Raw genomic sequence first — 57,671 nt, 5'->3', positions numbered from 1 at the left:
TCCGTCTCTCTCAGCACCTTTTTCTATTAATATCTTTATCTCTTCATTATTTAATAAAGAATCCCTGTTCAAATCCGTTATGTATAGAGGCATATATTTAGAAAATACCTTTAAAACTTCAGTGCTATTCCAACACTTTATTGTATCTTCCTCATCTACAGTTATTCCTACTACTTGTAAAAACTCAACTCTTCCATTTTGTGTATCCATAGATGGTAATTCTGGATCTTCAACAAAAGCTATAGCTCCTATTAATGAGTCTGTTCCAGCAGCAATTGGTCCGTTAGCATTTAGATAGTGTCCTGCTTTAAAATAATTTCCTGTTGAAAATACGTATCTTGCAATATTCTGAAGAAAGTTTAACGCCCAGTTTGGTGGTTCAGTATCTGAATCTTGTTTTTTCACTCTAAAAGTAAGTTCAAATCCATACCCGCTGTAATCTGGATCTTCCCATTCTTTCTCATAAAGCTCTGAAAATCCATATGTAACAATATGCCAATGTGGAATAGGCTCCTTCCTTTCATAAGCACTTATTCCTTGTAAAGGGTCATTCCCACCTAAGAAATAAGGTATCATTGTGCCATAATGTTTAGGCTCTTGATCTTTATATATTTTTTTTAACGCATCATCAATTGCTTGCCATCCTATAGCTTGTACTTCATCTTTATCTTCTTTACACATAACAATTCCCCCTTAAATTTATATAAAAATAACTTACCTATTGTTATTTCCTATTTCGTCATAATAATCTTCAGCATCCCATTCATCCTTTGAACACAACATTTCAATATGAATTCATAAGTATCTCTAACATTTTTTCGGTATTATTTACAAATTGCTTCATGACTTGAAAATGCTCAGTATCTTTATACTCTACTTCTTTAAATCCGCCTTTTAATTCATATACTACAGCATCTGGATAAGACATTATAATAGGCGAATGTGTAGCAATTATAAACTGAGATCCCTGCTCCACTAGTTCATGCATTCTTGCAAGCATGGTCATTTGTCTGGATGGTGATAATGCAGCCTCTGGCTCATCTAAAATATACAAGCTATTTCCTTTAAATTTATTTATGAATAATGATATAAAAGATTCTCCATGTGACTGGTCATGCAATGAAACCCCTCCATAGGATCTTGCAACTCCTAACTCATCAATTTTAGTTGCAACATTATAGAAGCTTTCTGCTCTTAGAAAAAAACCATCCTCCGGCATTTTAACACCTTTTATTAATTTTAGATAATTACATAGCTCTGAATGAGTATCCATAGTTGAAAAGTTAAAATTCTTTGTTCCACCTTCAGGATTAAATCCATACGCTATGGCAATTGCTTCAAGTATGGTTGATTTTCCTGTGCCATTCTCTCCTACAATAAATGTTACTTTAGGATGAAAATCTAAAGTGGATAAATTCCGTACTGCTTCCAACGAAAATGGATATGCAGAAAATGAACTTATATTTTCTCTACAAAGCTTTACCGTTCTTAAATATTGATTTAATTTAAATCTTTTCACTTACAAATTAATCCTCCAAGTCACTTTACTTAAAAAAATACTAATGCAATTAATATCCTTTTTCATTAAGTATAAAAGCCATAAATAATTTACTAAACTGGATAATGATTACCTGATTCCAATATTTCCTTAAAAGAATATATGTATTCCATACTATTTCCATCATCCCAGAATATAATCTTATCTTTATACATAACCGATTCTGTTCCATCTTCAAAACCAAACCTGCAATAATTAAATTCAAACTTAAAAGAATAATATGCAAAACCATCTTCTAATTCATTACAATTAACTATTATTTGACTAATAAAATTACCCTCATAACGCATTTTATCTAAATCTTCTTCTGTGTTTACATAGTAATCTTTTTTGTTATTAGCATCGTATATATCCCAATTTTTAAAGCTTTTAACTAAAGACTTTAACATGTTTTCATAAATTGCGTTAAAGTTTTCTGAAATAAACCTAAGGGTATTCTCTACTATTTGTTCTTTTTCCTTATTAAAATCACTTACAATTAAAGTTGGTGTTAATTTTTGATTAATAAATTTACCACTACATTTAATAGGAAATATAATCTCCTCTTCTTGGCTAATTAATGTTGTTAATTTTTCTTTCCATTGTATATCATCTAAATTTATTTCTATATGTTCACTCAGTTTATATAGCTTCTCCTTAATAAAACATCTTTTACTTTTTATTTAATGCAACTCTTTTTTACATAAGCTCATTTTAAATTTAATTTATTCCTTAAACCTCATCAAAAGCATATACAACGCCATTACCATCTTTTATTGTTTCTTTAAGAAATTCTTTTAAAGATTCTATGAATTTTATATCCTTTTCACTAATTTCATCAAAGCTAATTCCATTAGAATTAAGTTCTTTTTCTACCTCTTTACATATATTTAATATATCTGAGTTTTCTAAATCTACTATTACTTTCTTTATATTTTCAACTGACATATATCTTAATCCGAGGTTATCATGATTTGTTAAAGAACCTTCCATCATTTCAATTTCTTCTTTATCCTCTGGATCAATACCCCACATTTCAATAATTTCTTGTGCAATTTGTTCCTTTGTAGGATTTTCTATTCTTAATTGAGTTTCCCAAGGAGTATATGTATAATTAAAATCGCTTACTCCAAATAATAAAGCATGAACTGCTCTTTCTTTTGTATATTCTTTATCATACCAATAATTTTTAATATAATAATCTTCCATAAAAATTGCGCTTATAACATGGTCAGTAATTTTATACTCAATCATATGATCACAATTTACATCACCATTTATAATACTTACTAGTTTATCTTGTCCTTCCATAGAATTTATATATTCTTCTTTAACTTTAACAAGCTTTACTGTTTCTATTATCATAAACCATTCTCCTATCATTTTTTACTTTTTAATTACTTAAACAACATAAGTTATTTATCTTATATTTTCATTACAAAACTTGTTTCTCAAAACATGTGTTTCTATATCAGCAAGTCTTGTTGGAACAGGTATCCTACTGTCTTTAGATACTAAGTTCATTGCTATTTCATAACAGCTATTTATGTCTATGTTATTACCACAAGAAACAAATATAGGCTTTACATTTTTACTAGTTCTTACAGCCCTTCCATAAACCTTTTGATTTACAATTATATCTGTATATGCTCCTACTTCATTTTCCGGTATAATAAAATCTGCTTTATTTATTTTTAAATATGTTTTTGCTACTCCTATAGTAGGTTTATTTAAAAATAAGCCTGCATGTGTAGCTATACCCATATTGTTGTGATGAAGATATCCGTTGCCATCAAATATAAAAACATCTGGCTCAACTGTAATTTTCTCTACAGCTTCTAATATCAAAGGTAATTCCCTAAAAGCTAAGAATCCTGCAACATAAGGAACAGATATTTTCCCAACACTATAAACTTTTTCTAACACCTCTTTAGTTTGAAAATCAATAATTACTACACTGCAAGCTCCAAAGGTTTCATTGTTTTTTTCCCAATAAGCGATATCTATGCCTGCACACACTTTTATGTTTTCTAAATCTATTTTATTTGTAATATTAATTTTCCCTTTTAAGCTATTTTGTATATTTAAAAATTCTTCTTCTGTCTTTTGATTAAAGTCATGAATATAATTTACCTTCACTAAAATTAGCTCCTTCTCAATAAATTTACGCTCAGCTAAACTATCTTTTCAAATCTTTCTATCGATTTAGCTTCCAATTAGCAATGAAACCAATTTTAGCTTCTAAAGCTCTATCTACATCATAAAGTATTTCACTAAAAAATCTTTCTGGTACTTTTGATGGAACAATAATATTTTCCTCTCTTATTTCATCATAAACATAACTTCCTCTTTCAACTGTATTAGCCCTGTAGAAAGTCAGTTCATAAATAGTGGTTTCTTCATTTTCGTAACCAACAGAAAGCCACTCAAAAGAAAGTTCTGCACCAATACCTATTTTTTCATCTTCTTTATAGAACTGATAGTATCCGCCACCATCTTGTACGGAGCCTCTATACCAGCCCATTTTAGTAAGCTTACCCACTAATGAAAGTCCATTAATTTTTGTACCTCCAAAACGTTCTACAGACTTCATTTCCTTCTCTTTTTCATTTACCTTATAAACCTTTCTATCAAGTTGAAGCAAAGGTTGTACTATTTCATAATCTTCAAATTGCTGTATCCAAGTATTTAATGTCTCTTCGTCCATTTCCAAAGGATGTACAAGTCCTATAAGAGAATCTTCTAGAAGTTCATATTCTTCTTCATCTTTTGTATTAAAAGTACCATCTTCCATGTATCTAAAGGTATCCTTTAATTCTCCTTCAGCATATACTCCCCACACTAAGCCAAGAGAAAAATTATGCATAATAGGATTTTCTACAAATAAATTTTCCCAATCTTTTTTCTTCCAGATTCTATTTGCTGAAAGGGCCATTTCCAGTCTTAAAGTTTGAATAGAAACTACAGTTTTAATTTGCTTTTTAAGATTTTTAAATTCATCTGATGCTTCTTTAGCTTTTAACTCATCATCAGATTTGTTTGGTTTTGGTAAGGTTTTAATTGTCTTGCCATTACTGTCTACAATTTTTAAAGAAAAATCCAAATTTAAAGTTACTGTAAAGCTTCTGCTGCCAAACTCAAATACTCTTTCCCCTCTTTTATTAAAGTCTAAATCCGGTACTATTTTATCCTCCAGCTCTTCCTCTGTTAAATTAAGCATTTGGGCTGCAAAGACAAAAGCCTCTTCTGCCGCTTTTTTAATCTGTTTATGCTTAAATTTCCTTGCTATTGTATCTATTACTATTAAACAGTGATCACTTCCATTTAACGCCAAAGCTTTTATAGCATCACAGGCAATAGCACCCCTTGAATTTTTAGACCATATATCTATTTGAACTTTCAATTCATTAATAACATTGAAGCCGCCTACTGCTGAAACTAATCCTAAAATCCATTTTTGCTTTGTATCTGCACCATTGTTAATCCAAAGGTTTAAAATCTCATTTCCAAGCTTATCTAAATCATGCTTATTACATTTTTTAATTACCTTTTCTGCTGTTAGATTTCTTTCCACAATATTCTCTAAAGAGTATTTGCTTATTAAATAATTTATTACATCTTTTGATACTACTTTTCCATCCTCATATCTTATATCTTGAAATACACTTACAGGAATCCATTCTGGCGCAGTATAGGCGGTCTTCTTCAACCTTTCAGTGCAATATCTACTTATACTTTCAGCTGTTTCAAGTATTTCATTATCTAAATAATCCGCATTTATAATATTTAATAATAATACTTTAACCTTTTCATTCTTTTCTGAGTCTGCAAACTTTTGAAGCTCTTTAACTGAATCTCTCATGTCAAAGTTTGTGAGAATCCTAGCAACCGCTTCCCTCACTGCTAACTTTTTACTCTTTAACTCACTTAACACTTCTTTTTTGCAGCCTTCATAAGAGCTGAGAAGGGTTACCATCTTATCTCTTATAATTTTAGAATTATCAGATAGATATTTAATAAGAATAGGAGCATACTTTTCATTATTTACATTAAATAGTTTTTCAAGTACTATTTCTTTCACGTTAATATTTAATATCTCTATATTATTTATAAGCTCAATATTTTCCTCTAAACACAACTTACCTAAATATTCTATAACCTTTGATTGACTTCTAAAATTATATTCATTTAGAGCTCTGTCTGCTGTTAAAATCAAATGTTTTTCACTTATATCTTTATTAGTAAGCTCTTTAGCAAAACTTATATAACTCATAGACTGATTTTCTATTATTTTATCTATAATAGAAGATGATAATGAATATCTTTCAGCTTTAAGAACAAACTCTAAAAATCTATACATAATTTCTCTAGTTTCATTTATAGAATAAATTAATTTAAAGCAAAGAGCATGAAAACTCCATAAACGCCCTGCACCTTCTACATTTCCAGCTTTAGCAGTATATTCATTTATACAATCTTTATTTTTTCCTTCTAATACATATTGTAAAGCCTTAGTTTTTTCTAATAGAGATACTTCAGCAGAATCTCTACAGAAATATATGTATCCACTTAAAACTTGTCCAATATATTGATTAAGCTTTTTTAAATCCTCATCTTCTCTTGAATGATTGTAAATAAAAGAAGCAAGTGTAAGTCTTTCTACATCTTCAAGATTGCTCTTATTAATAAAATCTAAAGTTTCTCTGAATACTAATGGTATTTCTTTTATTCTTTCATTTATCTCTTTAAGTACCTTCTTATTTTCATCTTTAATATATAGATTTATTAACCTAATCACATATAATCTCTTGTCAATATCAAAAGCGTTTGCAATATCATAAGCATTAGCTTTAGAATCATATGCATTAATGAATCTTATCCATTCATCAAATATATTTCTCTTGTTATGACTGTTGTTAACTATATTAGTGACAATATGTACAAATTCTTCACTTTCACTGTGAGCATAGTACAAGAACTTAACTAAAGCTATTTGTTTATCTTTTAAGTATTTATTTATATTATTAATATCACCAAGATAGGCTTTTACAAAACTTTCTCCATCCTCAGGTAAATCACAAGAATTTTTAACCGCTATAATAGCGAATACCACTTTTATAAAATCATCTTCTGATAGCAAAAAAGCTTTTGAAAGTATTAACTTATCTTCCCTTATTAATTCCTCAGAGACTGTAATTATTTCTCTCACATAATCTGAATAAAAAGAGTAACTTGAATTATCTTTTATGATCCATAATAAAAATCTTTCTTTGTTATCCATGTATTTTAAATAATCTAAAATTTTACTTATAGAATAGAATCTGCTATATAACATTTTAAAAAAGCTATCTTCACCTATAATAAAAAATACATTTAAAAGTCTTTTAAAAATATCTTTATCATTCATAAAACTATCCATTAGTTCCCATAACTTCTCTTGTATCTTATACTGACCTCCACGAGGGCTTATATTGTATTTGTAGTTATTGCTATAATCCAATGCCCCTCCGTTTTCAATATATTCTTTAATTTTCTGAACTTCTTCATCCTTTAAAGAACAATTGCAAAGGTTAACTTTTAGTAAGTTTAATAGTTCGTCCATATATTTTCTCCTTTAATCTAATTACTCTTCTTCCTCTAACCATTTTACTTTTTCATATTTTTCCCCATATAATACAAATTTGTTTACAATTCTTTCAAGTACATTTTGATCGTAACATATGTTGTTAGCATCAAAAAAGTTACCACCTAATTCCACTAATTCTTTATTGTTACTTTGAGAATTAAAATAATAATTCATTCCTTTATCTTCATCTATTATAGAAATATGGAACTTACTAACATCTGCAAATACATTTAGTATGACATTTTTATCTTTTCTATAAAAAGCAATTTCATTCACTTGTTCATCTCTAATATTGTCTATGATGTTTTTTAACTGTATATCATTATTAATTTCAACGTATTCATTTCCATTAATTTCAACTTTATTCACATAAAAGTCATCCATATATTTACCTCCCTAGGTTTGATTGAAAACTTAGTACTAGCCTACTTTTGTTTCACATCCATATCATTACATTACCATATATATAATTTACTAATGTATATTGGTTAAATCACAATCTTATTTTTTTATTTACTACATAAAATCTTCAATATGCTCTTTATATTCTTCCACTACTATCCCACTATTCAATTTACTGAAAATTTCTACAGAATAGTCTTCATCTAAATACTCTGGTACCATAAAGTTAATGGCAATACTTTCCTTACACTTATCTTCAAAGAATTTCTCTTCTTTTATTTCTATTAAAGCTTGTACACATATATCAAAAATCTTTTCTCTAAATTCATTAAAAAATTCTGTATATATGCATGTTTCTGAGTCACTTATTTTTTCTTTATTATTTTCCTGGAATTCTACTAAAGTATTTCTAATCTCTTGAAATTCATTATCTGCAGCATCCCATATTTCCCATTCTTGCTCACAAAATTTATAATAATACCTATCTTCTTCATCTTCTATTTGTTCCTCTAATGCTTCTTTTGTATTTGCTACAACCCCTATAGAATTAACAGATGAATCACAAATTAGTGAGAATGCATATACTGTAGAATCTTTGTATTCTTCCATAATTTCTAAAAAAGCTTTCTTTGTAGCTAAAATGACTTCCTCTTTGAATTTTTTGAAATTAAATTCTGATTGCATTAAATTTATCTCCTTTCAATCTAATTATTCTTCTTCTTCCAATCGGTTTACTTTTTCACGCTTTTTCCCATATAATACAAATTTGTTTATCCGATGACTGCCCGCTCTTTACTCCCTATTCAAGATAAAATCTTTTAGGAAAATCTTTTATATTGTCTACTTGAAAGTATTCATCAAACTCCATTACTGCTTTTGTTTCATAAAACTGATTTATAGCTTCAATGAAAGATTTCAAATCTGGTGCAATAACATTTCTATCATTATCTGCATGCCAGAATTCAATTAATTGTCCTTTCTGATCAGTAAAAGTGTCACCCATGTCATAACAAATATGGTCTCCACCGCCATTATGGAATAAAGGTATCCAGTTTTCATTCCACCAATTATCAATTTCAAAATCAAAACCAATCATTTCAGTCATCTCTTTAGCAGCATCCAATGCCTCTTCTAAGGGCATAAACATTGAATTATTTACAAAAGAATCACAACACTGATCATTTTGTCCGTTTTTCCATTGGTATAAAGCTTTTAAGTCAGCAGGTAATGTAATACTAAATTGTTCTTCTAAAGCCTGTATTTCATTTTCTTTCAGTGGCACATTGAGCTTTGAATAAAAATCCGGTCTTGATAGCTTCAAATGTTTATCTAAAATTTCCAATTGCTTTTGCATGTTTTTATAATTCACCTCTTCTTTATACAAAGGATTACCATTGTAAATATTTATTAAGGTTCCGTATTTTGATTTACCCATATTATTTTTACTACTGAATACTTTCAATTCCTACTTTATATTCTTGCATTATAAAATAGTTGCATGATATCCAGTTTTCCTACCTTTTTCAACTGCCTCTATGTATCCTTTAAAATAAAATGGTATACTATCTTCTTTTCCATTTACAATTCTATCTTTTGCTTTTTCAAAGGCATATATTGAAACAGAAAAGTTAGGTTGGCCAGTTACAAGAACCGGTTGTTTCTTCTCTTCAACCCAATAGTATTCCCCTCCATAATTTCTTCTTGCTACCTCAAAGATATAGCTACCAGCCATTGAAGCAGCTGAATACAAAGCATTCTCATCAAATTCGTAATCATTTAATTCATCCAATATATCATCTAATTCCTGCAAACTTTCTACACTAAAATTGAAGTTTCCTCTATCAGAAAAATTTTTAGTAAAATTTTCTGCTGTAGTAACTACATCGCTTTTCAAACTTCTTTCCATTATTTAAACCTCCCATCATGTACATTTACCTTTTCCCCATACCCCTCATCAATTATGTACTTGTTTACAATATAATTTCGTTTTTATCCTTAAATGCCTTTTCTGCGATTTCTCTTGCTGTTGGTTCATGTCCATATTCCTCAACATCATACCAATAAATTAAATCTGAAATATTATTGTGTGGTATACTTTTTTCCAATAGTTCTATGTAATAATTTATATATGGATATACTTCTTCAACTTCTTCCATTCCTTCTGGTGATTTAAGTTCAGCAATCATATCTATTATTTTAGCTGCCTCTTCAACAGTTATATTACTGACTATTAGAGGATTAGGTAAGGATACCTCTTTGTCCAAATCCTCAAGTGATGGATCTATTTTATAATTACTTATTAAATTAGTTTTTGTTCCTTTAAAAATTTTTGGATTCTTTTGCAGCCTTTATTTTTTGTATGGAATCCTTATATATCGTTTGCTTTAATTCTTTCATATAATCTGAAAAATCAACTTCCTTTGTCCCATATGACAGATTCATCTCATATTCAAGCGGAATCCATGTTGATATCTCCGCTTCATTATGTTGAATTAGTGTCTCCATCTTATCAAGTGCCTTATAAATTTTAGCTTCTATCGTTTGTTGTTCGTTCATTTCTACGAACAGATCAGATAATTCTGCCTTATATGGCTGCGGTAAACTACAAAGTAGTTGAGAAACTGCATCGCTCTCAACAATTTCATCACATTCCGATTTATTAAAAGCGGGAATATCCCCTGTAATAGCTTCACCTAAGTCATGAAATATGCACATTAGAATAACTTTGTTTATATCAACGTTTGGAAACTCATCTTTTATCAAGTACGCCATCAAAGACAAACGCCAACTATGTTCTGCAACACTTTCGTGACGATGAGATGATGTCCATGAATGACGAGTATTATTTTTTAAATTTTCTGCAACAGACATTATATTGATAAGTTGTCTTGTATTCATATATTTCTACCTCGCTTAATATATAGTTTGTCCTATAATTTTAATATAAGAAGTTGTATAACACTTATATCTATCATCTAATTTTCATTGTTTATTATATATTTGGTTGGTACATTGTCTGTTAAATAAACACCATTTTCTGAACAATAAAACTCATACCCATCCTTAATCATGCTATAAGAATCTATTCTTAATACTGCTACTTCACCATACCTAGCACCAACTTTTGTAGCTGTTTCAATATCTTTTGATAAATGCACATATTGTCTACCGCCCTTTTTTATGCCATCTTTAAGAATACTATTAAGAAATCTCTTAGCTGTTCCATGGTATAATTCTGCAGGCGGAACTACTGGCTTTAAATTAAGATTTACTTGAATAGAATGACCTTGATTAGCTCTAATCCTGGGTTCATCATTAGATAAATTATAAGAATATCTTTGTTTATTGTCTTCAGCAACTATTCTATCTAAGTCCTGTTTTGTAATATCCATACCATTTTTATTCATGCCTTCAACAAGTTTATTTACGCTTGCATATCCTTCTTCGTCCATATGTAAATCTATTATTTCAGGTTTATGTCTTAATACTAAGCTTATAAATTTACTAAATTTCATATCTCGTTTACTTATCATATATTTTCCGCATCCTTCTAGTATCTAGTCTTCATTATGCTACATCAATTGATTTTACTTAACTTACTCTATTTTTTATATGTTAATATTCCTCTCCCTCATCTCCTATAACTTTGGCTTTTAACTGGTATGCTATTTCTTTTAATTTGCTTATACCATCATCACTTATATAACTTGAACTTATCTTTCCTTCATGATAACTTAACACAACATTAAATTCATTTTTATTCCATAATATATAAGTTCCTGGAACTGTCATTACTTCCCCTGTTGGTAGTTTAATTTCCATTTTGTCTCTCAAATTTAATTCCGAACATGTATTTACTAACCTAACTATTTCATCATAAGTTATTGAATTGTTTATATTATCTTCTCGAATTATATGTAAGTTATAACTCATAAAATTTTTCTCTTTTCATTATAAATTTGAAAACGGAATTAAATTATGTGTTTCAGCTAAAGGTCTCTCTGTAACTTCATAATTTAATCCTCTTTCCCTCAAGCTCCAAGCTGGTAATCCTTCTCCTTCATTTTCTAAATCGTAATCGCCTCCTGCAGGGTCTGATAAACGATATAGAACTTCATTAAATGCTGTTAAAGCTATTTCATAAGCGAATTGGCCTAATAGTTCAGGTGTCGCTCCTTTTTTTAAGAGTTCTGTTTCAACTTCTGAATTTTCTAAATCTCTTTCAATTCTGCTCCTTAACATATCTCCATATTCATTTTTATAAAATTCAAGACTATTATTTAACGGTCTTACAAAACGAAATGCAGCTAACCATGCAAACTTATCCTTCATCTCAAGATTAGCATAGTAGTCTGCTACACTTTCAGGTAGTCCAAATTCCTGTAAAGTTTTTTTTATTCTTTCTTTATTCATTTTTCTCCTCCTGTAAGTTTAAAATTATATCAATAAAATCAATATCTATTAATAATTCGATTTATTAGTTTCTGTATCATTTATATTAATAAAACAATAATTATTCCACCAATTATAGATAAAAAATATAAACTTGAAAGAACAATAGCTATACATATAAAGGATTTTCTTTCTATTTTTTCTTCTTAAATCTATGATTGATAATATTAAATTAGTTGTTAAGAAAAAAACATTATTAAAGGTGCAAATGCCAAAAGTGCTTTAAGAAATGTCTTAAATATTTTCTCTAAGTATTTTAAATCCATGATATTCTATTAATGCTCTAAAAGAATCAGCTCCACCGTATGGCCAGCACCATGGATTATATTCAATTCTTCCTTTTCTTTCAGATAGCTTTTCACATGATATGAAATGATACTCTCCATTAGCGAATGCATCTATCATTGATTCAAAATCCCATGGATGTTGCAATGCTGCACATGTAAAGCGCTCTTCCACTGGCGTTTCTGTCCACAACCTTGCATACTCTTCAATCTCCTCTGATGAAGGCCACCAAAATTTCATAAGAGTATCTTCATCAAAATAACCAATCCATTTCGAATCACTTGATATAATTATTTCCTCATCCTTACTTAATTTTATGGCATAATAAAAGTCTTGTAACTTTTTAAACTTATCTTCATTATTAATTTCAAATTCAAAAAAACAATTTTGCATTTTAACTCTTTCCTTCTGTGCAATTATATGTGGAATGAAGATATTCAAGTGTCACACTGTATATCCCTAACTAATAGTAATCCCTCGTTCTTTCATTGGTTCTAAAACCTCTTCATCCACCATACTGATATACTCTACAGATTTTAAATTTTTAATATGTTCAAATCCCTTTATGGATTGAATATCAAAGAAAAAATCTTCCCCATCCCAATCAGGTTGTATATAACCGTAGATTTCATTACCACCATCAAAGCACAATTCTGTAATCTTATCTAAATCCCTTTGCTCAATATATAACTTAGAAAAAAATTCTAGCATCTCTTTAATAGGTCCTGCAGCATATACTATACGGATTGATTTTAAGCATTTTAGGATTAAAATACTTCCTTATCACATTACTACAAATCGTCCTGATGGGTAGTTTCCTTCCCAGGCACATGCCCAGCGACCTTCGACTAGAACTCCTAATACTTTGTTGAAAAATCCTATATTATCAGTAACCCTCTCAACACAAGCCCAAGCCATATCCCGCTTTATAAAATCGATTATTTCATAATCTAATCCATATGTATCGTTATCCAACCCAGCCTTTTCAATTCTATCTTTAAATTTTACTAATCCCTCAGCAATTCTTGGTCCCATTGCCTCAGATATTCTGCTAAATATTAAATCAATAGCTTCATCACCAATAGATTCCATTGCAACTTTCTCTATATTTTTACTTTTCTTGAGCCATACTTTAAGCATTTTATCATTCCAACCATCCCATGCTTCGGTAAAAGAACATACAACTCTATATCTATCACTTTCATCACCAGCATGTTTTAACCAATTAATCCCTTCAAGCTCTTTTAAAAATTCGTCAATCTTACATTTAATAATATCCTTTGACATTTATTCCTCCACATTAAAAATCTCTATTTCTCTTCCTTCCAATTCTCATTGGTTCCTGTTTTTGAAGCCGTTGCTTTATTTATTTGATAAAGAATTTCACTAAAGAATCTTTTAGGAAGTGTCTCTGGTGATACAACATTCTGCTCATATATTTTGTCATTTATATAACTATATTTTGATGCAGTTCCTTCTTTATAAAAACCTAAGTCATATACTGTTACTTCTTCATTTTCATAGCCTACACTTACACCACTAAAACTTAATTCAACATCTATTTTAAAAGTATTATCTTCCTTGTAAAAAGTATAGTAACCGCCGCCATCTCCAATTGGCCCTCTACTCCATCCAAAGCTAGTTAACTTACCTAATAGAGATAAACCATTTAACATGGTTCCCCCAAAACGATCCACCTTCTTATTAGTTTTTTCTTCCTCAGTAACCGTAAATATTTCTCTATTTAACTGTTCAAGGGGTTGTTTAATTTCATAGTTTTCAAACTGCTCTTTCCATAATTCCATATCTTCTTTACTTAATTCTATTGGATGAACAATTCCTATTACCACTCCATCCTTTAATTCATATTCATCTTCATCTTTAGTATTAAAGCTGCCATCCTCCATATATCTGAAACTATCAGTTAAAATATTGTCTTCATAAACACCCCATACGAGACCTATGGAAAATTGATGCATAATAGGATTTTCAACAAAGAGCTTTACCCATGCTTCTTTTGTCCACTTTCTGTTACTAGATAGCGCCAACTCTAACCGAATAGTCTGTATATTTGCCACTGTTTTTAACTGTTTTTTTAAGTTCTTAAATTCTAATGAAGCTTCTGCTGCTTTAGTTTCATCATCCTTTTTATTTGGTGCTGGAAGGTTTTTAAACTTTTTGCCACTTTCATCTTGCACATCTAAAGTAAGCTCAGGAGTAAGGGTTACAATAAACTTTCTATCTACATAGTCAAAAACTCTTTCTCCTTTGATATCAAAACCTAAGTCCGGAACTATTCTATCTGAAAGTTCTTCCATATCTATACCCATTTGTTCGGAGGCAAATTGAAGTGCAGTAGCTGCAGCATTTTTAACCTGCTTAAATTTAAACTTTCTTGCTATATTGTCCACTATTATAAGGGCTTCATTACTTCCATTAAGTGCAAGAGCCTTTACAGCCTCACTAGCTATAGCCCCTCTTGAATTCTTTGCCCACTCTTCTATATTCTTTTTCAATACACTAATTACATCATAATCTCCATAAACCGCTGCAAAAGGGAGCACCCATTTTTTCTTGCTTTCTGCTCCGCTATTAAGCCATCTTTCAAAAACTTCTAAAGCTAATTTTGCTAAATCTTTTGTATCTAAAAGTTCACTTACCACTTTCGCTTCACTACTTAAACCTATTTCAATGCAGGAAGAATAACATATAAGCATATATTTTATAATTTCATCCTCTGCAATCTTTTCACTATCCTTAAATCTTACCTTTGGTAAGGTATCGCAATCTAACCACTTCAAACCTGCTGCTTTGTTACCCTTTAAAGCTTTTTTGCAGTATTCTAAAATATCTAGTTCCTCATTATTTTCTTCTAAATCACTTTCCACATTTAAAGCCTCTCTTAAAAGTGCTTTTATCTTTTCAGTTTTTTCTACCTCTAAGGCTTTATTTAATGCTTCAATTACTTTTTCATTACTGCTTTTGGAAAGTATCCTTACCACTGCTTCCCTAACTGCTTGTTTTTTTGCACTCAAACTCAGCATTACCGTCTCATGGCTTTTTTCATTTAAAGTTAAAAGCTCTATAACCTTTTCTCTTACAGTCTTTGAAGAATCCCCCAAATACTCTATAAGAACTTTTGCCCCCATAGACTCATCACAATGTTTAAACAATAGTTCTAAAAGAGATGTTCTAGTTTCAACCTGACAATAAGGTATATTGTTTATAACCTGTTCTTCATCCTTTTCAATTAGTTTTGCAATAATATTTTTTGCTTGATCACTTGATCCTCCATAATAAGAAGCATTTCCTCCTAAGAAGGATATATAATTACTAGTTGAAGCTCCATAGCTATCTAATAATTCTATAAAAGAATTTAAATCTTCATCTCCATTCTTTATACCTTTAAATTCTCTATAGCCATAATATATGTATTTTAATATATCGGGATTTCCTATAGTAATGAATATTTTCATAGCTTTTTCAAACATAGTAGATACATCTTTTAACCAAAACATAACTTTAATAAAATTACGCTTAAAGCCATATAGATATGCTTCTTTTTTTCCTAATAATCCTTGTAATGTTTCACTTATATTGTCAAAAGAAATATTACCTTTTAAATATTCAATAAAGTTTTCATAAATATCTCTTTCAATATTTAATTGATCCATAGCTATGGAAAATAAATGAATAAAAATATCTTCCCCTTCATTTACAAATTCTAATCCCACTCCTTTTTGCCAAAGAAGTGAAGCCATATAAACTTTATTAATATCACTACACATTGCAGTTGCTTTTATGAATTCTTCTTTATTTTTATTTAGCTCTTCTTTTAACTCCTTTTCAAAACTATAACCATCATATCGAATATTTCTATCACCCATCCATGCAATATATAGTTCTTTTTTTATTTCAAGTTTCTCAATAAGTTTTGTAATTTTATTGTATCTATTATATTTAAGATAGTCATATAAGCCATTAAAAGATTTTTTATAATCAAATATCACAGCGAATTTAATAAATCTATTTGCCATATGTGACTCATTAGATATGGTAGAGCTGATTCCTATAAGAAATTTTAAAATATATGTATTAGTATTTGAAGCTAAGTTATTATTACTTTTTAATAGTTCTATTGTTTCTTCTAAATCTGAAGTCTCACCTTTTAAGTATTTCGCTAAAATGTCTGTTTCTTGAGAATGTATTTTATCATTGAATAGAGCTCCTATGGAATTAATCATATCTTCTTCTAGCCAGCTGCAAAGTTCTTTGTCTTTTTCTTTCTGAATTAAATAAGTTGCAATAATTGCTTGTTCATTTATTTTACTGATATCAAATGCTTCTTTAAATGCATCTTTGTATTCCTCATAAAGACTATCATAAAACTTAATAAATCCTCGTTCTAAAGTACGTTCTTGTCTAGTAATAAACTTAGCATAATATGCTATGACAAATGAGGGGCTTATATTGTATTTTAAAAACTTTCTACAATACTCATCTCCATAATAATAAGCTGTCTTATCTATGATTGAAAATACAGATACTTTTCCCATTTGGAATAATATTTTTATATACTTTGAAAGATAATCATAGGCTTTATGTTTATCTAAGGATTTATAGGCACTGACCATTTGTTCTACTACATCAGCATTTAAATTATCCATATCTATATTAGGAATACTTTTGAAAAACTCCTGTTCTTCTAAAGTCCCTTCTATATACGCTTCGAAGCTATCAATAACTTCATTAGATAGTCCGAGTTCTAATAACACATCACTTATTTTTTCTATTAAGTGTTGCTGTAACCCCATGATTCTTAACCCCTCTCTATTTATTAATCGCTGCTGATTTCTATTTTAAATAAAATTTTTTTGGCACATTAGAAATCATCTTATTTTGGGAAACTTTTCTAAAATATCATTTATAAACTTAACAAATTGTTTTTCATATTCATATTTAATGTTTTTATGTTTTAACCAATAATCTCCATCTGCTAATTCAAACATTTCAATTGCAGTAATTTCCTTACAAAGCGGATTGTGTAATATTCTTTCAATAGGTTCTATATCATCATCCCAATTAAAGTTTAATACAAAGGCATGAAGTAATTCTGGAGTATTTAGTTTTTGAAAATTACGCTCTAAATCTAATGTATCTAAATACAACAACTCCTCAATAATATCTTCTTCTTCCTTTGTTAACGTTAAACGAATAGCTCCTTTAGTTTCTATCATTAAATCTGCTATTTGTGGCGAATGTCTAGCACTAAACCAAGGCGTATATTTTATACCTAGAGGATGATTTAGTTGGACTCCATTATCTATTAATATTTGTATAGCTTGCTTATTTTTAAACTTAATTGCCTTATAAATTACTGTCTCTTGTAATTTATCCTCAATATTAATATCTGCTCCCAAATCTATTAATTCTTGAAAAAACTCAATGGGAGCCTTTTGTACAATAGCATAGTGTAATGGTGTTCGCCCATATTGATCTTTACCATTTATATTCTCGTCTATAATTGCTTCTCTTAATTGTTTTATAGATTTATTTTTTATTGCTTCAAATATGCTCATAATAAATATCTCCTAATGCAATTATGAATTCATAATTATATTTAATATTTTCAGTATTAATCTAAACACCACTCTTTATAGCTTTCTAACATTCCGTTCCAAAATCCTCTATTGTACTCATCATCATTAATAACTACTTCACTATCTATTAAAATCAAATCTTTCTTAGCTTTTTCAAATAATAGGTCAAGTTCTTCTTTGTCTTCCTGTTCTTTAAGTTTAATAATTTCACCTTCTATTTTTTTAAAATATTTCATACTTTCATACATTTGAGTAAAAGAAGAATTCACAAAATATCTTACAACCTCTTCAGTAACCTCATGTTCAAGCTCAAAAACTTCTCCTGTTAACTCATGTATAGCTATTAAATTACCACTATTATAATTTTCAGCAATAACATAGTATGGCCTAAACTTTTCGAGTTCTCCTAGAAATTTTCTCACAAATTCTTCATTGAACTCCTTTAGTGTACAATCATTTATCTTTGTCCATTCCACAATATCACATAAGAATCCCTGTTCTTTACTAAAAAACTTAATATTTATACTTTCAAATTCATTCTTTTTGATTTTTGTATTATATAAAAAATCCTTTGTTTCTTGTGGAAGCTTTAAATCTGCAATAATGTCTTTCATAAGTTGTTTCCTCCCTATATTTTTATTTGTGCATTAGCAACTTTCTATAATAAACTTTAAGCTGTTATCTTTTATGAATTTACGATATGTTATTTCTCAAGTGTATTAAACTAAAGCAATTGAAATCCAATTGTTCATTTGTAAACACTCTCTATTTTTCAACCTTATTTCCAACCTTTTCATAATAATCTTCAGCATCCCACTCATCTTCTGAACACAACATTTCAAGAAATTCAGTAAATGTACTACTAATTTCCGGCATATACTTTTTTATAATGCTTTGTGTTAAAAATTCATCTTCCTCTTGTATCTCAAAAGGATAAAAACTAAATTCTAATTTACGTTCTTGTTCATTAAATAAAAACCATGACTTATCTGCATAGATTATTCTTGGTTCACTATTATTTATTGTATTTAAGTCCATACAAATTACATTCCCACCAACTGTAGTAGCAAACGTAATAAGCCCATATTGAATAAGATAGGCTCCTGGTGAAAGATTGCAATTCTCTTCCTTAATACCATTAAGGTCTAGTAAGTCTACCCCACCACCTAATTGAGGAATTTTTCCTGGTTCAAAGCTTTCATAAAAACTAATCACATTATTAGGCACTTTATAATTCTTCAATGCTAAAAGCTCACCATCTTCTTCATAAAATACAGATGACCAGTAACTAAAAAAATTATGTAAATCTGTTAGAGACTTTAGTTTTTCCTTATCTAAACAAGGTGAGAATGCATTGTTTATTTTATCCTCATCAAATCCATTTTTAATTAAATAATTTTGTATTTTATTTATAATTGTTTTATGCTTGTCCATAATATATCATTTACCTTCCAATAAAATTAATTTTCCTCATTATATAAATTAGATGCAATATCATCTATTATATCTGCTGCTGACATTTTCTCTATATTATCAATTGACATCAAATTTTTTAATATTTCTCTATTGTTATCCATACTGCCCTCCCCAAATTTCATTCATTTCTGTTCTTAGGGCAGTTACCTTATTTACTTAACTCCATATCTCTTTTTGCTTTTTCTAGCTCTAGTTTGCTTTTAATAATCTGTATATAATTATTTAACAAAAAGTAATTACTCATAATTTCTTTATAGTTATAGTTTATATCATGTCTTTTTTTCTCTTGAGCTTGTATAATTTCTTTAATAGTTTCAGCTGCAAAACTTAATCCAACTCTTTCACAATTTTCATAAATCTCAGTCATAGTATCTAATAATCCTGTATTTACTACGTTAAAACCGCTTATAAGCATACTATCCATTAGTCCTTCAACATCTTGAATAAGCAAGTATAAATTATCGTATTTTCCCATAAAAGCTCTCCTTACAACATTTATTGGTTATAAACGCATCCTTGGTTAGCATCTAGTGCCTGATAACTAGCCTCTAATTCATGGTTAAATTCACCATATTTCCATTTTCATAATAGGCCGCAATAGGTAAAACTTTAATCTGACCTTCCTTTAAATAAGCATGTACAAGAATTCTATCAGGATATTTTTTCATCCTTTCCATTCTTTCAAACTTTTGTATCATTCTTTTTTTCTCTTTAGAATAGTCTATCTCTATATAAATCATATTTTTTTCTTCATCATAAATATGCAATATAAATCTTTGATTTATGTTGTCAAAATAACTTTTTTCATAACCTGCAATCTTAATAATATATATATTTCTATTTTCTTTAGAGTAAACTTTTAAAAGCTTCTGCCAATTATCTATAAATAACTCTTTAAAATTCAACTTATATATATCAGTTTTTTCTAAAAGCTCCCCTTTACTTTGTTCACTAGAGGAAATTCTTCCCTCATCGTTAATTTTACCCTTAGTAAGTCTTATTACATGTTGTGATATTTCCTCTAAACTGCCTTCTATACCCCAACTTGGAACTTCACTGTAAGCAATTCCATAGCTTCTTTTTTTTGTATCATAATAGGTTGGTCTTGAGTTCGTATAAGTAAATAGTTTTCCTCTAGTTTCTTCAAAATAGTAATATGTAACTCCTTCATAGCCTGATTTAGAACTCCAAGCTTCTGCTCCCATGCCATATAAGATAATTGGTGGTATATCATAATAAGTGGATTTATGTTCTCCACATAATTCATAAAGTTTACTTTCATCCTTACAATTTTCTATAGCTAAAGCAGTAGTGTATATATAACTTATTCTTTTTCTTAAGGAAGCTATTGAAAAGGAGGCGTTTTTATTCATATAAAGTTCTATTTCGCTTTTAACACTCCTAAGCATTTTTTCTAAATTAGGTATATTGTAACTGTGGCATAATACCGCCGTACTCTCTACTTTATCTATAATATTTTCTGGAATCCTAGATACTCCTATAAATAAAATTTCTTCCATAAGCTTTTTAACTAGAAGTACACCTTCAATCAAAAGTGTTTTTTCAACTTTAGATTTTTTATTTAAAGTAGCTAAATCTTCTTTTTTTATAAACCCTCTAAAAATTTCATAATGAATTACAGCTTCTACCTTATGCCTACAAATATCTTTGCTTTTACAGGAGCATATAGCTTCTTCCAAAATTTCTTTAGGTGAGATTTTTTCTTTAGTACTTGGAACTATTTTCACCTCATACTCTTCATCTTTGAATCTTATAGTAAGCAGTGAAGTTTCTCCTATTTCTACCTCTACACCAAAATCTATTCTTTTTACTATTTCATTAAAATCCTTTTCTCCTGCCAGTTTTGATAGCCTTTCGATATCTATATTTAAAAGTTTACCAAAATCAAACTTTGTGCCCTCTTCCTTCTTATTTAATATATGAAACTCCTTCTCCTCCGTCGAATGAGTAAGCGATTCGCACAAAATCATAGATTTTGGCTCTCTGCTTATATACAAATAGCACATAATTACGTGCTTGCATATAGTCCTTGAAGGACAGGAACATTTATAAGCTTTAATATCTTCACTTATGATACACTCTGTTCCATCTTCCAAAATACATTTTAATGTTGCGCCTTCTACTGCTACTTTTATTTCTCCTGATTTTTCTAAATCCTTTTTAGCTCTATTAAATATACCTTTATTACTTATTCCTATTAAAAATTCATCATCTATAGCTAATAAAAATTCTCCTATTTTCTTTAAGAAATTATCTGTGCTATCCATTTTGCAAGCCCTCCTGGAGTTACCGCAGCCACCTTTGCACCTAAAGCCGCCATTTTTTCTGCAGCACCTCTATCATATATAGGCTCTGCATCTATACCTAAAGCAGGAAGTATTATAAGCCTTGCTCCAGACTCAACTATATCCTTTGCTCTAGCATACATAGTTCCATAACTTCCGCCTTCATAAAGATCTGTCACCAATATCACTATAGTTTTATGAGGATTTTCCATCAGTCCATTACAATATTGAAGTGCTCTAGATATATTAGTTCCTCCCCCTAATTGAATACTCATTAGAGTTTGTACAACATCCTCCACATATTCTGTAAGATCGACTATTTCCGTATCAAATATAACTAGATTTGTTTTTAACATAGGTAATTTAGAAAATATTCCAGCCATAATGGCACTATGAATAACTGAATCTAACATACTGCCGCTTTCATCTACTGCAATTATTACATTCCATGGATTAGAAGGCTTTACTCTCTTATTAAAATAGACTCTATCCACCACGAGAGTGTTTAACTCCCTATCAAAATTTTTCAAATTGTGTTTTATAGTTCTTTTGAAGTCTATGTTTCGAGAAGACTTTATCCCACCATATTTATTTCTATCTAATCTACCATTAATAGCTGTTTTTATATCTTGTTCCAGCTTTTTAGCTATTTCTTCTGCTGTAACTTTTACTATTTTCTTTGCAGATTCTAAAACTTCGCCCTTCATAAGATGTTTCATTTGAAGAATACTTTTTAAAAGCTCTGGATTTGGTTCTAACTTTTCAAGAACAGTTTTATCTGTAAGCAATTCCTTTAAGTTATATTTATCTAAAGCATGTTTTTCTAATATTTCTACCGTTTCTTTTGGGAATAATTCTTTTATCTTTGTAATCCACTGAGGCACCGTAAGGTTAGAGGGATCCAAAGAACCAGCTCTTTTATCAGTTCTTACTCCTCTTTCTTCTCCATACTCTCTTTCATATAAAAATTCAAGTAAAGTATCCATATCCGCATAGTTTATATTGTCTTCAGAAAAAGTTAAGTGATTGCTAGAATACTTGCCCAGAACCAGTCTCCATCTGTTAAGTGTGCTTATATCCTTACTCATTTAATAATCCCAACTCCCTTAAAGCTTCTTTTCCAAGCTTATCAAGTTCTACAGCTAAATTTAATTCTTCAGGATCTACTGCCTCTACATTAAATAGCTTTCTTTCACTTATACCATAATGTTCGCTTATACTCTTACCTATTTGATTTATTTCATTAGGTGCAAAGAAACTAAAAGAAAGTCTAAGTTCAGGTAAAAGCCTTAAAAAATCCTCTTCATTAAGATTTTTTAATACATTATCTATTCCTATAATCATTTTTTCTTCACTTAAAACTACATCTCTTGCAGTAGAAAATAATCCTTTTAAGAAAGCAGCAGAATTTAAAAATTTCTCTCCAGTACCATAGAGATATCCTTCTGCCTTTTTTAATATGTAGGAAGTGTCCACTTCATTAAATCCAAGCAGTAAGCCTAAAGCTGCCCCCTCTAATGCTGTATTTGGAGAACTTTTATTTATAATAGCCCATAGAGCCTCTTTAAGCAGAAAACCAAAATCTCTGATTTTGTGTGAATCGCTTACTCCTCTGACGTAAGGAAGAGGAGTTTCATTAAAAATATCTATATGAGCTTCAAATTCTGGTTCTAAACATATATGATATAAATTTTTAAGCTTATCTATAATCTTATTTTCCTCTTCTTCTGGTACTGCATAAAGCTCTGGAACTAAAGTCACAGCTTTGTTATAACATTGAACTAAAAGCTTACTTATATTTTCATCCTGTGAAGCTGAAAATAATATATTGCCGCTGTGTAAAAAATATATATTATACGTACATTCAGCTACAGAATAGAAATTGTTGTCATTTATAACTATATCTTTTATAGTAGATAAAGCATTTAAAATAATATCTTTATATCCCATCATAAAAGCCTCTATAAGCCCTTCAGACATAGCACCGCTGTCACTTGAATTACTAGACAGCTTCTTCAAAAGTAAGGATTCTACTGCTTCTTTTACTGTTCCACCATAGACTGAATTTTCAATGAGGCTACTTTCTAAATTAACGCTCCATTTGTAATTCCAAGTTTCTCTTATAAGATTTACATCTTTTTTATTTATAAAATCTGGTCCTTTAACATTTAAACAAAAGCCTGTATTTAAAAATTTCATTCTATGAAGAAATTCACTTATTTCTTTATGCTTATTGCTTTTATAAAGATCTAGCACTAGTTCCTGCTTCAAAGTACTGTTAACTTTTATCTTATATCTGCTGCAAAGCTCTCTAAAATCTAAAACAATAGGAGGTACTTTTGCATTGCTGCAAAGACGTCCTATACCTTTACCTCTTAAGAGCTTAAGCAAATCTAATAGTGGAGCATCTGACGCCATGTTCAGCTCACCTTTTATATAAGTAGCTCTTACTGCATCTTGCAGTTCATAAACTCCACATTCTGATTTACTTCTAAGACTTTGAAGTCCTTTTGCCATATTTAGTGCTTCAATTTCATCTGCAGTAGACAAACCACCTACTGAGTTTCTCATGTTTCTTCCACATCTTACTATAAAATGCAATACAGCCTTTTCATATGGATTTTCAATCTCCTCACATAAGTTATTCCATATTCTTTGATAAAAAGCTGGATAAGGCATTCCGCTGGCATAACCACTCAGCTGATCACTTTCTTCAAAGGAATATATCATAGCATAAGCACCTATATTTTTTTCACTAATGTTATGTAACTTAATCTCTATATTTTCACTTGAGAGCTGTATAAGTCCTGAAGTATGAAATCCTCCTGTTACTACTAAAATTTTATTATACTTTGAAGTAAATTCTCTTATTTTAGAAGCCATGTATTTTTCTCTAGCAATACATCCATCTTCCTTAAGCATTTCCTCACTTTCAAAGCATCTAGAAAGATAACAAAAGGCAATCATATTTTTCATAAAACTATCTGTTTCTATTTTTAGTCCATCTATTTCAAATAACATTTCCCATAGTTCATTAAAGCTTCTACAGCCTTGTTTTTCACAAAGAGAATTTATGAACTTACTTTTTTGAAATAAGTAATCATCATTATAAGAATTCTTTTCTTCAGTTTTTCTAAGACCTTTTCCTTCCTCACTATTTATTAATATTTCTCCATAAGGTAAGTCTATAAATTCAGCTAAAATATTTCTTTTTTTACTCTCTCTTATAGCTAAAAGCTCTGGAGAATAGTCTAAAAAAGGATAATAGCATTTATACTTTTCTCCACCTTCTGTCACCAGTTTTTTTTCATCTGTATAACTATAGTAAATACATACAGGTGCCTCTGTGTCCTCATCGCCAATATAAGGTATTACAGAATTAGCATCTGAAGGTCCTTCTATCAAGATAACCTGCGGCTTATAAGCATCTATTACCTTCTTTAAATGAAAAGAACAAGCAGGGCTGTGGTGTCTAACAGGAAAATACACTACATTACTTGATAAATCATAAGCTTTTTTGTATATTTCCTCTATTTTATCCATTTCCTTGCCTCGTAGAATTCCTTCCATAATCCACCTTCTTTTAAGCTTTTAGCTTTTACAATTATATTGAAGTAATTTTTTAGTTTGTCTATATCTTCTCTGCTTTCTTTAACTACAGTTCCTAATATATTTTGTACCATTGAATCTACTTTCATTTTTGACTTGTCATAGTAATAAGCACTCATTGCTGTTTGGTAGCACACAGATACAGCTTCAGCAGTACTCATAACTGCAGCTGGCTTATCTATTCTACTTCCTTCTGCTGTAACCCCTTCTCTTAGCTCGTGGAAAGTAGTTGCTAATAGATTGACCACATCTCTATCTATTTTCACCTTAACATCTGACTCTTCTACTAACTTTTGCACTTCTTGCTCAATAATTTTAGCTTCTAAAGAGACATCATTTATAGGGAATATAGTTTCAAAATTAAATCTTCTTTTAAGGGCACTACTCATTTCATTTACACCCTTGTCTCTTATATTAGCTGTAGCAATAATATTAAAACCTGGCTGTGCAAATAGTAATCCTTCATCCCCTAATTCTGGTATGTTTAAAACCTTATCACTAACTATACTTATTAAACTGTCTTGCACTTCTGAAGGACATCTGGTTATTTCCTCAAATCTAGTTATTATACCTTCGCTCATACCTACATAAAGAGGTGAAGGTACTAATGCCTCCTCGGTAGGTCCTTTACCTAAAAGCATGGCATAATTCCAACTATATTTAATCATATCCTCTGTAGTTCCTGCTGTTCCCTGTACTGTATTAGTGCTTGTACCACTAATAGCTGCACTTAAAAGCTCACTAAGCATAGTCTTTGCAGTTCCAGGCTCCCCTACCAGCATAAGTCCTCTATTTCCTGCTAAAGTTATTATGCATCTTTCTATAAGACTATCATCTCCATAGAATTTTTTCTTTATCTTAATCTTTTTGTCATTATATTCAATAGCTCTGCTGCTTCCCAATATAAAAGTCTTTACAGCCTTTGGAGACAACCTCCAATTTTTAGGCTTAGGCTCATTATCATTTTCTTCTAAAGCTCTAAGCTCTTCCTCATAAAAAATTTCTACTGGTGGTTTTAAAGCATTTAAATTTTTCATCCTAATCCTCCAAATGAAATATATAGTTAATTTAACATGTATTCTATATTTAGTTATATATTTACTATTCTCGATATTCTTTATAATTTCTTAAATTTATTCTTAACCCATTGCTTATATTTGAACCTGCATAAGCTGATTTGGTCCGAATCACTTTTACAGAGTGCGAATGGGAGTATTAGATCGGGTAAGTCATCGGATAAACTAAAAAAGAATTGTAAGCAGATTAATTGATTAAAAATCCACTTACAGTTCTTCTATTTAACTTCTATTTCTATACCTATGCTAAAAAATTAAACTAAATAATTACTGTTGCATCCTTGCTTTAAAATTATTCCTCTCTCCTACAGCAATTTTTATGGATATAGTTTTCATAGCCTTCAGCCTTACAGATATCATCTCCCTGATAAATAGGCTCACTGCAGTAATCACAGATATTATTGTACATCGCTGTTTTATCTGTATCTTGAATAGCCTTAGGCTTTTTCTTCTCTGCTTCCTGGTCTAATTCCTTTATCTTTTTCTTAATTACCTGCTTATTGTTGCTGCATATAAGCCAATTGATATAATTATCCAAATTTCCTCTGAACATAGTTTCCGCTTTTTGTTTAGCTGCATCTATAACATAATCCTCTAAATTAACGGTAAGACGCTTTGTTTTTAATTTAGGCTTTCCCATATAACTCTCCTACTAACTTTCTATCTACTAGCAGAGTATGCATGAACTATTAAATTTGTTACAAAACTCTAAATGTATTCTTAATTCATGCTGAACATATAAAAAACCATATCAGATTTCTCTAATATAGTCATGTGTATTCGTAAGTTTTAATAGTAAAGACGAACCGTAATCAAATATATTACATTAAATTGATATTGAATATACATCGGAGAATTCTATGTTTATCCTCTCTACATTGCTTTCACAAAATGCCTTATCTTCATAATTTTCATTATTAACGTATTCTGCAGGCAATACTATTGTAAATTCACAGCCTTTTCCTTCTTCGCTAGTGACGCTTATTTTGCCACCATGTATTTCAATAAAGGATTTAACAAGATACAATCCTATTCCAGTTCCTTCACATTGCCTTGAAAGTGAACGGTTCGCTTGTCCAAAGCGTTCAAATATAACATTAATCATGTTCTGAGGAATACCTTGTCCATCATCTTTTACTGTAATAATAACGCTTTCTTCCCTATCTTCTAAATTTACATATATATGTCCGTTGGGGTTGGTATATTTAAAAGCATTAGATAGTAAATTCAATATTACCCGTTCTATTTTATCATGGTCAAAGGCCATGATTTTTTCTTCAACATTAGTATCAAATATAAGTTCTATATCTTTGCTTTTTACATAGGATGCTACGGATTGAGTAATATCTTCAATAATACTTACTATGTTATCGTTTCTTTTGTTGACTTTAACAAATCCAGAATCAACTCTAGTAATATCCATAAGGTTATTTATTAATCTGGTCATTCTAAAACAATTTTGTTTCATTATTTTTAAATATGATTTGCATTTATCTATATTATCAATATTGAAATTTTCGAAGTATATATTCATTGTTTGGATAGCAATGGAGATAACATTAACTGGTGTTTTAAATTCATGAGAGATATTAGTAAAAAACTCTGTTATAAGGACATTAAATTCTCTAGATTCATTCAATAGTTTTAAATTTTTTTCTACATCATGCTTTAATGTTTCTATTTGTTTCTCTGATGTTATATCAAGTAAAAAAGTCAATACTGAAGGTTTTCCCTCATATATATAAAAAGAAGATGTATTGCGGACTGCAATTGAGTTGCCTTTGCAGTTTAGTATAGTTTCTTCATATGTAACTTTGGAAAGCTTATCGCTAACTATATTTAAATATTTTTCTTTTGTAGACATTATATTATTTTGTGAGTAATACTTATAGACTAATTTATTATTTAATTGTAGAGGATCTTCATATCCCAGCAATCTAGCTGCACTCTTATTTGCATACAAAACTTTGCCATCAGCATGAACAATGATAGCGTTTTGTGAATTTTCAAACAATATATCGTAGCATACTTTATTTTTCAATAAAGATTCCTCAATTATACGTCTCTCTGTATTCTGTTCTTCTAACTCAGTGCTTAATAATTTAAGCTGATTGTCCTTTTTTCTTTTATTTTCATTTTCTAGTTCCACATAATATCCAAGAACCCATGCAATAAAAATAAAAATGCCCACCATTATTAAATCTTTTTGAAAGTCCATATTGATTCCATTAGCTGTTGGAGCATATAATAGATCTGCTCCGAGAACAAATATTGATGAAAAAAGCGAGGTGAGAATTCCATATCGTAATCCATATTTAATAACTGAACATGTTATTAATAATAAAAATAAATACTTACATTCATTATTGTATGTGTTAAATAAATATATCGGTAAAGATATAATTAATATAAAAAAAATATTTTCAATTAACCATGAACTCTTAGCTACTAATTTTAATTTTAAATTAATTATTATCCAAGTCACAAAGGTTAATACTAAAAAGCAAAAAAGTAATGTAGCACTACATAAACTAAATTCATCGTTATTTTTTATATTTAAAACTACCGAATAACTAGGTGCGTTAATATATATAATTATACTAATGAATACTATTACTGCAATCTTCATAATAGATAATATTATAAGTATATTATTTTCATTTTCATTTATATCATCTCTCATAAATAAATCTCCCCTCGAAGCTAGACATCCTTAATAAAAGGTAAAAATCACTAATTGAGAAATCAGTAATTTTTACCTTTAAAAGTGGTAGCTATAATTTTTATGTATTATTTTCTAAGACACTTAGGCTCTTCTGGTTGATAAAGACACCAATTACAAGCTGAAGCTGAAGTTGATAAAGCCGCTAATGTACATATTAGCGTAGCAAAACTAGCAAACAACTTTATTGCCTTACTTTTCATGATGATTTCCCTCCTTTCGACAATACATCTTTAATATAATAGAATCTAATATATATTTTATGTAATATAAATAGCATCACTATTAATACTACAGTTAATATGATTGGCCTATAAAATATTTTAGTCTTTACCTTCATGAGCAGCTAAAACTAATCTAGTCTTTCTTACAATAGCAACTGCAAGCCTTTCAGCTGATTATATTTTTTAATTTTTCTTCCCTTTTTATAAAATAGTGAATTACTATAATAAATAAGCCTGTAATAATTAATGATGGAATACCAAATACAGATTTTATAACAGGATTTGTAAATCCAATATTTGTATTGACATTTAGTAAGCTTAACATTGCTATATTTAAATATTCACTTAAGCTCAATATCAAGCTCATAAGTAGAGTGCCATATATTGACTTTACTATTGGTATACCAATAATAACCATAATACATATAATCAAAGTAACAGCGATGAATGTATGTATTCCAAAATAAATAGGAAGCATTCTTACAGAAAAATCGATTATCGCCACTATTATACTGGAAAATATATAAATTTTCATATTAATTGACTTTCTAGATACTATGCATATCCCCAAAATTATCAATAAAGCTTCAGGAAAACTTCTTAACAAAATTTCTATATAATGGAGTTTTAACATATTTTTTATAACCTTTCTTCTCAATTTTATGATTTTTAAATGAAACTCCTCCTCCTTATGTCAGAGGAGTACTCACTGAGTAAGCGACCATATCAAAATCGAAGATTTTGTATGTCTGCTTAACCGATTCGCACAAAATCAAAGATTTTGGCTCTCTGCTTACAAGAAATAACAATTATTTTTTACAAATATATAATTTTCTTCATATACTTTAACTTTTTTTCTATATATTGTATTATTCGATATTAATTGTGAATTTCCTCCTTATTTTGTTAAATTAACTCTACTTTATTTTAATTATATTTTTTATCTTAATTTCATCATGATTCTGCCATACATCACGCCTTCTTCTTCCGAAACTTGCTTTTAAAAACTCCCTCAATAAAACAAAACTCCCTGTTGTTTCTCAACAACAAGGAGTGTAATTATTAAATGAAACTCCTCTTCCTTATGTCAGAGGAGTAAGCGATTCGCACAAAATCAAAGATTTTGGCTCTCTGCTTATTAGTTTGGATAATATAAGTTTTTATCCGTTATATTTAATAAAACTTCATTTAAAAATTTATTAGCTAAGTATTTTGCCATAGGTAAATTCATATCTAAATAATTACCGCAATCTCTTGCAGAGGCACCAGGTACTTCTCCTTCAAAATTTGCAATGAAACGAAACATTTCTACTAATAGATCAATTATATCCTTTGACTCATAATCTCCACTTAAAAGTAAATAAAAGCCTGTTCTACAGCCCATAGGTCCAAAGTAAACTATTTTTGAGCCATAGTCACTGTGATTTCTTAAAAAAGTTGCAGCTAAATGTTCTATAGCATGCATCTCTGCAGTGTTCATAACAGGCTCAGCATTTGGCCTAGTCATTCTAATATCAAAAGTGGTAACAACTGACTGTCCAACGCTATCTTTTCTTGAAACGTAAACACCAGGGTATAGTTCTAAATGATTTATAGTGAAGCTTGTAATTTTCTCCATTTGTTTTCCTCCTAAGTTAAAATAAAATTTACCTAAAGCTACTTTATTCAAAAATAAAACAATTAAGATATTGCACAGTAATTTGCAATATCTTATATCATAACATTAAAATCTATTGAGTTCAATTTGATGAAAATATATTTATCCGATGTCTACCGCCACTAACAACCAACGCACTCTGTGAAAGCAATTCGCACCAAATCAAAAAATTGGGCTCTCTGCTTTTCTTAAAGTTGGGGATAAGTGGCGATACGACCCTGGATAACGGTTTCTAAGCTTCAGATAGAGTTTACAACTCCACCTGAAGCCAAGAATCCTGTTTATATTTTTCTATTTTCTTTAACATTAGTATCCTCAGACTGTTCAAAGCTATTCTTATACTCTATAAGGTCAATTTCGCAGTTAGATCCTATTCTTATATTATTTCCTCTTACTACTTTAGCTTTAGTATTCTCTAAATAAATATCATCACCTTCAATGGTTTCAGCAGTAAGACCATCATAAATGTCCATCATAGTAAAAATAGGTTTTATAAGCTTATTGAATATTGAAGCTGTACCCTTTCTTACATTAATTTTTTCTCCACCAATTTCTTTTACTTTGCATTTAGTGTATAACTCTACTTCAACATTTCCTGAATTTAAAAGCCCGGATATATTAAATCCTCCCTTTGAGACAAAGTTTTCAGAATCACAATTACCATTAACTTTTACAACACCTTGAATAGACATATTCTCCGCTGAAATGCTTCCATCAATATTAACAGCGCCAGAAATGTCCATATCCTTAACTACTGCATTGCCGCTAATCTTCGAATGACCGTTAACTTTAATTTTTTCACATTCTAAGTTTCCATCAAGTCTACTTTCCCCATTTATATCTATATCTTTTGCTTTTACATTACCGATTATTTTGCAAAGCCCATCAATATTAACATTCATACAATCTAGATCACCATTTATTCGTGCAGTTCCACTAACCACTACATCCTTATAAAATCCTCCAGATGAAGTTGTCATGCCAGATATCTTTAAATCATGTCTATTTTCCATTTTAATTCCTCCTTTTACTAATGCCTTATACCTTCCTATTTTCTAAAACTTTGCAATTACCAAGCTGTTCAAAGCTATTTTTATACTCTACAAGCTCGATCTCACAGCCTTCCCCTATAGTAACATTATTTCCTCGTACAACTTTAGCTTTAGTATCTTCTAAATATATATCATCGCCTTCTATAGACTCGGCATATAGTTTTACATCAAATAAATCTGATGGTGGAAAAATAGATTTAATGATTTTCTTTATTTTAGAAGTTATACCCTTTTTAATAGTAATTTTTTCTCCGCCTATCTCAGTTACCTTAGATTTTGAGTACAATACAATGTTAAGCTCACCAGCATTTAATAGGCCGCCTATAGTAAAAGCACCCCTTGAAAGAAAAACTTCCGCATTGCAATTACCTTCAACCTTCATTTCACCAAAAAGGTTAACTTCTTCTGATGATATATTGCCTCCAATGTTAGTTCCACCTTGAACTTTAATTCTTTTTACTGCAACATCTCCTTGTATATTGGAATTGCCACTTATTTTGAATTCTTCTGATTCCAGATTTCCTTTTATCTTAACTTCTCCACTGATTTTTCCAGCTTTTGATTTTAAATTTCCATTAACATCACAGGCTCCACTTATCTTGAAATCAACGCAATCAAAATCACCATTTATATCAGCTTTTCCGCTAACTGCTATCTTATCATAAAATCCTCCAGATGCAGTTCCTTCTCCAGCGATTTTAAGGTTATGTCTTACTATATTCTCCATAATATATACCTCCATTAATCATTCATTTTAATTTTTAATTCTTCAATACAATTTGCTAAGTTAAATCTAGCAACAACCTTCACACCGCTTTCGAAGTAGGTTTCACTAGGAATTGAAACCAAGAAGCATGTAGAAATTCCGAATTTACGAATAAAAATTAATTCACAGTTTTTGCCTTCAAATTTTTTATAGCTATCTGATAACACTTGAAGAAGGGTTTTCCCTTCTTCAAGACTGATTTCACCTGTTTGAAGCAGCTTTTCCAGTATATAAGCATAGAGTATCTTTTCAAAAGAAAACTCCTCGGAATATCCCTGCTGTTCAATAAAAAAGTCAAGGGTCACTTTTGAAACAATGTTACGTTTCACTACTTCATCTTTATTCAACATAGTTTCAGTAGGATTTGGAGAAAACATATCTGCCAAATCATCTAATGATAGATCATCCTTCATATTTATTATTTTATCAATCCTTGTTAGAATCTTATCCTTTGGGAAAAATGTCTCTTGTCCTGTAAAGGTAGACTTCCTAATAAACCAATCTTCAGGGATTAAATTTTTCCTTTTCCACCTATATAATTGACCGTAAGAGATACCCGTAAGCTCGAGTAGATCCTTTTTAGATATTAAATCCTGATCCATATAATAAACACCTCTCTAATACTTTATAGCTTTGGTTAAAATATGCTACTTATTATTTTAAAGTATCAATTCACTTTCCATGAATTAAGTGTAACATAACACTGTTACGTTGTAAATAAAATTATTATAAATTCTTGTATCTAACTTGCTGCGGATAGCCTGTTAACTTATATAAACTATATATCATATTATTATTTATATAAAAAAATGAAGCATAAACCTATGCTCCATCAAACTTCTGACAAAATATATTGGTCAGCAATATTAATGCTATTACACAATATCCTTTTCACTAAATTCATACATGCCCCTAAGAGTAAACAACAAAGCTATAACTATACCAATAGCATACATATACCAACCTGTTTCAAAAGGATTCATATTTGCTCCACTCAAAATAGCTCTTCCTGAATATGTCCAAGGGAAAAAAATCCAAAATTTAGTATTAGATATTAATACTGAAGGAATAGAAAATACCGCTCCTATACCTAATGCAACTCCTATATTAGAAAACCTCATGCTTAAATAATATTGTATTGCCATAACTGGAATAAGTGCAACAAAGGCTAATAGAGGACCATACACTATACCCAAAGGCATTTTACTAGTTCCTGCTAAAATACTTCCTGCTGCTATAACCATAAGCATAAACCCAAGTAAGTTCAGAAATACAATACCAGTTCCCACCAAAAACTTTGCTAAATAAATTTCTTTTCTTTTCACTGAAAGAGTTAAAATTCTTCTAAAATTATTTTCACTATTTTCTATTCTAACTATTATAGCCATTACTATAGTAACAAATAAAGAAAGTATGAATAATCCATAAAACATTGCACTTTGAGTATAGATCTGCTGCCATATATTTTGTCCTTTTGAGGTAAATAAATCCTTATACCTTATAAAGTTCGTAAATCCTAATGCTACAAAAAACAGTGGCAAAAACATTATCAAAGCAAGAATGTTAGAATGTTTTAGCTTTAATAACTCTGCTTCTAATAACTTTTTCATAATAACCTCCTAAACCTCTCTATTCTTAAACTCTAAAATTCCTACGGATAACCATATAACACAGGAAACTACTCCAAAAATCGCTGCTATTTGTGAATCACTTCCACCTTCAAATGGCATTGCCCTTAAAAAGCATGAGTAAGGAAAAATATTTCCCAAAATTTCACTTTGAGCCATCATGTAGGCACTCATTACAGCTACAAAGCCTATTCCTGCTGCCATCAAAGAATTTTTAATATAACAGCTAATAAACTGTTGAATACTTATAACTCCTAAAGCAGTAGCAAATTGAAATACAAAATATTTGACTATTAATGCATAGCTTCCATCTACCTTAAAGATGTTTTTCATGGCTATTAATCCGAGAGTATTTATGATTATAGCTGTAGTGGTAAAGATAAAAATTACTACCCACTTTGAAAAATATATCTTCCATCTATCTACTGGCCTTGATAGTATCTGTTTCCAGGTATTTTCACTGTATTCAGCATAATTTACTATAACAGACAGTAGAACGATTAGTGTAAGTAAAAAGAAAAACCATAATGTGCCTAGATGATTTGTATAAATTAGTATACCTAATTTACCGCTAATACCCATTTCTATTGCTTGTTCAAGTTTTTTACCAGAAGTTAACCAATCAAATCTTAAATGCAAGTTTATAAAGAATAGAACAACAGAAAGTATAGGAATGGCAAATGCTACTTTATATAAAGCGCTTCTTTTGTACTTCATAAATTCAGATCTTAAAATTGATGCTAAGCTCATATAGCCTTTCCCCCTTCAGTAACATCCATGAATATTTGTTCAAGACTTTTTTCAACTTCTACAAATTTGAATATTTTATTGCCTTTTAGTATCAATTGTTTAAGTAATTCATCTGCACTAATTTCTTTAGGTTTTATAAATATGCTGTTATTTTTTACTATTGCTCTATACCCATAATCATTTAAAGTTCTCACTGTTTCGTCTAGGTTACGGGAAGCTATGCAAATTTCCCCTTTACTTCTACTGTGCAGCTCTTCAAGAGTTCCTTGAAATAAAAGCTTACCCTTATTTATGATTCCAATATCATCTGCCATAAGCTCTATCTCACTTAAAATATGGCTGGATATTATTACTGTAATATTTGAGATTGCAGGAAGGCTTTTTATAAGCTCTCTTATTTCATGTATTCCTGCAGGATCAAGACCATTTGTTGGCTCATCTAATATTAATAGTTCTGGTTTTGAAATTAATGCCTGGGCAATGCCCAGTCTCTGCTTCATTCCAAGAGAAAACTTTTTGACCTGCTTATTTTTCCACTCAGTAAGTCTTACTATTTCAAGCACTTCATCAATAGTTTTGTAATTAATATCTAAAAGCTTTGCTGTTACCTGTAAATTTTCATATGCAGTTAAATTTCCGTAATATGAGGGTGCTTCTACAATAGACCCTATTTTTCTTAAAATCTCCATTTTATTTTCACTTAAATTCTTCTGAAAGATTTTTATTTCTCCGCTTGTTGGTTTCATAAGTCCTAAAAGCATACGGATAGTCGTAGATTTTCCAGCACCATTAGGCCCCAGAAATCCATATATTCTTCCCTTTTTCACCTGTAAATTTAATTCATTTACTGCCTTAAAACCCTCAAAGTTTTTATTTAAATTTTTTGTTTCAATAATAAATTGTGACATTTTTAGTCCTACCTTTCTTTAATAATAAAATGTTTTATTGAATTAATACTTTAAATTAATAATTTAAAAAATATGCGACGCAATTTCTAGAGGACAATTGACAGAGGACAGAGGACAATGAAGGTGAGTTTTCCTCCTTACGTCAGAAAACTTTTATATTTTTAAGCTCATTTCGCTAAGGCGAAATATCCACTCATAGTATAAGTTAAAGATTTTTCGCAACACAGCGGAGAAAAATCCTCCTTCACTGTCCTCTGTCAATTCTCAATTGTCCTCTGTCCCCTATAATCCTAAGCTACCAAACTTAACACATCTTTATTGGAACCTTAAGGGAACCTTAAAATTTCAATATCTTGCTAAATATATAAGAATAAATGCTATAATTAAAAATGCCAGATATTATGTATCTAAACTTAGGAGGTCTATAATTGTGTATGATGAAATTTTAGATAGAAAAATCCTTTTAATTGATGATGAAATTGAACTTTTAAAACTTATAGAGACTGTTCTAAAAAAAGAAGGCTTTAGAAGAATAATTAAAGCTACTAATGGCCTAGAAGGCATTAGCTTATGCAAAAGCGAAAAACCAGATTTAATTGTTTTGGATATAATGATGCCCCATATAGATGGTTTTGAGGTATGCAAACAAATACGGGAATTCTCCTTTGTTCCAATTGTTTTCTTATCAGCCAAATCTGAAGATGTAGATAAAATTTTAGCCCTAGGGCTAGGTGCTGACGATTATGTTACCAAGCCTTTCAGCCCAAAGGAAGTGGCTTTTAGGATCAAGGCTCATTTAAGAAGGAACATATATATAAAAAATGAGTTATCTTTAAAAGAAGAGAAAATAAGCTTTGGAAATGTAATTATTGATTTACATAAAGGAGAGGTTGTAAAGGATAATGAACTACTTTCCCTTACTCCAAGAGAATACACACTATTATCTTACATGGCTAAAAACTCAAATCAAATATTGAGTAAACAAATGCTGTGCGATGCAGTATGGGGAGACGATTTTGAAGGGTATGACAACACCATAATGGTGCACATAAGAAAGCTAAGAGAAAAGATAGAAGCTGACCCTTCTAACCCTAAACATATAATAACTATTAAAGGATTAGGATACAAATTGATAAAGGAAGTATAAAATGAAGATTATAAATAAGCTAAAAACTAATCTATCAATAACAAGAAAATTTTTAGTTACACTTATAATTATAGTTATTGTAGAGTTTATATTAAATTTAGTTATCTATTTTGAAGTAATTGTATATACTCAAAATTTGTCCTATTTTAGCCCTCAAAGATTCACTTTAAATTTTTCTGATCACATAGGTATAAATGACAATACACCTTATTTAACGGCTGATGGTAAAGAACAGCTTGAAAAAAATTCTGCATGGATACAAATAATAGATACTGACTTTAAGGAAGTTTATTCCTTTGATAAACCAAAGGAAGTCCCTATAATATATACTCCAATAAATTTTGCACATATTTATAAATATGATATTGCAAATTCCTCTGTATTTGTAAGTGAAAAAGTTATTAATAATAAAAGTTTTACTTATATTATAGGGTTCCCAACTAATACTATTGCAAAGTACACTCTTATCTTTAATCCTTCTGCAATCAAAAGCTTTGCTTGGAATGGATTTATTATTTTAGTGTGTATAAATATCTTTGTGGCGATAATCTTATCCTATCTTTTGTTTGGTATGAAAATGGGTAAACCTCTAGAAAATATTATAAATGGCATAAATCAGCTTTCTAAAGGAATTTACGACATTAACTTTAAAGAAAAAGGTATATATAAAAATGTGCTTAGTAATCTAAATAATTTAGGAATAACTCTTAGAGAGAATAAAAATAAGCGAGATGAATTAGATAAGATGAGAGATACCTGGATTTCTTCTATATCGCATGATATAAAAACTCCTTTATCCTCTATTAAAGGATATTCAGAGCTTATGAAGGATAATGAATATAGTTTTTCTCAAGAAGAGATTTTAGATTATTCAAATATAATATATGATAAAGCTTTATATATTGAGAGCTTGATCGGCGATTTAAATTTAACCTATAAGATAAAAAATAAAGCCTTTTCCTTAAATAAAAAAGAAGTAAATTTAGTTATTCTACTTCAAAATATAGTTATAGAAATATTAAATCATCCTTTATACTCAAATAGAAAGATAAATTTTAATGCCCCAGAAGAAAACATATCTGCCTATGTAGATGAAGTTTTATTTAAAAGATGTTTAGTTAACTTGATTTTTAACTCAATAATCCATAATGATGAAAATGTTAAAATTAATATTTCTATTTATAAAAAAGAGGATATTTATATAGAAATAAAAGATACTGGAACTGGTATTTCTACTGAGGATTTAAATCATATATTCGAAAGATATTATAGAGGTACAAATACCTCATCTTCAGTAGAAGGCTCTGGCTTAGGTATGGCCATAGCAAAACAGATAATAGATATTCATGAAGCTTCTATTTCTATAGAGAGCACATTAGGAATTGGTACTGCTCTAACCTTAGTTCTAAAGACCTATAGACAGGGGGGTTCTATATGATTTTAAAAGGGTTCCGATTTGGAATGTTATTACAGATTGCAGTAGGCCCGATTTGCCTATTTATTTTTCAAACTGCAGCTTCCTCAGGCTTTTTAACTGCAGAGACAGGAGTACTCGGTGTAACAATTATTGATGGTTTATATATACTGGCAGCAATCTTTGGCATTGGGACCATACTTAATAAATATGAAAAAGCAAAGAAAATGATAAAATACTTTGGAGCTTTTGTACTTATTATTTTTGGTACAAGTAATGTAGTTGGAGTTTGGGGAATTTCCCTAATACCAAGCTTAAACTTTCTAACAAAACAAAGTATGGAAAGCGTTTTTCTAAAAACTCTTATATTAACTTTATCTAATCCATTAACTATACTGTTTTGGGCAGGCGTTTTTTCCACTAAAATTTCTGAAGAAAATATGCAGCAAAAGGATATGTATTCCTTTGGACTTGGTGCAGTGTTATCAACCCTATTTTTTCTAACGGTTATTTCAATCTCAGGTAGTTTTATAAATAATTTTTTAGAATCATCTGTTCTTAATTCATTGAACATAATTGTAGGACTAGTATTAATTGCTTTTGGAATAAAAACAACAGTAAAAAAATCATAGTTACTGGAATAGTAACTATGATTTTTTATGTCTCTGGATAACGAGGTTACTTCATATTATATATTTTATAATATTATTCTCAAATATTGATTCTATCTCATTTTTAAAAAACTCTTTCATTTCCTGCAGCTGCTCTTTTGTGTAAACAAATTTACCATATCCAAACTGTCCATACTTATATTTTCTGTCTTCATCATTCATAGGCAGTGTTGTATCGGGGAATACCTCTAATATTATATTCTTAGCTCTCGTAGTATACCTATGAGATATAACCTCAAACATCAAAGGATATCCTAGATTATTTGGCAACTGCTTTTGTAACTCTAATAATAGCTCTCTATAATCCTCTTTCCAGTTATCATATAAGAATACCGGCGCTATTATAAATCCAATAGGATACCCTGCTTTTGCTACCTTTACACAGGCCTCTATCCTTTTAGCAGCTGATGCAGTTCTATTTTCATATTCCTTAATTACCTTATCTGTATTCAGTGTAAATCTTATCTCTGTGCGGCCATTATGTTTTGCATCAAGTAGTGTGTCTATATCACTATACTTAGTAACAAATCTAAATCTTCCTTTTTCACTTTTACCGAAGTATTCAATAGTTCTCTTTAAAGCATTAGTATAGGGTTCTATCGGCACTGGATCTGATGTTGCAGAACCCTCGAATATCGTTTCTTCAGGTAATCTTTCACCTATGTATTTTTGTGCTTGTTCTAGAATATCATCTAAATTGGCATTAATTTTTATATAGGGTCTATCACCTAAATTAGTATTTAAGTAGCAATACTGGCATTGTCCTATGCAACCAGACACTATTGGTAATTGATAATGAGCTGAAGGCTTACAGGATTGAAACTTAAATCCCTTCTTCACTCCAACTACTAACGTCCTTTTACCTTCTCTATAAAAGTCAAACAACCCTTCACCAGGAATATTTTCTTTAACTTTATTAGAGGTTAGCTTTATTATTTCCACATCAGAGTTATTCTTAAATTTATTATATATATTTTTACCTATTTCATAATCTAAAGAACCTTTTTCAAATATTACTCTCTTTGGAATAAACATATCTATACTTCAGAGCTTTTAAACTCTGCTCCTCTCTTTACAATAATATTATCTATTCTTTAATTTCTACGATTTTAAATAATATTATGTACATAAAAATAAGGATGTATTTTTATTTCTCTATAGAGATATTAACTAGAAAGCTAGCTTATACAGAGGGATATGTTTCCAAAGCTGAAGATAGATTTAAAAACTTTTTGCCAGTCTTAGTGAAGGGTTTTAAGACAACCTTAGCACCTTCGAGTTGTCTGAGCGTAGCGAGTTTCTCGAAGGTCCTTAGGTCGTCTAAAATACAAACTTTAGACTGGCTAAAAGCTTTTAACGTACTGAAGCTTGGAAACATACCCCGGCGTATAAGTTAGCTTTCTGCCTAGTATCTCTATATGTTTAAATCTACTCTCTCTTCATATCTTTCACATTTAGGCCCTTCACTTGATAGAAGTTTAAAATAATATCTGTCATTTCCTTTGGAGTTTTTTCTGTGTCATCCTCAACCCACCCCTTAAGGGCAAACCATAATCCTCCTGCTGAAAAATGATTAAAATAGCTATTATTTGATACAAAAGTTAAATCTTTAAAGTTTTCATCTGTTGCCATAGAATTTAAATATTTTAAATGTAAATCAAGCAATATTTGATATACATTGTTGTCCACAAGTTTTTTTAGGAATTCTCTATTTTTATACCAATATTCAAAATATGTAATAAGAAGGTCATATAAGGTTATATCACTTTTAGCTGAAATTGCATTTATAAAATCATTATAAAATCCATCTACATAGTACTCTAATATGGCTTCTTTTTTAGCAAAGTTTCTATACACTGTTTGTCTGGTTAAATCTGCATTTTCAGCAATTTCCTTTAAAGTTATTTCACTATAAGGTTTTTTATCCATTAATTCAATTAGTGATTTTACAATCAAACTTTTAGATCTTAAAGTTATAGGATTAACCTTTTCTTTGATTTGATTCATGTGTAACTTTTCTCCTTATTTGTATAACTTATTATATTTAATTGACTTCACACTTTATAGTATTATATTATAAGTATACAAGTGTTACAAGTGTATAACTTGTAACATTTATAACATTTTTTTGAGGTGGATTATATGCATAAAATAGCTGTAGTGGTTGATAGCACTGCTGTAATTGATAAAGAACTAATTGAAAATAATAGTAACTTATACTCAATACCATTACATGTAATAGTTGATGGTAAAGATTTTAGAGACGGTTTAGATATAGCTCCAAGTGAATTTTGTGAAAAAATGGAGGTTGCTTTAGATCTACCAACTACTTCCCAACCTTCTGCGGGAGAAGTTTTTAAACTTTTAGAAGAATTAGTGGAAAAGTATGATCACATTATATATATTACTATTAGTTCCAAGCTGAGCGGTACATTTCAAACAGGGATGTTAGCTAGAGCTCAGATTTCAGAAGATAAAATAACTGTTTTTGATTCCTTATTTACATCTACTATTCAAAAACAAATGGCAATTGAAACCTTGGAATTGATAAAAAATGGAGCTAGCATTGAAGATATCATTAAAAATCTTGAATACATAAGAGCAAATTCAAGAATATTATTGGTAGTAGATGATTTAGGTCATTTGCATCGTACTGGAAGAATATCATTGTCTGCGGCCTCCTTTGGTAAAATGTTTAGCATAAAGCCAATTTTATCTTTTGAAGAAGGTGAAATATTAGTAAATCAGAAAGTAAGAACAATGAGAAAAGTATATGATAATTTAGTTGAACAAATTGCAAATGCAAAACTTTCTAGAAATTCAAAAATTATTCTAGCACATGCAAATGGATATGATTATACATTGGATTTAAAAGAAAGGCTGCTAAGCGTATATCCTGAACTTGAAATTACCATTGAAGAACTATCTCCTGTAATAAGCGTCCATACAGGACCTAGAAGCTTCGGTTTGTCTTGGATAAATAAAAGATCTTCCTAACATAACAGAAATCAAATTATTATTTTGCTTAAATTGAAGCAGCTTTATGGTTGTAAAACTCCACGAAGCTGCTTTTAATTAATAAAACTCTAAATATGAATTAAGATATTAAATTATTCAATTTTAAGATTTTTAAAGTAGTATTGCTTATCCATATCGGTAATTTCTCTTATTACTCTGCATGGATTACCTACCGCTATAGAATTAGAGGGAATATCCTTTGTTACCACACTGCCAGAACCAATTACTACATTATCACCAATAGTGATACCTGGATTTATGATAACGCCACCGCCTATCCAAACATTGTCACCTATAGTAATTGGGAATGCATATTCAATTCCTTCATTACGGAGCTCAAAATGAACTGGATGGCCTGCTGTAAAAAGACTGACATTTGGCGCAAACATAACATTATCGCCAATAGTAACCTTAGCACAATCTAAAATAGTGCAATTGTAATTAGAATAAAAATTTTTCCCAATAGAAATGTTATATCCATAATCACATCTGAATGGTGGTTCTATAAAGAAATTATCATCAGCCTTGCCAAATAATCTTTTTATAATTTCATTTCTCTTATCAATTTTACTTGGATGTAAATTATTATACTCAAATAACAGTTCTTTTGCATATTGGCGTTCATCAAATAATTCTTTTCCAAAGGATTTATACGGCTTCCCACTTAGCATTTTTTCTTTCTCTGTCATGACCTATTACCTCCATATGTAATAATCTATTGAAATACTCTATAAAGAAGCATAATACTATAAAAAAGTCGTTGAAATTTATATACTTTCATATATTTAGATCTTTTGAAATAACTCCTGTACTTTAATATATGGATTATGATATCGCTCTTTATTTAAAGAATCCTTTTTATATTGAATAGATTCTTTAGGACACCAATGAAGACAAGCTAAGCACTGCTCACATTTATGCTGCCAAACAGGCTTTTTATCAATTATCTTTATATTATTAGCAGCGCATATTTTAGAACAAATTCCGCATCCATCGCATTTTTCATCTATCCAAAAGTCTTTATCTTCACCATCAGGTTGAAAAGCTTTGTACATTTTTTCTTCAGAAGCTCTCATAGGTATATTTTGAAGTTTAACTATAGTTTTATTATTAATTTCTTTTGCAATATTTATAGTTTTTTCTTTTTGAGCTTCAATTCTATTAATATAATCTTCCTTTGGGTGTGGGTAATACATGGACCACATAGTTCCAGGCATAGGTATTCCAAATGCTCCAGATAATACAACCCCTTTATCTTGAAGTAAAACATGTAACTGTTCAAAAGATAAAGCTGCATAGCTTCCATAACTTGCAACTGCAAAAAAGTACGCATTAGTATTAACAGTAAGATTTTCTACAAACTTTTTTACCATGTGAGGCAGACCTCTAAGATAAACTGGGAAAACAAAGCCTATCCTTTCTGATTGCATATCACTATTTATATTCATATTATGCTTGCATATCTGTATAATATTAGCATTTTCTAACTCATTTTTTAAATCCTTAGCTATTTTAAGGGAATTTCCTGTACCAGTGAAATAGTAAATAGTTGTACTCATCACCATCAACTCCTTATTACTAATAAGATATTACATTTTTTATGCAAATTAACTTCTTCTAAATTTTACACTTTTTAGGTACAACCTTTCAAGCTATAAACAGAATTTTTAGCTTCAGATGGAGTTTGTCTGCGATTACTGGGTAATTCTTCCGATTAAATACTATTTAAGCATTTAACCTCTATCTGAAGCTTAAAAGTCGTTATCCATGGATATAGCCGCTCTTTACTCTGGGAGTATTAGAGCGGGTAAGTCATCGGATAAATAAAAAAATAAGCATCAGCGCTATTGCTAATACTTATTTTTAAAAATATCCTAATCCTTTGCCAAAGTGTTCCTCAATCAGTCACTCCTATTCTTTTAGGATATAAACAGAATTCTTGGCTTCAAGTGAAGTTTGCCTACGACCACTAGACAATTCTGCCCGTTAAATGCAAATTATATAAATCTGTGTATTTGGTAAAAGACATTCTTATTTAATGTTGTAGTTCTTAGGGATACAACTTTGGCAGGGCACCCCTACTTGGCATTTTCCACAACCATATCGTGGTTTGTGTTTTTCTTCTGTTTTATCTAAGAATTTAGAACATAAAACGTGATTCTTCCCTTTATCCATGGATATAGCATTTGCAGGGCAATTTCTTATACATGCACCACACATAGAACAGTATTCATAAGTGCTTTCATATTCTCTTTTATCTGGAGGCAAATATAATTCAGTTATAATGCTGCCAAAGCTACCCGCTATACCTTTTTTAGTTATAAGCCCTTTAGAGAGGCCGAATGTTCCAAGTCCACAAACAAAGGCTACATGTCTTTCGGACCAATTACTTGTAAATGATACATAAGGATGAGGTGTAGCCTTATTATATCCTGATTTATACCAGAACCTTTCATCCAAAGATGGTACAATGCTTTTATATCCGTTATCTATCAATTTAGACTTCAAATATTCACATAGCTTATTTAACAAAGCTTCACCTTCGATACGTCCATGTAGCCACTCTTCAGATGGCCATGACATATCTCTTCTATTGCCGCCTTTTACTGCTTCTGTATATGGCAAAAAGAATGATATAACTGTTTTGGACTGCGGTAACCACTCTTGTGGAAGCCAAAAATGGTTACCTACTACAGATGGTTCTCTTAATAACTTAAAATACTCATCATTTGCATCACCAAAGGCAAAAATAGGAGCATCAAAAATCTTCATTCCTACAACATTTTCTGAAAGCGCAATTTGCTTTGTTATAATGTTTTCTTCTGAGTTTTCTATAGAAATTATTGATTATACGAATTAACGGGTTCATGATATCACAACCATAGATAAAAATCCATATCTCTTAACATTGACAGTTTCATTTGTGTATATTTCTTTATAGCATTTAGAAATAAGCTAATCTATTTCATTTTCTTATCTGATTTATAAGTTTCTTGTCCATATTTTTCTCACATTCTTATATAGTTTTCTCCATCTATTTATATATTCGTAGTAAGTTTAAAAATAGTTTTAAAATTTTATTTTATAGTTCTGTACAAATTACACTTGGAATTATATTAACATATTGGCAAATGTTGAAAAAACCCTTCTAAAAATATATAATTAATCTGTATACTACTAAATTCATATAATGGTACAATTGTACAAAAATTACACTTACCGAGGGGGAGTAAAATTGACAAAACGAATTAAGGTTCAGATTTTTGAAGATGGAACTGTACAAGCAGAAGTTCAAGGAATAAAAGGTAAAAAATGCACTAATTACATTAAAATATTAGAAGATATTTTACAAGCTGAGACAGTAGATTCTGATTATACAAAAGAATATTATGAAACAGAAAAAGTAATGTTAGATGAGGTTGAACATCAAGAATTAAAGGCTGGTGAATAAATTGGCGGTTACAGATAGAGGCAAAGTTTGGGAGATTACAAATTCTATTTTTGTAGTTTTTACTTTCTTTTTAGGGTTTGCAAACTGGATTGCTTTTTTATATTGTAGTTGGTTAGTAAAATGTAAAAAATGGAGGTACTACGCTCTGCTTTATGCATCACCCTTAATTTTAACTATAATAATAGGTAAATTTACAGATTTTACTTTCTACGGAGTAATAATCTCAGGAATAATAAGTATAGTTCATATCTTCAAAATCAGAGAAGAAGTTCTTGTTAGATATGATAGGCTGATAAAATATAGCTACTTGGCCGAGGCTGATATAGATGAACTTATAAATAAAACTAGAATAGATTCTGAGAATACTCCTACTGAAAAGAAATCCTTTTATGTAGAGAATAAAAATACAACTTTAACGCAAGAATCTGAAAGTATAATTTCAAATGGAGATATCCCGGAAAATAAAGAAAATAATATCAAAGATGATGAAACAAAAGATAAAGGAAGAATAATAGATTTCTAATATTTTATGAAAGTTGGTATGAAAATGAGTATTACATCGCGAGGAAAAAAATGGGAAATATTAAATTCTTTATGGATTCTTTTTACTTTTACTTTAGCTTTTTTTAACTGGATAGGTTTTTTTCATATTGGACGTAAGGCAAAATGCAAAAAATGGATATTTAGCGGACTAATCTATTCAATACCTTTTATATTAGTTATGGTAACAGGAGGAGCTAATGATTTTGTAGCTGGTTTAACTATAATTTTGGGAATAATTGGCATAATTCATGCCTTTATGATAAGAACAGAATATCTTATTAGATTGGAAGCTATTGAAAAAGGTAAAGTTTTATCTGATTCTGAGGTAAAAAAAATTATAACCACAATAAAACTTTCAAAAATGAATTTAGAAGACATTGGATATCCACAATCTGTTAGTGTAAATGACGTTGTGGAACCTAGCTTCAGCGTTGAAAAAACTGCAAAGACTGAAGTTAAAGAATCACCTATAGAATCAGAAAAACCTAATAAAGAAGATTATAAAAATAAATCCATAGATATTAATACAGCTTCTGAAAGTGAATTAGCTTCCTTACCTGGTATAGGCTCAATACTTGCTAAAAAGGCAATAAATCATAGAGAAACTAAAGGATATTTCAATTCAGTAGATGAGTTAGCAGAAACATTATCCTTAAAGCCTCATGTATTGGAAAGAATTAAGCCTTTAATAACAATTACAGTATTAAAGCATGAACATAGAGATGACAATACTTCTAATAAAAGTGGACGAATAATAGATTTCTAACTATTCTATTTCAATTATTATAAATACTATTGTAAAGGTTGATGATTAATATGGCGGTTACATCTAAAGGTTCTAAATGGGAAATAAGTGAATCTTGTTATATAATAGCTGCATTTATTCCTATGATGAATTGGATGGCTATTTTGTATGTTGGCTTAACAACAAACGTTAAGCGATGGATTTATTGGGGTGTATTTTATGCGACTCCTCTGATTCTATCTATTTGTTTGCTTTATTTTTCAGGTGGTCATCCAGGGGATTTTGAAGCTTTTGAAAGATATTGCAACTTACTTCAAATTATGGCTATAATCCAAGCATTTTGGATAAGAAAGGAATACTTAATTAGACTAGAAGCAATTCGAGAAGGAAAAATATTAACCAAAGATGAAGTAAAAGCAATTCTAGAAAAAAATAAATCTATAAATTCAGATAAAAAAGTTTCAGCGGTTAAAGATTCACAAGAAAATACAAAAGAATCTATGATAAACGAATTTACTAACGCTATAGAACAATCAGAAAGCTTATTAACTAAAGATAAGGAAATTCCAAAGACTAAGGATAACCCACGAAACACAAAAGAAATTAAGATAAATCAAGTTAATAACTTTAAGGAGAAAAGAGATAATATATTAACTAAAGGTAGAAAAGAAGCAATAAATATTATAGATATTAATACAGCTTCTGAAAGTGAACTAGCTTCCCTACCAGGCATAGGTTTAATACTTGCTAAAAAAGCAATAAATCATAGGGAAACTAAAGGATATTTTAATTCAGTAGATGAATTTTCAAAAATATTATCTTTGAAACCTCATATATTGGAAAGAATTAAGCCTTTAGTTATAGTAAATAAATTTGAATCTGAGTACAAGACTGATGAGCTTTCTAGTAAAATTGGAAGAATAGTCGACTTTTAATAATTATAGGTATAAATAGCTTTTACGTTATCTATACCTTATTTATAGATAACTTAGAGAAAGTAAGTTAGAAAGTTAATTCATATAATCACGAAAATATATAATTCAATAATTTAACATACAAGGAGAGATACAAATGGAGAAAAACACTACACATAAATTCAAGAAAGACTTATGTAGTTTATTAAAGGCTAGATTTCCATATATATATATCCCTACATGGGAAGAAGACAGAGTTTTATCAGTAATAAAAGATGTAGCTAGTGATAAAGATACTATAAGAACTCCTAGACAAATATTCACCTGGAGTTTGACCTCTGGAATAATTGGACAAGCAGAAAAAGGCTCACAGGAAACAAAATCACCTATTAAAGCCTTAGAATTTATAGAAAAATATTCAGAGGCAGCAGTATTCATATTGAAGGATTTTCACGCATTTTTTGGAGCTAATGGAAAATGCCAAGATAACGAAATAGTACGAAAGATAAGAGATATAGCTTCTACTATAAAACAAAGCCCCAAACCTAAAAATGTAATATTTGTTTCTCCAAGTTTAGTGCTACCTATAGATTTACAAAAAGATATAAGTATATTGGACTTCAATCTCCCTACTGCTGAGGAGATAAAATCCTTACTGAACGAAATGATTAATGTAAACGGAGCTACTGGAAGAATTAATATAAATCTTAATGAGGATGAGAAAGAAAGATTAGCAAAAGCTGCATTAGGTTTGACCTTTCAGGAAGCTGAAAACTCCTTTGCTCGTGCAATGGCTCAAGATGGATGCTTAGATGCTAACGACATAGAATTAATTTTAGATGAAAAGTGCCAAGTTATTAAAAAAACTGGTATTTTGGAATTTATAAAAAGTGATCTAAATATCGATGATGTTGGAGGATTACAAAATCTAAAGAGATGGCTTATGAAACGTAATAAGTCCTGGCTTGATTCTGCGAAAAAATATGGATTACCTGCCCCTAAAGGAGTTTTGATAACTGGTGTTCCTGGTTGTGGTAAAAGTTTAATTGCAAAATCTATAAGTGCTATGTGGCAGCTTCCACTTTTACGTCTTGATATGGGTAGAATCTTTAGCGGCATTGTTGGAAGTAGTGAAGAAAATATGAGAAAAGCTATAAAAACTGCAGAAGCAGTTTCCCCATCAATACTTTGGATAGATGAAATTGAAAAAGGACTCAGTGGTCAAGGATCTGGAGATAGTGGAACAACTACAAGAATATTTGGAACCTTTTTAACCTGGATGCAGGAAAAAACAGAGCCAGTATTTGTAGTGGCAACTGCAAACAATATAAGCCAGCTCCCTGCTGAATTATTGCGTAAAGGACGTTTCGATGAAATATTTTTTGTAGATTTACCTACTTTTAATGAAAGAAAAGATATATTTAAGGTACATATAAATAAGAGAGTAAAAGATGACTTTGTAAAGGGAGATTTTACTCTAACTGATGAAGTTTTAAATAGGCTCTCCCAAATAACTGAAGGCTTTGTTGGATCAGAAATAGAACAAGCAGTAATTTCTGCTTTATTTGAAGCTTATTCTGAAGATAGAAGTATTACTTTTGAAGACTTTGAAAAAACCATAAAGAATACAGTGCCTCTTGTTGTAACTCAGGCAGAACAAATTAGGGCTATACGTGAATGGGCTAACGTACGTGCAGTAGCAGCGACCCCTAGAGAAGATCGTACCAATTATGAAGCAAGAGAAGCTATAGAAGAAAATAGAGAAGAGAATAGATCTGAAGGAAGTTCTAACAATCCTGAAGACATTAAATCCAGTAGAGGCGGAAGAGCAATAGATTTTTAAAAACTTTATTAAAATAATAGTGTATTGGAGGAATTTTAAATGTCAATATCATTAGCATTGTTGCCATTAGCATTAGTTGTGCGTGGTGTTATGGGAAAAAAAAGATTTGATGAAATGGTTGAAGCCTCACAGGTTAAAATAAAAACAAATTTTAAAGATGAGAAGGAACTTGTTAGCACTGTAAGAAAAGCTGGTTTTGATGCTGTCAAGTGGGCAGATAGTATAAAAACTCATATTAATGGTGAAAAAGAGTTTTTCTTTTGGGAGTTTATAGACGGACAGTGGACAGCAGTATTTTCAAAATATGATCTAAAAGAAAGCATAACTATGCTTATACAGAAAATAGAAAAAACCTCAGGAAGAAAAATATTTGTTACTAGTTTAAATGAGAATACAGATACAGTTATACCTAAATCATATCCAACAAACTTTAAAGATAAAAGTATACTAATGAAAACTTTAGATGATTATGGAGTTAATTATTCAACACAAAGCAATGGAACTATAAATTGTAGGATTGATAATCATACTTTTAAATTTAAACTTAATGAAAACTCATCTTATATAATAGAGATAGAAAATGAAAAAGACTTAAAAGATATAATCATGAACTTAAATAATTTAGATGAGGATTATAGACGTAATGTTCAAAACAAAACCTATGAAAATCTAAAGACTAAGGTTGAAGAAAAAGGATATAAAATCGAAAGCGAAGAGATTATGGAAGATAACTCTATTGTTATAACCATCAATATCTAACAGAAAGGTTAAAGCTATGATAATTTCATTTGAAACTATAAAAGAAATATGTAAACGACATGAATGCGACGATTTATATTTTTACGAAAATATACCACTTAAAAAATTAAGAAATGCCAGAGAAAGCTTTAAAATACCTAAAACTTCGGCAATCATTGCGCTTTACGATAACACTATATTTGGAAGCTGTAAAGATGGTTTAGCAATTTGTAGTGATGGTTTATATTGGAGACATGCTTCAAATTGTAGCAATGTAATTTTGTGGGATGATCTTGATTCTGTTTGTTTTAACACAAAAGATCATTATTTAATACTAAATAACTTTTATAATATTGATATTTATGGTGACTATCGTAGTAAAATGTTAGCTGAATTTCTTTTAGATATTAAGGATCATATATACAGGGATTCTGCTCCAAAAGAAATTATTCTAAAAAGCGAAAAAAATATCTCACAAAAAACTTCTGAAAAAGAAATTTTAGAGTCAAATAATACAAAACAGAGAAAGAATGAATCGGATAAGAATTCGCCAAAATCTACGAACAGTAAATCTAGCATAGGCATACTAAAGGATAATCAACCTAAAAATAAATTAACTAATATCAATAATGCATCTTTAGATCAATTAATAGATCTTCCCTACTTTACTTTAGAAAGAGCAGAAAAAATATTATCTGAAAGAAAAAATAATGTAATATTTACATGCTTGGATGATATTATAGACATACTTAACTTGAAGCCTCATGAAGCAGAAGATTTAAAGGAATATTTATCTTTCAAAACTAGCAGCCTTAAGAAAAATTCTGCTAAACGTGAAGTAGTTAAAAAGAGTGAAGAAATTATTAATGACAATATAAATAACCCTCTTAAAGGAAGAATTGTTGATTATTAAAGTGAGTAACCCTGAAAGGATACATATTTAAATGAAGCTTAAAATTCACAGATTTTTATCTGCAACTAATGTAGAGGGGCCAGGAAAAAGAGCCTGCATTTGGGTACAGGGCTGCTCTAGGCACTGCCCTGGTTGTGCAGCACCATCTACATGGGACAAGAATAAAGGTTATGAAATAACTGTAGAAGAATTGGCACAAAAAATATTGAATGGTCCTGAAATAGAGGGTGTTACCTTTGTTGGCGGAGAACCCTTTGAACAAGCTAACGCCTTAAGTAAACTTGGAGCAATATTAAAGAAAGAAAATTTATCTATTGTTACCTTTACAGGCTATTTATTAGAGGAATTACAAGAGTCTTCAAATGATGATATTAAGAATTTGCTAGAAGTAACAGATATTTTAATAGACGGACCATATATTAAAGAAAAAAAAGACTTAAGCAGACCTTGGGTAGGCTCTTCTAATCAAAGATATCATTTTTTAACAGATAGATATAAACACATAAAAGACAACCTATATAAAATAAAAAATCAGATTGAAGTAAGAATGGATTCTAAAGGGAAAATATTAATAAATGGTATGGGTGACTTTGAATCTGTAAAAGAATTGTTTAAAGTGTAAATAATAAAGCACTGTCATTACAACTGTGATGACAGTGCTTTACATTATACAATTAATCCAACAATAGTTGCTGTTAATACACTTACTAGTGTTGCACCATATAGCAATTTTAAACCAAAACGAGCAACCACATTTCCTTGTTCTTCATTAAGTCCTTTTACTGCTCCTGAAATAATTCCAATAGAAGAGAAGTTTGCAAAAGAAACTAAAAATACAGAAACAATAGCTGTTGTTCTTACTGATAGATGTACACTACCACTTGCTAGTAAGTTCATTGCAACAAATTCGTTAGATACTAATTTAGTTGCCATTACACTTGCAGCTTGTATTGCTTCATTGAAAGGTACCCCCATTAAAAATGCAAATGGAGAAAATACATATCCAAGTAAGTTTTGAAATGAAATACCAAAGATACCCTGGAAGATTCCATTAACCATAGCAATTATTGCTACGAATCCAATTAACATAGCCCCAACTATAACAGCTACTTTGAATCCATCCATAATGTATTCTCCAAGAACTTCAAAGAATGTTTGCTTCTTTTCTTCATGAACTACTAAAATATCCTCTTCTTCCGTTACGCTGTATGGGTTTATAATTGAGGATATAATAAATCCGCCAAATAAATTTAAAACAAGTGCTGTTACAACATATTTAGGCTCTAAAAGAACCATGTAGGAACCAACAATAGACATAGATACTGTTGACATAGCTGATGCACAAAGAGTATATAGACGATGTTTTGGCAATAAGCCAAGTTGTTTCTTTACTGAAATAAATACTTCTGATTGTCCAAGAATAGCTGATGCCACTGCATTATAAGACTCTAATTTACCCATGCCATTGACTTTACTTAAAACTAATCCTATGTATTTCACTATCACAGGAAGTACTTTCCAATATTGTAATATACCAATTAAAGCAGAAATAAAAACTATTGGTAAAAGAACACTAATAAAAAATGTAAACTGATTTTCATTGACTAATCCACCAAATACAAAATTTACTCCTTCTGCTGCACATTTAAGTAGTATTTGAAAGCCATTTGCTATTCCACCTACTAGAAAATTGCCTATTTCTGTATTTAGTAATATAAAACCAAGTATGAATTCTAAAATAATCATTGTGATGATAGGTTTGTGTTTCACATTTCTCTTATCGCTACTGGCAATCCACGCAAGCCCTAAGACAACAACTAATCCTACGATTCCTATAATGTACTTCATTATGACGTCCTCCATGTAAATTATAAGTTTATTATTACGACGTTATATAACAACTATGCTACATATTTTTTTATTTATCTTTAACGTCCTTTAAATTAATCTTAACATCCAATTTTGTATAATTTAGCAACCTAATAGCATACAAAATTAGATATTACTTTTAAATACTACTTCTAAATAAGCGCTTGCTGTTTATCCTGTTTATAATTGCCATTTTTATTTTTCAGAAATAATTGCAATACTTGCACTTGCACCTATACGGCTTGCGCCTGCTTGTATCATATTCATAGCTTGCTCTTTGTTGTGAATGCCACCAGAAGCTTTAACTCCCATATCTTCGCCTACTGTTTTACGCATTAATTCGATATCTTCTACTGTAGCTCCACCTTTAGAAAATCCTGTTGATGTTTTTACAAAGTCCGCACCTGCTTTTTTAGACAATTCACAAGCTCTTACTTTTTCTTCTTCTGTTAAAAGACAAGTTTCAATAATTACTTTTACTAATGCTTTTCCTTTTGCTGCTTCAACAACAGCTTTAATGTCTTGTTCTACGTAGGCATCATTTTTGTCTTTTAGCTCGCCAACGTTAATAACCATGTCCACTTCTGTTGCTCCATTTTTAATAGCATCCTTTGTTTCAAATACTTTTGTTTCAGTTGTATTAGCTCCAATCGGAAATCCTATAACAGTACATACATCTACTCCACTGTCCTTTAGTCCATCACTTGCTGTTTTAACCCAATATGGGTTCACACAAACTGATGCAAATTGATATTTTTTTGATTCCTCTATTAATTGTAGAATTTGCTCTCTTTTTGTATCCGGTTTTAATGCAGTATGATCAATCATTTTAGCAATATTCATTATAAATCTCCCCTTCACCTTTATTACAGTACTAATAATAAGACCTTTTTGAACATTTGTAAAGTATATTGAGAAATTTTGTTCAGATATATTTTTACAAATTAAAAGCATATTTTTTGTAATCCTTTTATCAAAAACGATTACAAAAAATATGCCTTTAATACAGCTGCTCTTTCCCACAATTAGTTATACACTTACGAATTTATAAATGAAATTTTGTCTAAATATTATTCTAAAAGCTTTTTTGCAGTATATTGATCAGTAATTAAAATATTGGCACATTTTCCATTTAAGACCCCTTTGATTGCCTCTACTTTATATTTACCACCTGCTACTAGAATAGATTTTTCTTTTTGTTTAAGAGCATCTAAAGATATTCCTATAGTACGGTTATCAATTTGTTCATCACAAATTTCACCTTTTTCATTAAAAAATCGGGCACAGATATCTCCCACGCTTTTTTGCTTTAAAACTTTTTTCTCTTTTTCACTTAAATAGCTTAAGTTGAAAAGTAATGTCTCATCCTGAATTGCACCAACTGTAAAAATTGCTACATTAGCATGAAGCCCCATTTCCATGATATTTTTGATATGACGGTCCTCTTCTACCATTTGTCTTACAGTAGCACTATCAAAAATTACTGGCAGCGGTAAATATCTCGGCATTGTCTGAAAAGCTTCAGCAAAAAGGGCAATTGTCTCTGAGGCATATGTATTTACCTCTGAATGGCTGATACCTCCATTTAGCTGAACTACTTCTACTTCTTTAATATTTTGTGGTATAAGCCTTTTAGCAACTTCATACATTGTTGTTCCCCAGCTTACTCCAAGTATGTCTCCATTTTTAATGCTATCCTGCAAATATTCTGCAGCTTCTTTACTTATATATTCTCTTATAGAAATATTATCGTCTTTTGGTGAAAAGACAACACGAACATTTTTTAATTTATATTTTTCCTTTAATTGGCTAGCTAACTTATCTAAATCTGCAAATGGATCAATAATATCAATTCTGACATATCCCTTTTCTTTGGCATATTGAAGAAGCCTTGATATAGTTGGTCTTGATATGCCAAGTTGTGTTGCAATCTCCTGCTGGCTATAATCTGATTGATAATATAGCCTTGCCACTTCCACACTTAATTGTTGTTTTTCATTATCCATAGCTTTCACTTCCTGTCCCCTTACTATTCTCCTATACATATTATATAGTGCTTTTTTAAACAAAGCAAAAGCTATAATTAATTACTTATCCAATGATAGAAGCAGAATAACTTTTATCATTAAATATATTTCTATCTATTATTAAGTTCCTTTTAGAGTTTATGGATATGACGAGGCTTTAAGTGTAATATTATTTCAAAAAGCTTTGAGTGCAAATAAGAAGGTCTGATGTATTTTTTATAGTTTCCTATACTAATTATAAAAACTATACCGGAAAAAACTATTATAGAGCCTATAACCTTATTTATAACAGAAATTTTTTTAGGATTTAAATGATTATGAAATCTGTCAGCAACCAAAACAAGGATAACCCACCAACAGAAACTTCCACAGAATACACCGATTATCAAAATAGCTCTTGCAATTACGCCATGGCCAATATTTTTGGAGCCATAACTGGCAAATACAAATAGGAATGAAAAAATCGTTGCTGGATTTGCCAGCGCAAACATAAAGGTTGTTAAAAAAGCCTTTGCAAGAGTTTTACTATTTGAAATCTCCTGCTTATTTTCTTGTTTTGATAAGATAACATGAATACCAAATATTAATAGTAGTATGCCACCAAATAAACGAATATAATGCTGATGTCTGGCAAGAAACCTGGCAATGAAGGTTAAACCAAGGGCAGCTATACTTGCATAAATAGAATCTGCTATACAGGAGCCTAATCCTGCCACAAACCCAAATAAAGCTCCATTAGTCAATGTGGTTCTTAAACATATTGCACCAATAGGCCCTAAAGGCATACCAGTTATTAATCCAATAATTATTCCTTTTAAAAAGATATGGGGCATTAGTTTCACTCCTTATTAGGCTAACTACATACTTAAAAAATTCAATATTTTTAATCATTGATTCTAATAATATTTTCCCTTTCAACATTCTTTATACTCTAAGCAGTGTTTTTTCGTGATTAAAAACCAGTAGTTCAAAAAGTATTCAAAATCAATAATTTCAATTTCCAGAGAAGAATTTTAAATCAATGGCTTTTGCCATAGCCTCACCACCAGCATCACTTGGATGAAGATGATCGCCACTATCATATCTTGGTAATAACCTTGAAGGATTGTTAGGATCAAGAGTTGCCTTATCAAAATCAATTACTCCATCAAATTTTCCACTAGTTCTGATCCATTCATTAACCTCTTTACGTTTAATATCAAGCTCATCAGCATATACTTCGTATCCTTTAAAAGGCATAATTGTTGCTCCATATATCTTCAAGTTATGTTCATGTGCCAACTCAATATATTTTTTAAGTCCAGTAATTATTTGATCTTTAGTTACAATTTCGGAAGCGGGAGCTGGTCCTCCTGGACCTGTATGCATTATATCATTGACTCCTTCTAAAACAACTACATACTTTGCTCCTTCATGATCTGTAATAGCTTTTTCAAATCTTGAAATCCCTGAGGGACCAAACAAACCATGAAGTTTACTTTCACTATCATTTAAGATTCTGTTACCGCCGATTGCCTCTCCAATTACAGATAAATTTTTTATATTTGCATCATTCAATTCCTTTGCAAGGTAGTCTGGCCAGGAAAGGGTAGTTATTGAGTCTCCAAAAGCAATAATTGATCCATTCTTTTTAGGTGTCATTACTTCTATTGATGTAAAAAAGGGAGATACCTTTGGAACTCCATTTATCCCAATAGGTTTAAAATCTTTTTGCGTATCAACCGAATTCGTAAAATTACCTTCTTGTGAATAATAAGATTCTGCACCTTCACAAGCACCAGTTATATTTTTCACCTCATTAGGAATATAAATACTTACAGCTACCTTATCTAATGCTTTTATATTAACTTCAAAAAGATCACTCCATACAAAAGCCCCTTTTTCAATAGTTACATCCGATTCACCATTGAAGGTAAGTGTTTTTTGCGAACCTTTAGAAATAGTGCCATCGGAGTTAACTATACCAAAACTAACTGCACCAATTTTAATTGGCTCTGCTCCAAACTCGTTTGAAATTTTTATTCTTTCTTTTGAACCTCCAAAGGTTGAAGTTACTACTGTACGCAAAGTTTGATTTTTATAATCTAATTGAAAAAAAGTAAAATCTGTTGCACTTCCATTCCATGCACCAATCCAATGGGTGGGAGGTTCACTTGTTTTACTACAACCAGTGAAGATACTTAAAAGCAGAGCGATAATTAATGATAGTAAAAAGGATAACTTAAACTTCTTTCTCATTTTATTCCTCAATAATCTGTAATTTAATAAGGCTCTTCTAATTTAGTTGTGGTGTAAATAAATG

The 57,671-nt window shown here is 30.1% G+C and carries 60 protein-coding genes (1 of these 60 running past the window's edge); 12 read left to right on the top strand and 48 right to left on the bottom strand.

What is annotated here, in order from left to right:
• The 38 genes from I6U51_RS19245 to I6U51_RS19060 form a co-directional block, all read right to left on the bottom strand.
• Positions 1–681 carry the 5' portion of a suppressor of fused domain protein gene (locus tag I6U51_RS19245; protein ID WP_211144190.1) on the bottom strand. 390 nt of this gene lie to the left of the window's left edge, so only the first 681 of its 1,071 coding nucleotides appear in the window; it begins with the start codon at positions 679–681; the stop codon falls past the left edge of the window.
• A gap of 103 nt (positions 682–784) precedes the next feature.
• Positions 785–1,519, bottom strand: coding sequence for an AAA family ATPase (locus I6U51_RS19240; protein ID WP_211144189.1), 735 nt, complete (start codon positions 1,517–1,519; stop codon positions 785–787).
• A 92-nt stretch (positions 1,520–1,611) separates the two neighbouring features.
• Complete coding sequence (locus I6U51_RS19235) at positions 1,612–1,947, bottom strand: hypothetical protein (protein ID WP_211144188.1); 336 nt, start codon at positions 1,945–1,947, stop codon at positions 1,612–1,614.
• A 322-nt stretch (positions 1,948–2,269) separates the two neighbouring features.
• On the bottom strand, positions 2,270–2,902 hold the full coding sequence (locus tag I6U51_RS19230; protein WP_211144187.1) for a hypothetical protein: 633 nt from the start codon (positions 2,900–2,902) through the stop codon (positions 2,270–2,272).
• Between the two features lie 54 nt (positions 2,903–2,956).
• On the bottom strand, positions 2,957–3,676 hold the full coding sequence (locus I6U51_RS19225; protein WP_211144186.1) for an endonuclease V: 720 nt from the start codon (positions 3,674–3,676) through the stop codon (positions 2,957–2,959).
• 58 nt (positions 3,677–3,734) lie between these two features.
• A complete protein-coding gene (locus tag I6U51_RS19220; protein ID WP_211144185.1) occupies positions 3,735–7,139 on the bottom strand; it encodes a DUF4132 domain-containing protein in 3,405 nt (1,134 codons plus the stop codon).
• Between the two features lie 21 nt (positions 7,140–7,160).
• On the bottom strand, positions 7,161–7,547 hold the full coding sequence (locus tag I6U51_RS19215) for a hypothetical protein (RefSeq protein ID WP_211144184.1): 387 nt from the start codon (positions 7,545–7,547) through the stop codon (positions 7,161–7,163).
• A gap of 132 nt (positions 7,548–7,679) precedes the next feature.
• Positions 7,680–8,249 (bottom strand): DUF4303 domain-containing protein, encoded by a 570-nt coding sequence (locus I6U51_RS19210; protein WP_211144183.1) that lies wholly within the window; start codon positions 8,247–8,249, stop codon positions 7,680–7,682.
• Positions 8,250–8,364: 115 nt separating this feature from the next.
• Entirely contained in the window at positions 8,365–9,000 is a 636-nt protein-coding gene (locus I6U51_RS19205; RefSeq protein ID WP_211144182.1) for an SMI1/KNR4 family protein, read from the bottom strand.
• A gap of 48 nt (positions 9,001–9,048) precedes the next feature.
• A complete protein-coding gene (locus I6U51_RS19200; RefSeq protein WP_211144181.1) occupies positions 9,049–9,471 on the bottom strand; it encodes a hypothetical protein in 423 nt (140 codons plus the stop codon).
• Positions 9,472–9,535: 64 nt separating this feature from the next.
• Positions 9,536–9,829, bottom strand: a complete 294-nt coding sequence (locus tag I6U51_RS19195) for a hypothetical protein (RefSeq protein ID WP_211144180.1) — start codon at positions 9,827–9,829, stop codon at positions 9,536–9,538.
• Between the two features lie 55 nt (positions 9,830–9,884).
• Positions 9,885–10,463, bottom strand: coding sequence for an HD domain-containing protein (locus I6U51_RS19190; protein ID WP_211144179.1), 579 nt, complete (start codon positions 10,461–10,463; stop codon positions 9,885–9,887).
• Positions 10,464–10,540: 77 nt separating this feature from the next.
• The gene (locus tag I6U51_RS19185; RefSeq protein ID WP_211144178.1) at positions 10,541–11,098 is read right to left on the bottom strand and encodes an RNA 2'-phosphotransferase; all 558 of its coding nucleotides are present in this window, start codon (positions 11,096–11,098) and stop codon (positions 10,541–10,543) included.
• 82 nt (positions 11,099–11,180) lie between these two features.
• Positions 11,181–11,498, bottom strand: coding sequence for a hypothetical protein (locus tag I6U51_RS19180; RefSeq protein WP_211144177.1), 318 nt, complete (start codon positions 11,496–11,498; stop codon positions 11,181–11,183).
• Between the two features lie 18 nt (positions 11,499–11,516).
• Complete coding sequence (locus I6U51_RS19175; RefSeq protein WP_211144176.1) at positions 11,517–11,978, bottom strand: hypothetical protein; 462 nt, start codon at positions 11,976–11,978, stop codon at positions 11,517–11,519.
• Positions 11,979–12,251: 273 nt separating this feature from the next.
• The gene (locus I6U51_RS19170) at positions 12,252–12,695 is read right to left on the bottom strand and encodes a hypothetical protein (RefSeq protein WP_211144175.1); all 444 of its coding nucleotides are present in this window, start codon (positions 12,693–12,695) and stop codon (positions 12,252–12,254) included.
• A gap of 66 nt (positions 12,696–12,761) precedes the next feature.
• Positions 12,762–13,022: a DUF6892 domain-containing protein gene (locus I6U51_RS19165; protein ID WP_425489783.1), complete on the bottom strand. Its 261-nt coding sequence runs from the start codon at positions 13,020–13,022 to the stop codon at positions 12,762–12,764.
• Positions 13,023–13,085: 63 nt separating this feature from the next.
• On the bottom strand, positions 13,086–13,589 hold the full coding sequence (locus I6U51_RS19160) for a hypothetical protein (protein ID WP_211144173.1): 504 nt from the start codon (positions 13,587–13,589) through the stop codon (positions 13,086–13,088).
• 23 nt (positions 13,590–13,612) lie between these two features.
• Positions 13,613–17,116 (bottom strand): DUF4132 domain-containing protein, encoded by a 3,504-nt coding sequence (locus I6U51_RS19155; RefSeq protein ID WP_211144172.1) that lies wholly within the window; start codon positions 17,114–17,116, stop codon positions 13,613–13,615.
• A gap of 75 nt (positions 17,117–17,191) precedes the next feature.
• Complete coding sequence (locus tag I6U51_RS19150; protein WP_211144171.1) at positions 17,192–17,881, bottom strand: DUF4274 domain-containing protein; 690 nt, start codon at positions 17,879–17,881, stop codon at positions 17,192–17,194.
• A 56-nt stretch (positions 17,882–17,937) separates the two neighbouring features.
• Complete coding sequence (locus I6U51_RS19145) at positions 17,938–18,516, bottom strand: hypothetical protein (RefSeq protein ID WP_246517513.1); 579 nt, start codon at positions 18,514–18,516, stop codon at positions 17,938–17,940.
• Between the two features lie 151 nt (positions 18,517–18,667).
• A complete protein-coding gene (locus tag I6U51_RS19140; RefSeq protein ID WP_211144170.1) occupies positions 18,668–19,336 on the bottom strand; it encodes an SMI1/KNR4 family protein in 669 nt (222 codons plus the stop codon).
• Positions 19,337–19,526: 190 nt separating this feature from the next.
• Positions 19,527–19,853: a hypothetical protein gene (locus I6U51_RS19135; RefSeq protein ID WP_211144169.1), complete on the bottom strand. Its 327-nt coding sequence runs from the start codon at positions 19,851–19,853 to the stop codon at positions 19,527–19,529.
• Between the two features lie 73 nt (positions 19,854–19,926).
• Positions 19,927–21,666 carry an SWIM zinc finger family protein gene (locus I6U51_RS19130; protein WP_211144168.1) on the bottom strand — a complete coding sequence of 580 codons (1,740 nt, stop codon included), beginning with the start codon at positions 21,664–21,666 and terminating at the stop codon, positions 19,927–19,929.
• Complete coding sequence (locus I6U51_RS19125; protein WP_211144167.1) at positions 21,642–22,772, bottom strand: VWA domain-containing protein; 1,131 nt, start codon at positions 22,770–22,772, stop codon at positions 21,642–21,644. The genes I6U51_RS19130 and I6U51_RS19125 overlap by 25 nt, the downstream gene beginning before the upstream one ends.
• Positions 22,765–25,254 (bottom strand): DUF5682 family protein, encoded by a 2,490-nt coding sequence (locus I6U51_RS19120; RefSeq protein ID WP_211144166.1) that lies wholly within the window; start codon positions 25,252–25,254, stop codon positions 22,765–22,767. The genes I6U51_RS19125 and I6U51_RS19120 overlap by 8 nt, the downstream gene beginning before the upstream one ends.
• Entirely contained in the window at positions 25,215–26,330 is a 1,116-nt protein-coding gene (locus I6U51_RS19115) for an ATP-binding protein (protein ID WP_211144165.1), read from the bottom strand. Before I6U51_RS19115 ends, I6U51_RS19120 begins: the two co-directional genes overlap by 40 nt.
• 331 nt (positions 26,331–26,661) lie before the next feature.
• Entirely contained in the window at positions 26,662–27,009 is a 348-nt protein-coding gene (locus I6U51_RS19110; RefSeq protein WP_211144164.1) for a hypothetical protein, read from the bottom strand.
• A 186-nt stretch (positions 27,010–27,195) separates the two neighbouring features.
• The gene (locus tag I6U51_RS19105; protein ID WP_211144163.1) at positions 27,196–29,052 is read right to left on the bottom strand and encodes a PAS domain-containing sensor histidine kinase; all 1,857 of its coding nucleotides are present in this window, start codon (positions 29,050–29,052) and stop codon (positions 27,196–27,198) included.
• Positions 29,053–29,159: 107 nt separating this feature from the next.
• The gene (locus I6U51_RS19100; protein ID WP_211144162.1) at positions 29,160–29,294 is read right to left on the bottom strand and encodes a cyclic lactone autoinducer peptide; all 135 of its coding nucleotides are present in this window, start codon (positions 29,292–29,294) and stop codon (positions 29,160–29,162) included.
• A 187-nt stretch (positions 29,295–29,481) separates the two neighbouring features.
• A complete protein-coding gene (locus I6U51_RS19095; protein WP_246517511.1) occupies positions 29,482–29,973 on the bottom strand; it encodes a hypothetical protein in 492 nt (163 codons plus the stop codon).
• Positions 29,974–30,453: 480 nt separating this feature from the next.
• Positions 30,454–30,933, bottom strand: coding sequence for an S-ribosylhomocysteine lyase (locus tag I6U51_RS19090; protein WP_211144161.1), 480 nt, complete (start codon positions 30,931–30,933; stop codon positions 30,454–30,456).
• Positions 30,934–31,253: 320 nt separating this feature from the next.
• The gene (locus tag I6U51_RS19085) at positions 31,254–31,991 is read right to left on the bottom strand and encodes a polymer-forming cytoskeletal protein (RefSeq protein WP_343069739.1); all 738 of its coding nucleotides are present in this window, start codon (positions 31,989–31,991) and stop codon (positions 31,254–31,256) included.
• Between the two features lie 19 nt (positions 31,992–32,010).
• Positions 32,011–32,751, bottom strand: a complete 741-nt coding sequence (locus I6U51_RS19080; RefSeq protein ID WP_211144159.1) for a polymer-forming cytoskeletal protein — start codon at positions 32,749–32,751, stop codon at positions 32,011–32,013.
• Between the two features lie 14 nt (positions 32,752–32,765).
• A complete protein-coding gene (locus I6U51_RS19075) occupies positions 32,766–33,392 on the bottom strand; it encodes a YhbD family protein (protein WP_211144158.1) in 627 nt (208 codons plus the stop codon).
• A gap of 273 nt (positions 33,393–33,665) precedes the next feature.
• A complete protein-coding gene (locus tag I6U51_RS19070; RefSeq protein WP_211144157.1) occupies positions 33,666–34,400 on the bottom strand; it encodes an ABC transporter permease in 735 nt (244 codons plus the stop codon).
• Between the two features lie 9 nt (positions 34,401–34,409).
• Positions 34,410–35,168, bottom strand: a complete 759-nt coding sequence (locus I6U51_RS19065; protein ID WP_211144156.1) for an ABC transporter permease — start codon at positions 35,166–35,168, stop codon at positions 34,410–34,412.
• The gene (locus tag I6U51_RS19060; protein ID WP_211144155.1) at positions 35,165–36,076 is read right to left on the bottom strand and encodes an ABC transporter ATP-binding protein; all 912 of its coding nucleotides are present in this window, start codon (positions 36,074–36,076) and stop codon (positions 35,165–35,167) included. The genes I6U51_RS19065 and I6U51_RS19060 overlap by 4 nt, the downstream gene beginning before the upstream one ends.
• A 430-nt stretch (positions 36,077–36,506) precedes the next feature.
• Here I6U51_RS19060 and I6U51_RS19055 point away from each other — a divergent pair, with 430 nt between their 5' ends.
• From I6U51_RS19055 to I6U51_RS19045, 3 genes are read left to right on the top strand one after another with little or no spacing between them, the layout of a single operon-like run.
• Positions 36,507–37,223 (top strand): response regulator, encoded by a 717-nt coding sequence (locus tag I6U51_RS19055; protein ID WP_211144154.1) that lies wholly within the window; start codon positions 36,507–36,509, stop codon positions 37,221–37,223.
• Between the two features lies 1 nt (position 37,224).
• On the top strand, positions 37,225–38,661 hold the full coding sequence (locus tag I6U51_RS19050) for a sensor histidine kinase (RefSeq protein ID WP_211144153.1): 1,437 nt from the start codon (positions 37,225–37,227) through the stop codon (positions 38,659–38,661).
• Positions 38,658–39,269: a LysE family transporter gene (locus I6U51_RS19045; protein WP_211144152.1), complete on the top strand. Its 612-nt coding sequence runs from the start codon at positions 38,658–38,660 to the stop codon at positions 39,267–39,269. Before I6U51_RS19050 ends, I6U51_RS19045 begins: the two co-directional genes overlap by 4 nt.
• 51 nt (positions 39,270–39,320) lie before the next feature.
• On the opposite strand, the gene splB is transcribed toward I6U51_RS19045, so the two are convergent.
• Both splB and I6U51_RS19035 read right to left on the bottom strand, forming a co-directional pair.
• The gene (gene splB, locus I6U51_RS19040) at positions 39,321–40,343 is read right to left on the bottom strand and encodes a spore photoproduct lyase (protein WP_211144151.1); all 1,023 of its coding nucleotides are present in this window, start codon (positions 40,341–40,343) and stop codon (positions 39,321–39,323) included.
• Positions 40,344–40,736: 393 nt separating this feature from the next.
• A complete protein-coding gene (locus tag I6U51_RS19035) occupies positions 40,737–41,315 on the bottom strand; it encodes a TetR/AcrR family transcriptional regulator (protein ID WP_211144150.1) in 579 nt (192 codons plus the stop codon).
• 135 nt (positions 41,316–41,450) lie between these two features.
• On the opposite strand from I6U51_RS19035, the gene I6U51_RS19030 reads away from it, so the two are divergent.
• Positions 41,451–42,305 (top strand): DegV family protein, encoded by an 855-nt coding sequence (locus tag I6U51_RS19030; RefSeq protein WP_211144149.1) that lies wholly within the window; start codon positions 41,451–41,453, stop codon positions 42,303–42,305.
• 113 nt (positions 42,306–42,418) lie between these two features.
• On the opposite strand, the gene I6U51_RS19025 is transcribed toward I6U51_RS19030, so the two are convergent.
• The 3 genes from I6U51_RS19025 to I6U51_RS19015 all read right to left on the bottom strand — a co-directional run bounded on the left by I6U51_RS19025 (position 42,419) and on the right by I6U51_RS19015 (position 45,098).
• On the bottom strand, positions 42,419–43,015 hold the full coding sequence (locus I6U51_RS19025; RefSeq protein ID WP_211144148.1) for a sugar O-acetyltransferase: 597 nt from the start codon (positions 43,013–43,015) through the stop codon (positions 42,419–42,421).
• Between the two features lie 96 nt (positions 43,016–43,111).
• Positions 43,112–43,885 (bottom strand): EFR1 family ferrodoxin, encoded by a 774-nt coding sequence (locus I6U51_RS19020; RefSeq protein ID WP_211144147.1) that lies wholly within the window; start codon positions 43,883–43,885, stop codon positions 43,112–43,114.
• Between the two features lie 472 nt (positions 43,886–44,357).
• Entirely contained in the window at positions 44,358–45,098 is a 741-nt protein-coding gene (locus tag I6U51_RS19015) for a 4Fe-4S binding protein (RefSeq protein ID WP_211144146.1), read from the bottom strand.
• 463 nt (positions 45,099–45,561) lie between these two features.
• On the opposite strand from I6U51_RS19015, the gene I6U51_RS19010 reads away from it, so the two are divergent.
• The 8 genes from I6U51_RS19010 to I6U51_RS18975 all read left to right on the top strand — a co-directional run bounded on the left by I6U51_RS19010 (position 45,562) and on the right by I6U51_RS18975 (position 52,095).
• Positions 45,562–45,777 (top strand): DUF2997 domain-containing protein, encoded by a 216-nt coding sequence (locus I6U51_RS19010; protein WP_211144145.1) that lies wholly within the window; start codon positions 45,562–45,564, stop codon positions 45,775–45,777.
• Complete coding sequence (locus tag I6U51_RS19005) at positions 45,770–46,300, top strand: hypothetical protein (RefSeq protein ID WP_211144144.1); 531 nt, start codon at positions 45,770–45,772, stop codon at positions 46,298–46,300. Before I6U51_RS19010 ends, I6U51_RS19005 begins: the two co-directional genes overlap by 8 nt.
• 24 nt (positions 46,301–46,324) lie before the next feature.
• The gene (locus tag I6U51_RS19000) at positions 46,325–47,086 is read left to right on the top strand and encodes a ComEA family DNA-binding protein (protein ID WP_211144143.1); all 762 of its coding nucleotides are present in this window, start codon (positions 46,325–46,327) and stop codon (positions 47,084–47,086) included.
• A gap of 50 nt (positions 47,087–47,136) precedes the next feature.
• Positions 47,137–48,000, top strand: coding sequence for a ComEA family DNA-binding protein (locus tag I6U51_RS18995; protein ID WP_211144142.1), 864 nt, complete (start codon positions 47,137–47,139; stop codon positions 47,998–48,000).
• A 136-nt stretch (positions 48,001–48,136) separates the two neighbouring features.
• Positions 48,137–49,822: an AAA family ATPase gene (locus I6U51_RS18990; RefSeq protein ID WP_246517509.1), complete on the top strand. Its 1,686-nt coding sequence runs from the start codon at positions 48,137–48,139 to the stop codon at positions 49,820–49,822.
• 39 nt (positions 49,823–49,861) lie between these two features.
• Positions 49,862–50,581 (top strand): hypothetical protein, encoded by a 720-nt coding sequence (locus I6U51_RS18985; protein WP_211144141.1) that lies wholly within the window; start codon positions 49,862–49,864, stop codon positions 50,579–50,581.
• 16 nt (positions 50,582–50,597) lie between these two features.
• Positions 50,598–51,473, top strand: coding sequence for a helix-hairpin-helix domain-containing protein (locus I6U51_RS18980; RefSeq protein ID WP_211144140.1), 876 nt, complete (start codon positions 50,598–50,600; stop codon positions 51,471–51,473).
• Between the two features lie 31 nt (positions 51,474–51,504).
• Complete coding sequence (locus I6U51_RS18975) at positions 51,505–52,095, top strand: 4Fe-4S single cluster domain-containing protein (protein ID WP_211144139.1); 591 nt, start codon at positions 51,505–51,507, stop codon at positions 52,093–52,095.
• A 44-nt stretch (positions 52,096–52,139) separates the two neighbouring features.
• On the opposite strand, the gene I6U51_RS18970 is transcribed toward I6U51_RS18975, so the two are convergent.
• From I6U51_RS18970 to I6U51_RS18950, 5 genes are all read right to left on the bottom strand, one after another.
• Positions 52,140–53,321 (bottom strand): NupC/NupG family nucleoside CNT transporter, encoded by a 1,182-nt coding sequence (locus I6U51_RS18970; RefSeq protein WP_211144138.1) that lies wholly within the window; start codon positions 53,319–53,321, stop codon positions 52,140–52,142.
• A 216-nt stretch (positions 53,322–53,537) separates the two neighbouring features.
• The gene (gene deoC / locus I6U51_RS18965) at positions 53,538–54,185 is read right to left on the bottom strand and encodes a deoxyribose-phosphate aldolase (RefSeq protein WP_211144137.1); all 648 of its coding nucleotides are present in this window, start codon (positions 54,183–54,185) and stop codon (positions 53,538–53,540) included.
• 227 nt (positions 54,186–54,412) lie between these two features.
• Positions 54,413–55,348, bottom strand: coding sequence for a DNA-binding transcriptional repressor DeoR (gene deoR, locus I6U51_RS18960; protein ID WP_211144136.1), 936 nt, complete (start codon positions 55,346–55,348; stop codon positions 54,413–54,415).
• Between the two features lie 152 nt (positions 55,349–55,500).
• Positions 55,501–56,202 carry a LysE family translocator gene (locus tag I6U51_RS18955; protein ID WP_211144135.1) on the bottom strand — a complete coding sequence of 234 codons (702 nt, stop codon included), beginning with the start codon at positions 56,200–56,202 and terminating at the stop codon, positions 55,501–55,503.
• Positions 56,203–56,362: 160 nt separating this feature from the next.
• A complete protein-coding gene (locus tag I6U51_RS18950) occupies positions 56,363–57,607 on the bottom strand; it encodes an SGNH/GDSL hydrolase family protein (RefSeq protein WP_211144134.1) in 1,245 nt (414 codons plus the stop codon).
• Between the last annotated feature and the right edge of the window lie 64 nt (positions 57,608–57,671).

The organism is Clostridium aciditolerans (genome assembly GCF_016316925.1).
Classification (GTDB): domain Bacteria; phylum Bacillota; class Clostridia; order Clostridiales; family Clostridiaceae; genus Clostridium_AM; species Clostridium_AM aciditolerans.
The sequence above is the reverse complement of the archived record's forward strand: the minus strand, read 5'-3'. Positions and strand labels throughout refer to the sequence as shown.

Bases quoted from the DNA above. Each gene is read 5' to 3' on its own strand.
- I6U51_RS19235 (WP_211144188.1), bottom strand. From the start codon at position 1,947: ATGTTAAAGTCTTTAGTTAAAAGCTTTAAAAATTGGGATATATACGAT.
- I6U51_RS19230 (WP_211144187.1), bottom strand. From the start codon at position 2,902: ATGATAATAGAAACAGTAAAGCTTGTTAAAGTTAAAGAAGAATATATA.
- I6U51_RS19220 (WP_211144185.1), bottom strand. From the start codon at position 7,139: ATGGACGAACTATTAAACTTACTAAAAGTTAACCTTTGCAATTGTTCT.
- I6U51_RS19215 (WP_211144184.1), bottom strand. From the start codon at position 7,547: ATGGATGACTTTTATGTGAATAAAGTTGAAATTAATGGAAATGAATAC.
- I6U51_RS19210 (WP_211144183.1), bottom strand. From the start codon at position 8,249: ATGCAATCAGAATTTAATTTCAAAAAATTCAAAGAGGAAGTCATTTTA.
- I6U51_RS19205 (WP_211144182.1), bottom strand. From the start codon at position 9,000: ATGGGTAAATCAAAATACGGAACCTTAATAAATATTTACAATGGTAAT.
- I6U51_RS19200 (WP_211144181.1), bottom strand. From the start codon at position 9,471: ATGGAAAGAAGTTTGAAAAGCGATGTAGTTACTACAGCAGAAAATTTT.
- I6U51_RS19190 (WP_211144179.1), bottom strand. From the start codon at position 10,463: ATGAATACAAGACAACTTATCAATATAATGTCTGTTGCAGAAAATTTA.
- I6U51_RS19185 (WP_211144178.1), bottom strand. From the start codon at position 11,098: ATGATAAGTAAACGAGATATGAAATTTAGTAAATTTATAAGCTTAGTA.
- I6U51_RS19180 (WP_211144177.1), bottom strand. From the start codon at position 11,498: ATGAGTTATAACTTACATATAATTCGAGAAGATAATATAAACAATTCA.
- I6U51_RS19175 (WP_211144176.1), bottom strand. From the start codon at position 11,978: ATGAATAAAGAAAGAATAAAAAAAACTTTACAGGAATTTGGACTACCT.
- I6U51_RS19170 (WP_211144175.1), bottom strand. From the start codon at position 12,695: ATGCAAAATTGTTTTTTTGAATTTGAAATTAATAATGAAGATAAGTTT.
- I6U51_RS19160 (WP_211144173.1), bottom strand. From the start codon at position 13,589: ATGTCAAAGGATATTATTAAATGTAAGATTGACGAATTTTTAAAAGAG.
- I6U51_RS19155 (WP_211144172.1), bottom strand. From the start codon at position 17,116: ATGGGGTTACAGCAACACTTAATAGAAAAAATAAGTGATGTGTTATTA.
- I6U51_RS19150 (WP_211144171.1), bottom strand. From the start codon at position 17,881: ATGAGCATATTTGAAGCAATAAAAAATAAATCTATAAAACAATTAAGA.
- I6U51_RS19145 (WP_246517513.1), bottom strand. From the start codon at position 18,516: ATGAAAGACATTATTGCAGATTTAAAGCTTCCACAAGAAACAAAGGAT.
- I6U51_RS19140 (WP_211144170.1), bottom strand. From the start codon at position 19,336: ATGGACAAGCATAAAACAATTATAAATAAAATACAAAATTATTTAATT.
- I6U51_RS19135 (WP_211144169.1), bottom strand. From the start codon at position 19,853: ATGGGAAAATACGATAATTTATACTTGCTTATTCAAGATGTTGAAGGA.
- I6U51_RS19130 (WP_211144168.1), bottom strand. From the start codon at position 21,666: ATGGATAGCACAGATAATTTCTTAAAGAAAATAGGAGAATTTTTATTA.
- I6U51_RS19125 (WP_211144167.1), bottom strand. From the start codon at position 22,772: ATGAGTAAGGATATAAGCACACTTAACAGATGGAGACTGGTTCTGGGC.
- I6U51_RS19120 (WP_211144166.1), bottom strand. From the start codon at position 25,254: ATGGAAGGAATTCTACGAGGCAAGGAAATGGATAAAATAGAGGAAATA.
- I6U51_RS19115 (WP_211144165.1), bottom strand. From the start codon at position 26,330: ATGAAAAATTTAAATGCTTTAAAACCACCAGTAGAAATTTTTTATGAG.
- I6U51_RS19110 (WP_211144164.1), bottom strand. From the start codon at position 27,009: ATGGGAAAGCCTAAATTAAAAACAAAGCGTCTTACCGTTAATTTAGAG.
- I6U51_RS19105 (WP_211144163.1), bottom strand. From the start codon at position 29,052: ATGAGAGATGATATAAATGAAAATGAAAATAATATACTTATAATATTA.
- I6U51_RS19100 (WP_211144162.1), bottom strand. From the start codon at position 29,294: ATGAAAAGTAAGGCAATAAAGTTGTTTGCTAGTTTTGCTACGCTAATA.
- I6U51_RS19090 (WP_211144161.1), bottom strand. From the start codon at position 30,933: ATGGAGAAAATTACAAGCTTCACTATAAATCATTTAGAACTATACCCT.
- I6U51_RS19080 (WP_211144159.1), bottom strand. From the start codon at position 32,751: ATGGAGAATATAGTAAGACATAACCTTAAAATCGCTGGAGAAGGAACT.
- I6U51_RS19075 (WP_211144158.1), bottom strand. From the start codon at position 33,392: ATGGATCAGGATTTAATATCTAAAAAGGATCTACTCGAGCTTACGGGT.
- I6U51_RS19070 (WP_211144157.1), bottom strand. From the start codon at position 34,400: ATGAAAAAGTTATTAGAAGCAGAGTTATTAAAGCTAAAACATTCTAAC.
- I6U51_RS19065 (WP_211144156.1), bottom strand. From the start codon at position 35,168: ATGAGCTTAGCATCAATTTTAAGATCTGAATTTATGAAGTACAAAAGA.
- I6U51_RS19060 (WP_211144155.1), bottom strand. From the start codon at position 36,076: ATGTCACAATTTATTATTGAAACAAAAAATTTAAATAAAAACTTTGAG.
- I6U51_RS19050 (WP_211144153.1), top strand. From the start codon at position 37,225: ATGAAGATTATAAATAAGCTAAAAACTAATCTATCAATAACAAGAAAA.
- I6U51_RS19045 (WP_211144152.1), top strand. From the start codon at position 38,658: ATGATTTTAAAAGGGTTCCGATTTGGAATGTTATTACAGATTGCAGTA.
- splB (WP_211144151.1), bottom strand. From the start codon at position 40,343: ATGTTTATTCCAAAGAGAGTAATATTTGAAAAAGGTTCTTTAGATTAT.
- I6U51_RS19035 (WP_211144150.1), bottom strand. From the start codon at position 41,315: ATGAATCAAATCAAAGAAAAGGTTAATCCTATAACTTTAAGATCTAAA.
- I6U51_RS19030 (WP_211144149.1), top strand. From the start codon at position 41,451: ATGCATAAAATAGCTGTAGTGGTTGATAGCACTGCTGTAATTGATAAA.
- I6U51_RS19025 (WP_211144148.1), bottom strand. From the start codon at position 43,015: ATGACAGAGAAAGAAAAAATGCTAAGTGGGAAGCCGTATAAATCCTTT.
- I6U51_RS19020 (WP_211144147.1), bottom strand. From the start codon at position 43,885: ATGAGTACAACTATTTACTATTTCACTGGTACAGGAAATTCCCTTAAA.
- I6U51_RS19015 (WP_211144146.1), bottom strand. From the start codon at position 45,098: ATGAAGATTTTTGATGCTCCTATTTTTGCCTTTGGTGATGCAAATGAT.
- I6U51_RS19000 (WP_211144143.1), top strand. From the start codon at position 46,325: ATGAGTATTACATCGCGAGGAAAAAAATGGGAAATATTAAATTCTTTA.
- I6U51_RS18995 (WP_211144142.1), top strand. From the start codon at position 47,137: ATGGCGGTTACATCTAAAGGTTCTAAATGGGAAATAAGTGAATCTTGT.
- I6U51_RS18990 (WP_246517509.1), top strand. From the start codon at position 48,137: ATGGAGAAAAACACTACACATAAATTCAAGAAAGACTTATGTAGTTTA.
- I6U51_RS18985 (WP_211144141.1), top strand. From the start codon at position 49,862: ATGTCAATATCATTAGCATTGTTGCCATTAGCATTAGTTGTGCGTGGT.
- I6U51_RS18980 (WP_211144140.1), top strand. From the start codon at position 50,598: ATGATAATTTCATTTGAAACTATAAAAGAAATATGTAAACGACATGAA.
- I6U51_RS18975 (WP_211144139.1), top strand. From the start codon at position 51,505: ATGAAGCTTAAAATTCACAGATTTTTATCTGCAACTAATGTAGAGGGG.
- I6U51_RS18970 (WP_211144138.1), bottom strand. From the start codon at position 53,321: ATGAAGTACATTATAGGAATCGTAGGATTAGTTGTTGTCTTAGGGCTT.
- deoC (WP_211144137.1), bottom strand. From the start codon at position 54,185: ATGAATATTGCTAAAATGATTGATCATACTGCATTAAAACCGGATACA.
- deoR (WP_211144136.1), bottom strand. From the start codon at position 55,348: ATGGATAATGAAAAACAACAATTAAGTGTGGAAGTGGCAAGGCTATAT.
- I6U51_RS18955 (WP_211144135.1), bottom strand. From the start codon at position 56,202: ATGCCCCATATCTTTTTAAAAGGAATAATTATTGGATTAATAACTGGT.
- I6U51_RS18950 (WP_211144134.1), bottom strand. From the start codon at position 57,607: ATGAGAAAGAAGTTTAAGTTATCCTTTTTACTATCATTAATTATCGCT.